Here is a 57,671-nt window from a genome sequence, read left to right on the forward strand (position 1 = left end):
TTCTTTCTACCACTTTCACCATCACTTTGAAGTTTTTGCAAATAAGGAATTGCAATCCCCATTAACTGAACAACAATAGATGCAGAAATATAAGGCATAATTCCTAAAGCAAAAACTGAAGCTTTAGAAAAAGCACCTCCTGAGAACATATCAATAATAGATCCTAATCCACTTTTTGTTTGACCAGCTAAACCCGTTAATTGCGTAGCATCAATACCTGGAAGAGTAACGTGAGCACCAAAACGATAAACCAAAAGTATACCTAAAGTTAATAGGATTCTGTTTTTCAGCTCTTCAATTTTCCAAATATTAACTAATGATTCAATAAATTTCTTCATCTTTATCGAAAAATTAAAGGATTACAACTTCTCCACCAGCAGCTTCAATAGCAGCTTTTGCAGTAGCAGTAAATTTGTGAGCAGATACAGTTAGTTTTGCTTTCAATTCTCCTCTTCCTAAAATCTTAACGATTTCGTTTTTAGTTGCTAAACGATTTGCAACATATACAGTCATATCAACTGAATTAGTTACGATACCATTGTCAACTAATAATTGAAGTGTGTCAAGATTTACACCTTCGTATTCTTTACGATTGATGTTTGTGAAACCAAACTTTGGTACACGTCTTTGAAGCGGCATTTGTCCACCTTCAAAACCAATCTTTTTAGAATAACCAGAACGAGATTTTGCTCCTTTGTGACCACGAGACGCAGTACCACCTTTTCCAGAACCTTCTCCTCTACCCAATCTTTTATTTTGATTGTGTGTTGACCCTTCAGCCGGTTGTAAGTTACTTAAATTCATAACGTATTTGTTATTAAGCTTCTGTTACAGAAACTAAGTGTTTAACTTTATTTATCATTCCAAGGATAGTTGGATTTGAATCGTGTTCTACAACTTGACCCATTTTACGAAGACCTAAAGCTTCTAATCCTCTTTTTTGAGTAAGGGGACAGTTGATTTTGCTTCTAACTTGTTTTACTAATAATTTAGCCATAATTTCCTTGAATTAACCTTTAAAAACTTTTTCTAAAGAAACGCCTCTTTGTTTTGCAACAGTATAAGCACTTCTCATTTGTAATAAAGCATCGAAAGTTGCTTTTACAACGTTGTGAGGATTTGATGATCCTTGAGATTTTGATAATACATCGTGTATCCCAACTGACTCAAGCACTGAACGAACAGCTCCACCAGCAATAACTCCTGTACCATGAGATGCAGGGATCAAAAATACTCGTGCTCCACCAAATTTACCTTTTTGCTCGTGAGGAACAGACTGACCATTCAAAGGAATTTTTACTAAATTTTTCTTTGCATCTTCTACTGCTTTCGCAATTGCTTCAGAAACATCTTTCGATTTTCCTAATCCGTGACCTACTACTCCGTTTTCATCACCTACAACTACAATAGCAGAAAAACCAAATGCTCTACCTCCTTTTGTAACTTTAGTAACACGATTTACACTTACCAAACGATCTTTTAATTCAAGACCACTTGGTTTTACTAGCTCTACATTCTTGTATTTACTATTAGACATACTATATTAGAATTTAAGTCCAGCCGCTCTCGCGCCTTCCGCTAATGATTTAATACGACCGTGATATAAATAACCTCCTCTATCGAAAGTTACTGTTTCTATCCCAGCTTTTAACGCTTTTTCTGCAACAAGTTTTCCAACTGCCGATGCAACTTCTACGTTTGTACCTTTTCCTATTTCTTTTTCTCTTGAAGAAGCAGCTAACAAAGTAACTCCGTTTACGTCATCAATAAGTTGAGCATAAATTTCTTTGTTACTTCTAAATACAGAAAGCCTTGGATTAGTAGCAGTACCACTAATTGTTTTTCTAATTCTGAATCTGATTCTCTGTCTTCTTTCAGGTTTTGTTAATGACATAATGTTATTTTTTACGCTGATTTACCTGCTTTTCTTCTTAATACTTCTCCTACAAATTTAACACCTTTTCCTTTGTATGGCTCTGGTTTGCGGAAACCTCTGATTTTCGCAGCTACCTGACCTAAAAGTTGTTTATCTAATGATGTTAATTTCACGATTGGATTTTTACCTTTTTCAGATACAGTCTCAACTTCTACTTCTGGAGCTATTTCTAAAATGATATTATGTGAAAATCCAAGAGCTAAATCTAATTTTTGTCCTTGATTTGAAGCTCTATAACCAACTCCTACCAATTCTAATTCCTTAGTAAAACCTTCAGTTACACCGATAATCATATTATTGATTAAAGATCTGTACAAACCGTGTTTTGCTCTTTGGTCTTTATGATCAGACGACCTGTCCACTTGAACTTGATCTCCTTCAACCGTTACAGTAACATCTGAATATTCCTGAGTAAGTTGACCTTTTTTTCCTTTTACTGTAATGATACCATTAGCAACTTCAATAGTTACACCGGCAGGGACTACAACGGGATTTTTACCTATTCTTGACATCTCTTATAAGTCTTTTAATTAGTATACGTAACAAATTACTTCACCACCCACATTCAATTGCTTAGCTTGTTTCCCAGTCATAAGACCTTTTGAAGTGGATACAATAGCAATTCCTAATCCGTTAAGGATTCTTGGGATACTAGAAGAACCTGCATACTTACGTAAACCTGGTTTACTAATTCTTTGGATATCTTTAATCACTGACTCTTTAGTATCTTTATCATACTTCAAAGCGATTTTGATTGAACCTTGAACAGTGTTCGATTCAAATTTGTAACTCAAGATATATCCTTGATCAAATAAGATCTTAGTTATTTCTTTTTTAAGATTAGATGCTGGAATTTCGACAACTTTGTGGTTTGCAGCCACAGCGTTTCTAACTCTCGTCAAATAATCTGCAATAGGATCTGTATACATATGTATAAATTTGCGATTATGGTTTTCATAAGATACTCATCAAATGAACCTTTAATCAATTAAAATTATTTTTTGGATTGCAAAAGTACAAACTTTATTTGATATTACCAAGATGCTTTTTTAACACCAGGAATTAATCCGTTATTTGCCATCTCACGGAAAGTTACACGTGAAATTCCAAACTGACGAATATATCCTCTTGGTCTTCCTGTCAATTTGCAACGATTGTGCAAACGAATTGGAGAAGCATTTTTTGGTAATTTTTGTAAACCTTCAAAATCGCCAGCTGCTTTTAAAGCTTTTCTTTTTTCAGCATACTTCGCTACCGTTTTTTCTCTTTTAACCTCACGGGCTTTCATTGATTCTTTAGCCATGTCTTAGTTCTTTTTAAATGGTAAACCCAATTCAGTTAATAATGACTTTGCTTCTTTGTCTGTAGCAGCAGAAGTTACAAAAGTAATGTCCATTCCAGTAATTTTATTTACTTTGTCAATATCAATTTCAGGAAAAATGATTTGCTCTAAAACACCAAGGTTGTAGTTTCCTCTTCCATCAAAACCAGTAGCTTTGATTCCACTGAAATCTCTAACACGTGGCAAAGCAGAAGTAACTAATCTATCTAAAAACTCGTACATTTTTTCTCCACGCAAAGTAACTTTTGCTCCAATTGGCATCCCTTTTCTCAATTTAAAAGACGCAACGTCTTTCTTTGAAATAGTAGATACTGCTTTCTGTCCAGTGATCTTTGTTAACTCATCAACCGCATAGTCAATAAGTTTTTTGTCAGATACAGCTGCACCAACTCCTTTACTCAAAACGATTTTTTCCAATTTAGGAACTTGCATTACGTTTGTGTATCCGAATTCCTCTTTAAGAGCAGATATAACTCTGTTCTTATACTCTTCTTTTAGTCTAGGTATATATGCCATTACTATAGTACTTGATTAGATTTTTTTGAAAATCTCACTTTCTTATCTCCTTCAACTCTAATACCTACTCTAGTTGTTTCCTTTGTTTTAGGATCAATTAAAGAAATATTAGATATTTGTATAGAAGCCTCTTTTTTTACAATACCACCTTGAGGGTTTTTTGCACTTGGTTTCGTATGTTTTGAAACCAAGTTTACACCTTCAACAATTGCTTTATTTTTCTCTTTGTACACACGTAATACTTTACCTTCAGCACCTTTATGGTCTCCAGCAATTACTCTTACAATGTCACCTGATTTTATTTTTAGCTTTATCATCTTAAAATAATTAAAGCACTTCTGGTGCTAATGATACAATTTTCATGAATTGTTTTTCACGAAGTTCTCTTGCTACTGGACCAAAAACACGAGTCCCTCTCATTTCACCTGCGGCGTTCAAAAGAACGCAAGCATTGTCATCGAAACGGATATAAGAACCATCGGCTCTTCTCACTTCTTTTTTGGTACGTACAACCACTGCAGTTGAAACAGCTCCTTTTTTTACGTTTCCGTTTGGAGCAGCATCTTTGATAGAAACTACAATCTTGTCTCCAACAGAGGCATACCTTCTTTTGGTACCTCCTAAAACACGGATAGTTAAAACTTCTTTTGCTCCCGTATTATCTGCTACTTTTAGTCTTGATTCTTGTTGTACCATAATTATTTAGCTCTTTCAATGATTTCAACTAACCTCCAACATTTGGTTTTACTCAAAGGACGAGTTTCGCTAATCCTAACAGTATCTCCAATGTTACAGTCGTTATTTTCGTCGTGTGCGTGAAACTTTTTAGTTTTCAACACGAACTTACCGTATAATGGGTGTTTTACTCTAGTTACTTGTGCAACAACAATGGATTTATCCATTTTGTCAGAAGTAACAACCCCAATTCTTTCTTTTCTTAAATTTCTTTTTTCCATCTTTCAGCAGAATACAGTTATTGTAACTCTCTTTTAGTAAGTTCTGTAGCTAATCTTGCAACTGTTCTTCTTACACTTCTAATTTGAAGTGGATTCTCAATTGGAGAAATAGCATGTGCCATTTTTAAGTCGGCATATACCTTCTTAGTTTGGTTCAATTTTTCTTGCAACTCTGCTGCAGAAAGATCTTTTATTTCTGATTGTTTCATAATAAATAATTAATTATGCTTCGAAATCTCTAGCAACGACAAATTTAGTTTTGCAAGGTAGTTTTTGAGCTGCAAGACGCAATGCCTCTTTTGCAACCGACAAAGGAACTCCTCCTACTTCAAACATAATTCTTCCGGGTCTAACAACGGCCGCCCAATATTCGACTGCACCTTTACCTTTACCCATACGTACCTCAAGAGGCTTCTTTGTGATAGGTTTGTCTGGAAATATTTTAATCCATAATTGTCCTTCTCTTTTCATATAACGAGTTGCTGCAATACGCGCAGCTTCGATTTGACGTGAGGTTAAGAACATTCCATCTTCATGAACAGATTTAATACCAAACATTCCATTAGAAAGTTCATGCCCTCTTTGAGAGTTTCCTTTCATTTTACCCTTTTGTACCTTACGGTATTTTGTTCTTTTAGGTTGTAACATTTTTCTTTAATTTAAAAAATTACTTTCTCTTACGAGCGTCTGGTTTTCCACCTTTATTAAAAGGCTTTCTGTCTCCTCTCGGAGAATCGCCACCTTTACCACCACCAGTTCCAGATTGTTTTTTATCCATTCCTGCAAGTGGAGAAAGATCTCTCTTTCCATAAACTTCACCTTTCATGATCCATACTTTGATACCCATTCTACCATAAGTAGTGTGAGCTTCAGCAAGAGCATAATCGATATCGGCTCTGAAAGTTGATAGAGGAATTCTTCCTTCTTTGAAACCTTCTGAACGTGCCATCTCTGCACCATTCAAACGACCAGAAATCAAAACTTTGATACCTTCTGCGTTCATACGCATTGTAGCAGCAATAGCCATTTTGATTGCACGTCTGTAAGAAATACGGCTTTCGATTTGACGACAGATGCTTGTAGCAACTAGATACGCGTCAAGTTCAGGTCTTTTTATTTCAAAGATGTTGATTTGAACCTCTTTGTCAGTAACTTTCTTAAGTTCTTCTTTCAACTTGTCTACCTCTTGACCACCTTTTCCGATAATAATACCAGGTCTAGCAGTAGTGATAGTAACGGTTACAAGTTTCAAAGTTCTCTCGATGATTACTTTTGATACACTAGCTTTTGATAAACGAGCATGGATGTACTTTCTGATTTTATAATCTTCGGCCAATTTATCACCGTAGTCATTTCCACCATACCAGTTAGAGTCCCATCCTCTGATGATACCAAGTCTATTTCCAATTGGATTTGTCTTTTGTCCCATCTTTATTAATTTGCTTGTGTGTTATTAATAGCTCCCAACACGATTGTTACGTGATTAGAACGTTTTCTAATTCTGTGTGCTCTTCCTTGTGGAGCTGGACGAAGTCTTTTCAACATCATTCCACCATCTACAGTGATAGTTTTTACGAATAAGCCTGCTTCTTCCAAACTAGCGTCACTATTTTTTTGCTCCCAGTTATTGATGGCAGACAATAATAGTTTTTCCAATTTTCTTGAAGCTTCTTTAGAACTAAATCTCAAAATATTTAGTGCTCTTTCTACTTTCTGACCTCTTACTAGATCTGCTACTAAGCGCATTTTTCTAGGTGAAGTAGGGCAGTTATTCAATTTTGCAAAAGCTAGCGACTTGTTAGCCTCTTTTCTTGCATCTGCTGTTTCTCTTTTACGAACTCCCATTGCTTCTTATTTTTTACCTTTATTTTTTGCTCCAGCATGACCTCTAAAAGATCTAGTTGGTGAAAACTCTCCTAATTTGTGACCTACCATATTTTCTGTAACGTAAACTGGTACAAATTGACGACCGTTATGAACTGCGATAGTTTGTCCAACAAAATCTGGAGTAATCATAGAAGCTCTAGACCAAGTCTTTACTACTCCTTTATTACCTCCTGCAATGTTTTCTTCTACTTTCTTTTCTAACTTATAATGAACGAAAGGTCCTTTTTTTAATGAACGTGCCATATCTTATTATTTCTTTCTACGTTCTACAATATACTTGTTACTCGGGTTTTTCTTAGAACGTGTTCTATAACCTTTAGCAGGTATACCGTTTCTAGATCTTGGATGTCCTCCAGAAGAACGTCCTTCACCACCACCCATTGGATGATCGACAGGGTTCATAGCAACTGGTCTTGTTCTAGGTCTTCTTCCTAACCATCTTGTTCTACCTGCTTTACCAGATACAACTAATTGGTGGTCTGAATTAGAAACCGCACCAATGGTAGCCGAACAAGTCAACAAGATTAATCTTGTTTCTCCAGAAGGCATTTTGATTGTTGCATATTTTCCGTCTCTTGCCATTAATTGCGCGAATGTTCCAGCAGAACGAGCGATTACAGCGCCTTGCCCTGGTCTCAATTCGATACAAGATATTACAGTTCCCAATGGAATTCTGCTTAATGGTAATGTATTACCTATTTCTGGTTGAGATTCTGGACCAGAAACTAACTTCTGACCAACTTTCAATCCGTTTTGAGCAATAACATAGGTTTTTTCACCATCAGCATAAGCTAATAATGCGATAAACGCAGTACGATTTGGATCATATTCGATTGATTTCACTGTAGCTGGAATTCCTTCTTTTGTACGTTTGAAATCAATAATACGATATCTCTGCTTGTGACCACCACCCGTATAACGCATGGTCATCTTTCCTTGACTATTTCTACCTCCAGAGTTTTTTATCGGCGCTATCAAAGAGCGTTCCGGCTTATCAGTTGTAATGGCGTCATAACCATTCACAACTCTAAATCGCTGACCTGGGGTAATAGGTTTTAATTTTCTTACTGACATTTTATCTTAGATATTGTTGTAAAAATCAATTGTTTCTCCTTCTTGTACTTGAACAATCGCTTTTTTAATTGCGTTAGTCTTTCCACTGATCAAACCACTTTTAGTGTATTTTGTAGTTCTATCCGGCCTTACGTTCATCGTGTTAACCGAAACGATAGTTACTCCATAAGCAGCTTCAATAGCTTTCTTAATCTGAACTTTGTTTGCTTTTTTGTCAACAACAAATCCGAAGCGGTTTAAAACTTCACTTTCTTTGGTTACTTTTTCTGTTACTATAGGTTTAATTATGATGCTCATATCCTATTATTTGCTTAAATTTTCTTCAATTAACGCTAAAGAACCTTCTAAAAGCACCAAACTATTTGCATTAAGAATATCATAAGTGCTTAATTCTGAACTAGTTATTACCTTAGAAGCCTTTAAATTGCGTGACGACAAATATACATTTTTATTCGAATCGCCCAACACAAATAAAGATTTTTTATTATCCAACTCTAAAGCTTTCAAAACGTTAATGAAATTTTTAGTGTTTGGTGTTTCAAAATTGAAGTCTTCAAGAACAATAATGTTTGTTTCTTTTGCTTTAATTGAGAAAGCCGATTTTCTTGCCAATCTTTTCAAGTTTTTATTCAATTTGAATGAATAACTTCTTGGTCTTGGCCCGAAAACTGTTCCACCACCCTTAAACAATGGATTCTTTGCACTACCCGCACGAGCAGTACCAGTTCCTTTTTGTTTTTTAATTTTACGAGTAGATCCCGCAACTTCAGCTCTTTCTTTAGCTTTGTGCGTTCCTTGACGTTGATTAGCAAGATATTGCTTAACATCAAGATATACTGCGTGATTGTTTGGTTCTATACCGAATACTGAATCAGAAAGTTGTACTTTTCTTCCAGTATCTTTTCCGTTGAAATCTAATACTTTTGCTTCCATTACTTCTGAATGATTACATAAGAGTTGTTATGACCAGGAACACATCCTTTAATAACAAGTAGGTTCTTATCAGCCACTACTTTTAAAACTCTAAGGTTTTGAACTTTTACATTATCTCCTCCCATTCTTCCAGCCATACGCATTCCTTTGAATACTCTAGATGGATAAGAAGAAGCTCCCACAGAACCTGGCGCTCTCAAACGGTTGTGTTGACCGTGAGTTGCTTGTCCAACACCACCAAAACCGTGACGTTTCACAACCCCTTGAAAACCTTTACCTTTAGAGACACCTTGTACATCTACAAATTCTCCTTCTTCAAAAATAGTAACATCAATAACGTCACCTAATTTTTGTTCTGTTGCAAAATCTTGGAATTCAACGACTTTTTTCTTAGCTACAGTTCCTGCTTTCGCAAAGTGACCAACGGCCGCTTTCGTGGAATGTTTCTCGTTTTTGTCATCGAAACCTAGTTGCAACGCTTCATACCCGTCAACACCTTTGGTTCTGACTTGGGTAACTACACATGGTCCGGCTTCAATAACAGTACAAGGAATGTTTTTCCCGTTCTCGTCAAAGATGCTTGTCATGCCAATTTTTCTTCCGATTAACCCAGACATAAATATTAATTATTAATTATTAAACACAAATATAGAACGCAGCTTTTAAGCGAATCCTATTTTTTAAAGTGGCGCAAAAGTATAAAATATTTGCACACAAACCAAAAAAATATTTTTCGATTAAAAACAGCGTCCTTTTCTTTTTTATAAAGCTATTAAACTTTGATTTCTACTTCAACTCCGCTAGGCAATTCAAGTTTCATCAAGGCATCAATAGTTTTTGATGAAGATGAATAAATGTCGATTAATCTCTTGTATGACATTACTTCAAATTGCTCTCTCGCTTTTTTGTTAACGTGTGGAGAACGTAGTACTGTAAAAAGTTTTTTATGAGTTGGCAACGGGATTGGACCTGTTACTACTGCTCCAGTGCTTTTTACTGTTTTTACAATTTTCTCGGCAGACTTATCTACCAACATATAATCGTAAGATTTTAATTTTATTCTGATTTTTTGACTCATTTTCTTAAAGATTAAGCGTTTCCTTTTGCTTTTTTGATAACTGCTTCCGAAATGTTAGAAGGTGTTTCTGCGTAGTGTGAAAATTCCATTGTAGATGTTGCTCTACCAGATGACAGCGTTCTTAATGTTGTTACATATCCGAACATTTCTGATAACGGCACATCTGCTTTGATGGTTTTAGCACCAGCTCTGTCTCCCATATCATTCACTTGACCTCTACGACGGTTGATATCACCTACGATATCTCCCATGTTTTCTTCAGGTGTTATCACTTCCATTTTCATAATTGGCTCAAGAATTACAGCTCCAGCAGCTTTAGCCACTTCTCTATAACCCATTCTTGCCGCTAATTCAAAAGAAAGCGCATCAGAATCCACAGGGTGGAAAGATCCATCTAATAAAGTAACTTTCAAACTATCTACTTGGTATCCTGCTAAAGGACCAGTTTTCATAGCTTCACGGAAACCTTTTTCTACAGAAGGAATATATTCTTTTGGTACGTTACCACCTTTTACAGAATTGATAAATTGCAATCCTACAGGAACTTTACCATCAACTTCATCAGCAGGCTCAAGAACGAATACGATATCACCGAATTTACCACGACCTCCAGATTGTTTTTTGTAAGTTTCTCTGTGTTGAGCAGATTTTGTAAAAGCTTCTTTATATTCAACTTGAGGCTCACCTTGATTTACTTCAACTTTGAATTCACGCTTCATTCTATCCACCAAGATATCCAAGTGAAGCTCTCCCATACCTGAGATAATAGTTTGACCTGAAGCTTCATCAGTTCTAACTGTAAATGTTGGATCCTCTTCAGCCAATTTAGCCAAAGCCATACCCATTTTATCTACGTCAGCTTTAGTTTTAGGCTCAATAGCAATACCAATTACCGGAGCAGGGAATTTCATTGACTCAAGAATGATTGGGTGTTTTTCATCACATAATGTATCTCCAGTTTTGATATCTTTAAATCCAACAGCAGCTCCAATATCTCCAGCCTCAATATATTCGATTGGATTTTGTTTGTTTGCGTGCATTTGGTAGATACGAGAAATTCTTTCTTTGTTACCAGAACGAGTATTTAATACATAAGAACCTGCATCAAGTCTTCCTGAATAAGCACGGAAGAAAGCCAAACGACCTACGAATGGGTCAGTAGCAATCTTAAATGCCAAAGCAGCGAAAGGCTCTTTTACATCTGGTTTACGTAAAATTTGAGTTTGATCTTCTTCAAGTAATTCAGCATCATCTGGGTGAATTCCAGAAATACCTTCTTTATCCATTGGAGAAGGCAAGTATTTACATACTGCATCTAACATAAATTGAACTCCTTTGTTTTTGAAAGACGAACCAGCAATCATTGGAATGATAGCCATATCCATAGTAGCAGCTCTTAACGCATTGTTAATCTCTTCTTCTGTAATAGAATCTGGATCTTCCATGTATTTATCAAGCAAGTTCTCATCATAATCTGCAACCGCTTCGATAAGGATATCTCTATATTCTTTCACTTCATCAACCATATCCGCAGGGATATCTACGATGTCAAAAGTAGCTCCTTGAGTAGCATCATGCCATACAATTGCTTGATTTTTAACCAAATCAACTACACCTTTGAAATCATTTTCTTCACCAATTGGCAAAGTGATTGCAACAGCGTTTGATTTCAACATATCTCTAACTTGTTGACATACGTTCAAGAAGTTAGATCCTTGACGGTCCATTTTATTAACAAATCCCATACGTGGTACACGATATTGGTCGGCTAATCTCCAGTTAGTTTCTGATTGAGGCTCAACACCATCAACAGCACTAAATAAAAACACCAATCCATCCAATACACGCAAAGAACGGTTTACCTCTACTGTAAAGTCAACGTGACCGGGAGTATCGATAATGTTAAAGTGATATGGTTTTGATTCAGGCAAAATTTTACCTTGTTCAGTTGGGAAATTCCATTCACAAGTTGTAGCCGCAGAAGTAATGGTAATACCTCTTTCTTGCTCTTGTGCCATCCAGTCCATTGTTGCAGCACCATCGTGTACTTCACCAATTTTATGTGATTTTCCAGTATAGAATAAAATACGCTCAGTTGTTGTTGTTTTACCAGCATCAATGTGAGCAGCAATTCCTATGTTTCTTGTATATTTTAAGTCTCTAGCCATTTCTTAGGAATTAAAATCTAAAGTGAGAGAAAGCTTTATTAGCTTCTGCCATCTTGTGAGTATCCATTCTTTTCTTAACAGCAGCCCCTTCTTCTTTAGCAGCAGCTAAACATTCTGAAGCCAATCTTTGAGCCATTGATTTTTCGTTTCTTCTTCTTGAATAAAGAATTAACCATTTCATAGCCATAGAAATTTTTCTATCTGGTCTAATTTGCATAGGAATTTGGAATGTAGCTCCACCTACTCTACGACTACGCACTTCTACGTGAGGCATAACGTTTGTTAAAGCATCTTTCCAGATTTCTAATGATGTTTTTTCATCATTTTGTTTTTTAGTTTCTATAATGTCAATAGCATCATAAAAAACTTTAAAAGCTGTTGATTTCTTACCATCCCACATTAAGTTGTTCACAAAACGCGTCACCAATTGGTCGTTAAACCTCGGATCTGGTAAAAGTGGTCTTTTCTTTGCCGCTCTTTTTCTCATTTCTTTTGTTTTTTTGAATACAGACGTAAAACACTACGTCTCTACGTTAGATTTACTTTTTCGCTTCTTTTGGACGTTTTGCACCGTATTTTGAACGACGTTGCGTTCTTCCTGCTACACCTGATGTATCAAGCGCACCACGAACGATGTGATACCTAACTCCTGGTAAATCTTTTACTCTTCCACCCCTAACTAATACTATCGAGTGCTCTTGTAGATTGTGTCCTTCACCAGGGATGTATGCATTTACTTCATTACCATTTGTCAAACGCACACGCGCAACTTTACGCATTGCAGAGTTTGGTTTTTTTGGTGTAGTAGTGTAAACACGCGTACAAACCCCTCTTCTTTGAGGACAAGAATCTAAAGCAACCGATTTACTCTTCTTAGTTATCTGAGTTCTTCCTGTTCTTACTAATTGTTGAATTGTTGGCATAATTAAATACTAATTTTTCTTTATTTGTTTATTTCCCGCTTTTTACGGGGTTGCAAATGTAGAAAAATATTTTCACTAAACAAACCATAATTAATTAATTTTCACAAGAAGTAAATATTTGTTTTTTAATGAAATACAGATTTTCTATTGCAATTTGCCAAGAAAAACAAATTAAACCCTTGAAAACCGTTTCAAACACTACATTGAAACCCATTTATTTCATATAGAAACATTTGCCAAATTTTAAGAAAGGGAAGAAAATAAATCAGTATTTAGTTCAAATCTTATGATTTTTATCACAAACGATAGATATTTGCGTTAGATTATTTAAAGAATAAATCACTTGAAAGCAATAGCTGTTTTTTTTCTGTTTATGTGTAGCTGGTCAAATTGTTTTGCTCAAAGTTTTCGATTAGAAATAAACGGAAGCTCTGCTGCGGAAAATAAAATTATCGACTCATTAAAATATAATCCCATTCATCCCAATGCAAAAGACATTATCAATGAAGTAAATAGATTATCAGAAAGACTATCTAAAATAGGCTATATTGAGAATCAAATACTTGAAAACACTAAGAAAAATGATTCAAGTTATATTACAAAATTAAGTTTAGGCAACAAGATAAAATCTATACATATATATATAGGTAAAGAAACTCCAACTTTAACCGAAAGCGCACAATACATTCAAAAACCCAAAAAGACTGAAAAAGAGAAGAACAACTACGAAATAATTAAAGATCTAATTGGATTAAACAAAAAAGATACACTCACTCTTCCTTACACAGAAACAGAATCTTTTTTGAACACTACCCTACAAAAACTGGAGCAAAATGGATTTGCATTTGCTAAACTGAAATTAGCCAATATTCAAAAGAAAAGCAATTCCTTATTTGCTGAATTACAAGTTGAATTTGGTCAACAACGAAAATTAAACACAATCGTTGTGCAATTTGGCGAAAGCAACAAAAAAAATAGTTTTCCTGAAGGACATCTAAAACAAATCAATCGAAAATATAAAAATAGCAAATTCAACCAGGAAGTGGTTCGGAAAATTCATGATGATTTTGACAAATTTGGATTTGTGAATCAAATTAAAAATCCTGAAATCTTATTTACAAAAGACACTACTAAACTCTATGTGTATCTCGAAAAAAGAAAAACAAATACATTTGATGGATTGATTGGCTTTGCCAACAATGAAAATGACAAATTAACTTTTAATGGATACTTGGATTTAATGCTAGAAAACACCATAAAAGCAGGAGAACAACTCTCACTCTATTGGAAAAGTGATGGCAACAATCAAAAGACGTTCAAAGCCAGCATTGATTTGCCTTATCTATTCAAAAGCCCTATTGGGTTAAAATCTCAGATATACATTTTCAAACAAGATAGCATTTTTCAAAACACTAAAACTTCTATCGACTTAGGATACTTCATAAACTACAAGTCCCGAATCTATTTAGGGTATCAATCAACTGAATCCAGCGACATTCAAAACACAAACAGCAGTTCGATTAGCGATTATAAAAATTCGTTCCTAACTTCAAATCTAGAATATTCGCAATTAGATTATAAAAACCCCACTTTCCCCAAAAAAACGAACATTTCTGTTGTTATGGGAATCGGAAGAAGGACTACTACTGACTTAACCGAAACAGCTGGATCAACCCAACAGACCTACATTAACATCAATGCTATGCATAATTTCTATTTGAATACAAAAAACTGCATTAACATAAATTATCAAAACTATTTCTTAAAAAGCGAAACCTACATTGTAAACGAATTGTACCGTTTTGGAGGTTCCAGATCAATTAGAGGTTTTGCCGAAAATAGTTTGCAAGCTAGTTTTATGACTGCCATCATTACAGAATACCGTTATATTATTTCTCCAGAATTATTTCTTCACTCCATTTTAGATTATGGATATTTTGAAGACAAATCAACAAATAATACTGGAAACCTACTAGGATACGGGATCGGCATGGGCTTAAAAACAAAAAACGGAATGCTAAAGCTAGCCTTTTCAAATGGCAGTAACGGAGGTGAAAACACAAAATTTTCGAATACCATTATTTCTATTAATTACAATATTGAATTTTAAACATCGAAAAAAAACATTATTTATAACAATACTGTATTTATATGTTAAAATGTTAAAATTCATATGCAAGCATAAAAAATCAACACAAACGTTAGGAAAGTTAACAAATTATTAAGATTTTTGTCCAACTAATTCAAAATTTTTAAAAATGAAACTAAAGTTCAATGGAATCTTGGTGCTATTATTAGTACTAGTGGCGCAAATTACTTTTGCGCAAGAAAGAGCTGTTTCGGGAGTTGTTTCCGACAATACAGGTATGCCTTTACCAGGTGTGAGTGTATTAGTTAAAGGAACCAAAACTGGAACACAAACAGATTTTGATGGAAAATATTCTATCAAAGCAACTTCAAGCCAAGTCTTGATATTCAGCTATGTTGGTATGAAAACCCACGAAGCTAAAGCAAGTTCAGCGACAGTAAATGTGAAAATGGAAAGCACTGCTGTAGAACTTGAAGGAGTAGTTGTTACTGCTTTTGGGCAGAAAAAACAAAAAAGAGCTGTAGCCTCTGCAACGTCAGTGGTTAGTGCAAAAGACCTTACAGAGGTAACAAACACAAACGTGTTTGAATCATTGTCAGGAAAAGTTGCTGGTGTTGACATCACCGCTCCTGCTCAGGTTGGTGCATCTTCTAAAGTTATTATCAGAGGATACAACACTATTAGTGGAAACACTAGTCCCCTTTATGTTGTTGATGGTTCACCTATTGTAAATAGTTCAGCAAGTGGTACTGGAAACACTAGAAGTTATGATTCTGGAAATGGTATTGGAGATATTGACCCTAACAATATTGAAACAATGACTGTATTAAAAGGAGCAGCAGCTGCCGCTTTGTATGGTTCAAGAGCTTCTAATGGTGTAATTGTTATTACAACAAAATCTGCAAAAAACAAATCGAAATTAAATGTAGAAATAATGACTTCTACTGATTTTGCAGAGGTAGCAAGAATCCCACACCTTCAAAACGACTTCGGTCAAGGTTGGTCTGGTCACTCTTGGTCAAGTTGGTCAGGTAGTCCAAACACAGCCAGTAATGAAAATGGTTCTTGGGGACCTGCATTCAACGGAGAAGTGAGATTATGGGGAGCAATCATTAATTCTGGACAACAAATCAAACCATATGTTGCCCTTGAAAACAATGTTAAGGATTTCTTCGAACTAGGAAACACTTTTACTAATGATGTAAGAGTAAGTGGTGGTGGAGAAAAATCTAATTTCTCTTTGTATTTTTCAGATGTAAAATCAGATGGTATTGTACCAACTGATGCAGATCTATACAAAAGAAGAACTTTGGCTATGAACGGTGGAATCACTGAAGGCAAAATGACCATTAAAGGTACTATTAACTATGTTAAAAAAGACCAAAATGTAGTAAACACAGGTCAAGGTGCTGATGCAGGTGAAGGAAACACTCTATCTCAAGAATTATTACAAGTTCCTAGAGACATCAGTATTGTTGACTTAGAAGACTATACAAACAATCCATATAACACTAATAGTAATTATTTTTCTCCATATACTAACAACCCTTATTGGTCTGTAAAGGAAAATGCCACTATTGTTAATGGAAATCGTTTTTATGGCAATGCTTATTTTTCATATAAAATTGACGACCATTTTTCTGCAAGCTATCAAATAGGTGGTGATTATAGTTCAGAAGATGTAAAATCTTATGGAGCTGTTGTGAAATTTTTACCAGGTTCAGCTCAGGCTTTAGCAGGTGCAAATGAAGTTGTTGGGGGTGTTACAGAAAGTACAAGAGAACGATTAGAATTTGATAACAACGTTATCTTAAATTACTCCAACACTTTTGCTGAAGATTTTGGACTAAATGCTTTTGTTGGTTTTAATGCTAACCAAAGAAAATCTTCTTCTCTTTTTGCACAGATTACTAATTTAGATATTCCTAATTTTTATGAATTATCTAACTCTTCTATTAAACCTGTTGTGGGTCAAGCCAACTCTGAAAGAAAATCATATAGTGTTTTTGCTTCATTTGAAACTTCGTATAAAAACTTTTTATACTTAACACTTACTGGAAGAAACGACTGGACATCAACATTACCTATAGGAAATAATTCTTACTTCTACCCATCTGCTGCATTGAGCGGAATAGTATTAGATACACCTGATACGTTCTTAAAATTAAGAGCCAGTTATGCACAACTTGGAAACGATACTGATCCTTACAGAACTGAATCAGCAATGATTCCAGGTAATTCTGCATTAGGATTTGGAAATATCTTACTACCAATTGGAGGTGTTAATGGTTATGAATTTTCAGGGCTTTTAGGAAATTCTGAATTGAAACCTGAGATGACAACAGAATATGAAGTAGGTTTTGAATCTAATTTTTTCAAAAAAAGAGTCAATCTTGATGTTGCTTTATATGACAAATCGACCGCTGATTTATTAGTTAACAGACCATTACCAACATCAACAGGATACACTTCGCAAGTGGCTAATATTGCAGATATCAACAATAAAGGTATAGAGGTGTCTTTGAATTTAGTCCCTATAAGAACAGAAAATTTCACATGGGATTTCACAACCACTTTCACAAAAAACATTTCTGAAGTTACCGATATTAAAGGAGAATCTACAAAACAATTATTAGCTAGTAATTACGGTGTGACTTTTAATGCTGTAGAAGGAGAACCTCTAGGCGTTTTTGCTGTAAAAATGCCGCTAAAAAATGATGAAGGAAAGTATATCGTTGATGCTGCTACAGGATTCTACAAAGTATCTGATGACGAACAAATCATTGGAACATCACAAAGAGATTTTGTTATGGGATTCAATAGCCGTATGACATACAAAAACTTAGTATTTACTTTTGGAGTTGACTGGAAACAAGGTGGCGAAATGTATTCTTACACTAAAAGACTATCACATTTTACAGGTAATGGCATAGAAACTACTTACAACGACAGAAATACATTTATTATACCTAACTCTGTAGTAGAAGTAGTTAATAGTGCTGGTGTAGTTACTGGTTATGCAGAAAACACAAAAGCGGTAGGTTTAGAAGATGTAACTGATTTTTACAACACAAGTAACAATCCTGGAATAGAAAACACTCACGTAATTGACAAAACATTTGTTAGATTGCGTTCTGTAGCGTTGACTTATAATTTCCCTTCTACTGTAATTAAAAGAATGGGACTTCAAAATGCTTCATTCAGTGTTTATGGTAAAAATCTAGCTCTTTGGACACCTGCTGAAAATCCTTATATTGATCCTGAGTTATCTACATTTGGAACAGGATTATTAAGTGAGCAAGGAGAATTTGGTGCAAACCCAACTCAAAGAACTTATGGTGCTAGCATTAAACTAACATTTTAAAAAAGAAACAAAATGAAAAAATTCATAATTAGTATATTAGTTTTATCTGCTACCTTCGTAGGATGTAGTTCAGATTTAGATATCAATAGGGATCCAGATTCACTTGACCCGTCAAGAGCACCTTTATCTGCTCAATTACCAGCAGGAATCACAGGAATCATTGGTTCAGAAGGAGCTTCCTTTGCTATCATTGGAGGAATGTGGTCTCAATATTGGACGCAAAGTAATGCAGCCAATCAGTACAAACAAATTGACAATTATTCCATTAGTACTTCAGACTACAATGGAGTTTGGAATGGAATGTATGATGGTTTAGGAGATATCAGAAACGTAAAAAGAAGAGCTTTAGCTGAAGGAAATTGGAACTATTATTTAATAGCTACAACCTTAGAAGTTCAAGCTTCACAAGTTCTTACCGATTTCTATGGTAGCATTCCTTATAAAGAAGCAAATAATTCTTCAATATTAGAGCCTAAATTCAATACAGGAGAAGAAGTTTACACTTATATGATCGAAGATTTGAATGATGCACTATCTAAACCTTTAGCAGCTTCTAAAGGTGATGTTCCTGGTAAAGACGATTTAATATTTCAAGGTAATATGGCAAACTGGACAAAATTTGCTAATACATTAAAATTAAAAATCTTTATGCGTCAAAACTATAGTTCAAGAAAAGCAATAGCCGATGCAGGTATTCAGCAAATGATTGCAGCTGGAACTCAATTCTTAACTGTGGATGCAGGTATGGCTCAATTTACTGATGCTCCTGACCAAAGTAATCCATTGTATGAGTACAACAACAGAAAGTTAAATGTTGCTACAAACTTGAGAATGAGTACTACTTTAGCTTCTTTCTTTGATGCCAATTTAGACACTAGAAAAGCAAAATATTACTTAGCAGGAAATTCTCTTAACCAAGGAGATTACAATAGTACTGCTGGTGCTGGAACAATTGCAATTGTAAGTCTTTCTCCAACGACTCCTGCTCTTTTAATGAGCAAAGAAGAAAGTTTGTTTTTACAAGCAGAGGCTATGGAAAGATACAACGGTGGAACTGGAGCTAAAGCATTATATGATGCAGCTGTTAACGCCAATTTCACAAGATACGGTTTATCTGGAGCATTATTTGTAGCAGGACCTTATGCTTACCCAACTGCTGGAACTCTTGAAAACAAAATTGAAGCCATCATTGTTCAAAAATGGATTGCTAGCTTTCCAGGAAATGGTTTTGAAGCCTTCTTTGAAAAAAACAGAACCGGTTATCCAAAAACTTCTGCCGTAGCACAAAATGCTGGTAGTTATGTTCCAGGACAAATAGTTTATGCAAAAAACGGAACTACTGCTGGTCTATTCCCAAGAAGAATAGCTTATCCTCTTTCTGAGAGAAATGCAAATCCTAATGTACCTACATTAGTACCAATAACAACCCCAGTTTGGTGGGATTAAAACTTAATATTATGAAGAAAATAATCATAGCCCTTTTAATTTCAAGCTCATTTTTTACAGCTTGTACCACGGATGATACTGCAAATGTATCCAAAGTTACCTATTTCCCTATTTTCACAATATTAGGACCAAATCCTTATTTTGTGGCTGCTGGAACTCCTTATACTGATCCAGGAGCAATTGCTAAAGCTGGCGAAACTGTAATCCCTCATACTACAGCAGCAGCTGGTAAATATAGAGGAACTGCAACCTTAGACACTAGTAAATCTGATGAATACGCTGTAACCTACAGCGCTACAAATTCGGATGGATTTGTTGGTACAGGGTCTAGAAAAGTAATTGTTTGGAAAAATGGTAACTTAGTAAATAGTATAGAAGGTATTTATACTTGTACAATTGCAAGAAACGGAGCAACACCAGGTGCATCTTATATCAATATTAAATATATTTATATATGGAAAAACGCAGATGGAACTTATCAAATTTCTGATGCATTTGGAGGTTGGTATGAATATGGTAGAGCTTTAGGAGTTGGCTACATCACTCCTGGAGGAAAAATCAACGCTGTTGATATCCCTACAAATTCATTTACTTTCCCAGGAACATTGACCAATACTGGATTTGGTGGTACTGCAAAAATCACTGACTTAACAGTAAATGCAACCACAAAAACTTTAGTATTAACCTGCTCTTGGCTTGCACCAACAGCATATACATTCGTTGCTACACTTAAACAAGTTCAACTCTAAAACAATAAAGATGAAATTAATAAAAAACAACATTATAAAAGTACTTTTTGGTATTCTTATTTTCGCTACAGTATCATCTTGTGATGAGGTTGCCGATACAAATCCAGGAGGAACTACTACAAAAGATTTTGCTGGTGACTGGTTCATTTCTTTAAAAGACAGTGATGGCAAAGATGTGGGAGGTGGAGATTTCTACCTACACCATACTTATAACACTGCAGCAAATGACAATACAATGTGGATCGATGACGAGAAACATGGCTATTGGATTAAATGTAAAATGACTATAAATTTAGCTGACGGAACCTTCTCGGCAACTAATGCAGACAACGCTAATGATCCTGGAACTAAAGTGACCATTACAGAAGGTAAAATTGAAAAAGGTGCAGGACTTTCAAAAGCAGGTCATAAAGTAGATAAAATCACTTTTACAGCACACTTTAGTTATGACCCAGCTGGATATAACATCATCCATACTGGTCATAAAAGAACTGGTTTCTTAGAAGACGAATACTAGTTTTCTTTTGCTAATTACAAAAACCATCACGCTTAGCGTGGTGGTTTTTTTTTCACAAAATGTAAAGTAAATCATCGTTAAATAAACATAATTACTTACATTTGGATAGATTACTTAAAATTTTTAAAACTAAATGAAAAAAATTATACTAACCACCGCTCTATGCCTTTTTACGTTTTTAGTAAAAGCACAAACTGACACTTTTTGGAAAAAAATAAATCCAAAAAACAGTTCATCAATACTAAAGAATAAAGAAGAAAATATTCCAGATGACTTGCAAGTTTATCAATTAGATGAAGCTAGTATGAAAAACACATTGAGTCAAATCCAAAATAAAACGCCTCAAGAAAGTGTTGAAATTAGCCTTCCAAATGCCGATGGCAATTTAGATAAATACTTAGTTCGTGAATCATCCAATTTTGCTCCAGAATTACAAGCCAAATATCCAGAAATAAGATCATATGTAGGAGTAGGAATCTCAGATCGAACTGCTACTGCCTATTTTAGCTATTCCCCAAAAGGAATACAAACTATGGTTATTAGAGCAGATAAAGACTCTGAATTTTTAGAATCCTATTCAAAAACAAAAGCTGTTTATAAATTAATTACTTCAAAAAATCGTTCAACAATCACTTCATCCATTCCTTGTTCGACAGAAGACGTTGCATTAAACACACAATTACAAAATAAAGCGAGTAAAATTAAAGCCAACGACAAAGTATTTCGAACTTTCCGTATTGCGTTATCTTGTAATGCCGAATACACAAACTATTATGGAGGAACTGTAGCAGCTGCACTCGCAGGAATGAACGCTAGTATGACTAGAATCAATGGAATTATTGGTAAAGATCTAGCAGTTAAATTTGAAATTATCGCTAATAATGATTTATTAATTTATCTAGACCCAGCAACAGACCCATATTCAGATTCCGCTACTGGTGCAGATAATGCCAATGGAGCAACCTGGAATTTAGAGTTACAAAATAATTTAACCACTACTATTGGACATGCAAATTATGATATTGGACATTTACTAAGTGGAACTGGTGGTGGTGGAAATGCAGGCTGCATCGGTTGTATATGTACCAATCCTACCCCAAGTAATCCATACGGAAAAGGCAGTGGTTGGTCGGCTCCTAGTAACAACAATCCCGAAGGTCCAAACTTTGACATAGATGTGGTTGCACACGAAATAGGACATCAGCTAGGTGGAAACCATACATTTTCTTTTAAAGTGGAAGGCAGAGGCGCCAATATTGAACCCGGAAGTGGCTCTACAATTATGGGTTACGCAGGAGTAGTAAGTCCATCAACACTTAACATTCAAGCCCATTCTGATGACTATTATAGTGTAAATAGTGTACAACAAATTCAGGCTAATCTAACTTCTAAAAGTTGTTCAACTAATACTCCAATCACTAATAGTCCACCAATTATAAATGCAGGATTAGATTATACTATTCCAAAAGGAACTGCATTTATATTAAAAGGAACTGGTTCAGATCCTAATGGAGATACCATTACTTATACTTGGGAAGAAGCAGACAACGCAGTTACATCAATTGATGCAAATAGTATTTGTTATCCAACAAAAGTAGATGGTCCACTTTTTAGATCTTTAAAACCTAGTAGTTCTCCCATAAGATATATGCCTGCTTTAAGTGATGTTTTAGCCAATACATTAACAACAAAATGGGAATCAGTTTCCAATGTAGAAAGAACCCTAAATTTCTTTTTAACAGGAAGAGATAATGCAGCCTACGGAACTTCTCAGAATAACTCTGATGATATGAACGTAAACGTAAGTGGAACTATTGGCCCATTTGCAGTAACTTCACAAAACACTGAAAACATTGGTTGGACCAAAGGAGGAAGCCAAACTATTACTTGGAGTGTAAATGGCTCCGAATCTTTACCTGGCGCATCAAATGTGAATATAAAACTATCAACAGATGGTGGCTTAACATTCCCTATAACATTAGCTTCAAATACTCCTAATGATGGTACAGAAACAATAACTGCTCCAAACCTATCGGCAACAAATTGCAGATTATTAATTGAACCAACTGCCAATATATTTTATGCAGTTAACTCCAAAGTATTTGCTGTTGGCTATTCTGTAACTTCTGAATGTAACACATACAACTTTACTACTCCAGTCGCAATTCCTGATGGCCCAGCAACTTATACAACAAGAACAATTAATGTTCCGGCATCATCTGCATCAATTGTAGATGTTAATGTAGGAATTGGAATTCAACATGCTTTTATGTCAGATGTTGAAATAGAAATTGTAAGTCCACAAGCTACAACTGTAGTAATACAAAAAAGTAGTTGTGGAACAAATTTAAATATTAATTATGACGATTCAGGAAACGCTATTAGTTGTACATCAACAACATTACAAAATGTTATACCAAAACAAAGTCTAAGCGCCTTTAATGGTCAAAACCCATCAAACACTTGGACATTGAGATTCCGTGATGCAAGTAGTGGTGGTTCAGGAACATTAAATACAGCTTCCATAACTATTTGTACGAAAACATATGTTGCATTAGGAACAAACGACTTGTATTTAACTAATTTTGAAATGTACCCAAATCCAAGTAAAGGCCAATTTAACATTCAATTTTCAAGTCAATCTAAAAACGATATTAAGGTTTTAGTTCACGATTTATTGGGTAGAAAAGTTTTTGAAAACAAATACAAGAATAACTCTTCCTTTAATGAAGACATCCAATTAAAAAATGTAACCTCAGGCATTTACTTACTTACAGTTGTTGATGGAGATAGAAAAGAAGAAAGAAAAATAATAATTGAATAATTAAGACACTAAATTTTAAAAAAGGGTAACACTAAAAATGTTACCCTTTTTTATTGGTTGAAAATAAAAAATTTAGATTCTCGAAATATAAAAAAACCTATCTTTGCCCAATGGAAAAAGAACATTTAATATTCGGAATAAGAGCCATTATTGAGGCTATTCAAGCAGGAAAAGAAGTCGATAAAGTATTTATACAAAAAGAAATATCAGGCGAATTGATGAAAGACTTGATGAAAGTAATGAAACGTGCCAACGTAAATTTCTCTTATGTTCCTGTCGAAAAATTAAATCGTTTGACTCCAAACAACCATCAAGGAGCAGTAGCATCCATTTCTCCAATAGGTTTTATTGACTTAGAACACTTAGTCGATGCTACGCTTGAATCTGGAAAAACACCTTTGTTTTTGATTCTAGATCAAATATCAGATGCTCGAAATTTTGGAGCTATTATTAGAACTGCTGAATGTACAGGTGTGAACGGAATTATTGTTCAAAAAGCAGGTTCCGCTCCAGTAAATGGAGATACTGTTAAAACTTCGGCTGGTGCAGTCTTTAATGTACCTATTTGCAAAGTAGAACATATCAAAGATGCTATTTTCTATTTACAAGGTTCAGGAATAAAAACCGTTGCAGCGACTGAAAAAACAGACCAAAATATTTATGATATTGCCTTAAATGAACCTGTTGCTATTATTATGGGTTCAGAAGATAGAGGAATTAATCCTTCTGTTCTTAAAATCGTAGATGAAAAAGCAAAATTACCTATGTTTGGAACCATTGGCTCACTAAATGTTTCCGTGGCTTGCGGAGCTTTTTTATACGAAGTCGTTAGACAAAGAAGTTAAGTGTTTTTGATTTTAAGTAAAATATAAAACGAATTAGAGCTCTGGTTTTGATTCGTTTTTTTCGCTTTCAACAATAGTATAATCTATAGGAAAATTTGAGAAATAGTTCGATTGTATTTCTTCGTCAGGTTCAACTTCTGGAAGATTTACAAAATTGCCATTTTCATCAAATCGTTGCATAAACTTATCCTCCATTGGATTAAAATCTGGATGTTCCCAATCGTATTTGATTACTTTTTTGTATTCTGGAGTTTTGTAATATAACGAAAGTACAAAACCAGTAATCAATCCAGCCAAATGTCCTTCCCAAGAAATGGTCTCATCCACTTTTGGAAAAATATACCAAACCAATCCTCCATAAACAAGAATTACTGACAATGACAAAGCTACTAAACGGTAATATTGGGTTTGAATTCCTTTAAAAAAAATAAAACTCACCAAAACATAAATCAAACTACTGGCTCCAATATGATAGGATTCACGACCAATAACCCAAGTAATTAACCCAGAAAACCAAATTCCATATACCAAAACTTTCAACGAAACATCCCGATAAAAATAAATCAAAGCTGTAGTTAAAATAAAAAGCGGTACAGTATTACTAGCAATATGATTCAAATCGCCGTGCAAAAAAGGACTAAACAAAACCCCTTGAAAACCCGATAAAGTCCTTGGATAAATTCCGTGCTCGTCTAAATTTAAGTGAAACAAATTATCCAAATAAAAAATAAACCAATTCAACAGCATCATCAATGTTGGAACAATCCAAACCGATGGCGTAAATTTAAAATGATTGAAATCTTCTATTTTTGGGTTCAAGGTATTGTGTCTTAGGTTTTAGACTTTGACAATTAATAGTCAAAAACAGAACCAAACTAAAAGTAATGCTATTTTGTCAGAACTCTTAATCTGGTTGTTCGAGTATTTGTTGATTTAAAAGTACAAATAAACTAAATTTGTGATTCAAGAAATCAAAACTCTAAATTATTTTGGAAGCACCGCTAGCAGAACGCATTCGACCACAAAAATTAGAAGATTATATCAGTCAGTCGCATTTAGTGGGGCCGAATGGTTCGTTGACGCAACAAATTGCCAAAGGAATCATTCCGTCATTGATTTTCTGGGGACCTCCCGGAACTGGAAAAACAACTTTGGCACAAATTATTGCTCAAGAATCGAAACGTCCTTTTTATATTCTGAGCGCCATTAATTCGGGAGTGAAAGATATTCGCGATGTGATTGAAAAAGCCAAACAAAGTGGCGGACTTTTTACTTCCAAAAACCCCATTCTGTTTATCGATGAAATTCATCGCTTCAGCAAATCACAACAAGATTCTTTATTGGCCGCCGTCGAAAAAGGTTGGATAACATTAATAGGTGCCACTACCGAAAATCCAAGTTTTGAAGTAATTCCTGCATTATTATCTCGTTGTCAAGTCTATATTCTGAATGCGTTTACTAAAGATGATTTGGAAAGTTTATTGCATCGCGCTTTGAAAACGGACAATTATTTAAGTACAAAAAATATAAAACTCACCGAAACTGAAGCCTTATTAAGACTTTCGGGTGGCGATGGACGCAAACTATTAAATATTTTCGAACTGGTCGTAAACGCTTCAGATGAAGACGAAATTTCAATCACAAACGATCGAGTTTTTGAATTGGTGCAACAAAACACGGTTTTGTATGACAAAAGTGGCGAACAACATTATGACATTGTTTCGGCTTTCATCAAATCGATACGTGGGAGTGATCCTAATGGTGCCGTTTATTGGCTAGCCCGAATGATTGAAGGTGGCGAAGATGTAAAATTCATTGCCAGACGAATGCTCATTTTATCGAGCGAAGATATTGGAAATGCGAATCCAACCGCTTTTATTATGGCGAATAATACTTTTCAAGCCGTAACCACTATTGGCTATCCCGAAAGTAGAATTATTTTGAGTCAATGTGCCGTTTATTTAGCCACTTCACCCAAAAGCAATGCCTCGTATTTAGCCATTGGGAACGCTCAACAATTGGTTAAACAAACCGGAGATTTACCAGTTCCTATTCATTTGCGAAATGCCCCAACCAAATTAATGAAAGAATTAGGTTATGGTGATGAATATAAATATTCGCATGATTATGCCAATAATTTTGCCGAGCAAGAGTTTCTTCCGGATGCTATAAAAGAAACGGTTCTTTACAATCCAGGCAACAATTCAAGAGAGAACAGCAACCGTGAATTTTTAAAGAACCGTTGGAAAGATAAATATGGATATTAGTTTCAGAAGGCAGATAGCAGAATAAAAAAAGAAGACAGACTAGATGTTTAACATTCTTAATCTGAAATCTGAAATCTGAAATCTGAAATCTGAAATCTGAAATCTGAAATCTGAACTAAAACTTAACCTCTATTTTTTCAGAAACTAAGTTATCTCCTTGATAATATTCAAAAAACCATTGATTGTCTTTTGAAAACAAAGTCCCTTGAACATCCCCTTTTTTGGCCATATAACTATTTGGATTAGATGTTTTATACACTTTCATCACTACTTTTGGTTCGCTATCAATCAACTGATAACCGTAAGATGTAGGTTGTGCATATAACAAACCTACACTTTTACTTTCAGATGCTTTAGCTACGTTATTTGACGTTGAAACAGCTGGAACTGCAACAACAGCAGCGGTCGGAACTACTGGAACCGCAACGGCTGGAACTGCAGCTGTTGACGCAAGTGGAATTGGCATTGATTGTGGAGCAATACTCGATTTGGGACCAAAATTAGTATTGCCATTGTATTGATATTTCAATTCATAAACAGTTCCGAAAGCTAAATTCAATGACTCAGAATAAGCAGGACCATATTCTTTTTCCCTACTCGTTCCGAGAGCCGATTTAAAAATAACAAGTCCAAAACAATCTTTAAAAACAACATACAATTTTGTTGTCAAGAAACCACTTTCTTTCAATACATCAACATATAATAGACTGCATCGATCTGGAAACTGACCAAGAATTGGCTCGTTCGAATAAAAAGCTTGAAAACCAGCTTTCTGTAAATTCATTTTAGTAATTGTTTGAAGACGATATTGATTTTCTTCTTTTTGAAAGTCGTATTTCATTGGAATTACAACCGCTTTATAATCATTAACCGTTTGCGAAAAGCTATAACTCGCAACAAACAACATCAGGAATAGGATTCTAGTTTTCATAATTTTATAAATATTTTTTTAATTCTAATAAATGGTTTACTTGTTTAATTGTTTGGGGTACTGAAACATTGTTTTCATTAAAAAAAACAGCGTCCAAACCTGCATCCAAAGCGCCTTGAACATCAGCTTCAATGCAATCGCCAATCATAATGCTATTCTCTTTTTTAGCTTTAGCTAAATTCAAAGCATAGTCAAAAATAAGAGAATTAGGCTTTTTTACCCCCGCCATTTCTGAATTGGTAATGGTCTTAAAATAGTGCGTAATATACGAATTATTCAATTTGTTTTCTTGGATTTCTGCAAAACCATTGGTAATGATGTGCAAGCTATATTTGGCCTTCAAATAATCCAAAATTTCAATCGTTCCGTCAAACAAATGATTGAATTTGGGTAAATAATGAATGTATTGTTCGGATAAAGTTACGATCAAATCGTCTTCAATTTCAAAACGCATCAAATCGAAAGTGTCTTTCAATCTGCCAAAACGAAGTTGCTTTTGTGAAATTTCGTCTTTACGATATCGCTCCCAATATTCACGATTGATAGGCACATAAAATTGGAGAAATTCAGTCATATTAATTGCCAAATCTTGCATTTTGAAAACCGTTTCAAAGGCTAGAGCCGAATTCTTTTCAAAATCCCAAAGCGTGTGATCCAGATCGAAAAAGACATCTGTTATGTTGCTGTTTGTTATTTTCATTTCTTATAAAATATCTTCATCGACAAAACTGTAATACCCATTTTCAGTAATAATTACGTGATCCAAAACAGGAATATCCAACGTTTGTCCAGCTGCTTTGAGTTTCTGTGTCAATTTTTTATCTGCTTCACTAGGTTTCAAATTTCCCGAAGGATGATTGTGACATAGAATTATTGCCGTCGCTCCCAATTCTAAAGCAACTTTAAAAACCAATCGAGTATCGGCAACCGTTCCTGTAATACCGCCTTTGCCTTGTTGCGATTTCGAAAGTACTTTGTTCGAATTGTTCAAATACAAAACCCAAAATTCCTCGTGGGGTAATTCCCCAATAATGGGTTGCATCAATTCGAAAATCATTTTGCTGGAGGTAATTTTCTTCAATTCGACAGCCTCTTCTGCCCTTCTTCGTCTTCCCAATTCCATTGCTGCCATAATCGAAATGGCTTTGGCCTCTCCTATTCCCTTGAAGTTCATCAATTGCGAAAGAGATAATTTTCCCAAGGCGTTCAAATTGTTGTCGACACTCGCCAAAATCCTTTTGCTCAATCCCACTGCCGATTCGTTCCGGCTTCCAGAACCAATCAAAATGGCAATCAACTCGGCATCGCTCAAAGCACTTTTGCCTTTCAGCATCAGCTTTTCGCGAGGTTTGTCGTCTTCGGACCAATTCGTTATCGGGAAATTATTTTCTTCCATCTATAAAATCATTCTATCAAAGTCTTTACCTCATCAAAATTCAATCCACCATAATTTCCGGAACTCATCAACAACAAAGCGGAATTCTCTAGATTTTGATTGAACAAGAACGTTTTAAATTCGGCAGGATTCGTATAAATAATCAAATCTTCCCTGTTGAAGGCTTTGGCAATTTGCTCATAAGTTACTTCTTCGAGTTGCTTAATTTTTACAGCATCAGGCGAATAGAAAACCACAGCCACATCGGAATATTCCAATGCGCCTTCATATTCTTTTAAGAATTCTGCATTCAAACTGCTGTAGGTGTGCAATTCCAAACAAGCTACCAAAGTTCGGTTTGGATATTGTTCTTTCACGGCTTTTGTGGTTGCGGCTACTTTGCTTGGTGAATGAGCAAAATCTTTGTAAGCTACTTTTCCTTTTCCTTCAGCAATTTTTTCCAAACGTTTGGAAGCTCCTTTGAAACTCGCAATGGCTTCATAAAAATCGGCTTCGTCCACGCCCATATTCTGGCAAATCCATTTGGCTCCAGCCAAGTTGTTCAAATTATGCGCACCAAAAACCTCTATTGGCATTGCTCCTTCTGGAGTTTCTAGCAGTGTAACTCCGTCTTTCACTTCATATTTTGGAGTTGTATAAGGGATTTTTCGAATAGGATTCAATGCGGCTTCGGCAACACGTTTTACTTCTGAATCTTCTTCGTTGTACACCAAGATTCCGCCATTGGTAATTTTGGCAATGAAGGTTTCAAACTGTTCTACATAAAAATCATAGGTCGGAAAAACATTGATATGATCCCAAGCAATTCCTGAAATCAAGGCAATATTCGGTTGGTACAAATGAAATTTTGGTCTTCTGTCTATTGGCGAAGACAAATATTCGTCACCTTCCAAAACCATAAAATCATTTTCCTCGGTAAGATGTACCATCGTCTCGAAACCTTCGAGTTGTGCGCCAACCATATAATCTACCTCAATATTGTGATAGTGCATCACGTGTAAAATCATTGAAGTAATGGTGGTTTTTCCGTGAGAACCACCAATCACCACGCGGGTTTTGTTTTTGGATTGTTCGTATAAAAATTCGGGATAGGAATAAATTTTCAGTCCCAATTCTTGTGCTTTCAATAATTCGGGATTGTCAGCTTTGGCGTGCATTCCGAGAATTACGGCTTCGATATCTTGGGTGATTTTTTCGGGAAACCAACCCAGTTCTGCTGGCAAAATTCCTTTTTTAGCCAAACGGGATTTCGATGGTTCAAAAATGGCATCGTCACTTCCCGTAACTTGATATCCTTTGTTGTGTAATGCCAAAGCCAAATTGTGCATTGCGCTGCCGCCAATGGCGATAAAATGAGTTCTCATACTAATATTTTTCCAATTATTAAATTCCAATTATTCGAAATTGGATGTAGATTATTTTTTGTCGAATTGCTGTTTTAAATCGGCCGCCTTCTTGGGGTCTTTTAATTTCTTCAAATATAAATTATATAAAACTTGAAACGTAACTTTTGATTTACCAATTTCATTGGCTTTGATATAATTTTTTTCGGCAGCGGTATATCTTTCAAAATATTCGTCGATTTGACCTCGGGACAAATAACCATCCACAGGAGATAATTTCATCAACTCATTCGAATATTTAATTGCTTTTGTCTCGCTTCCGCCCACAATTCCGGGCAATTGGAGGTATAACATTACCAATGCCCAACGTGCTTCGATGTGTTTTGGATTCAATTCTATGGCTTTTTCGAAGGAGGATTTGACTTCGCCAATCATTCCGAGTGCCTTGAACTTGTTGGATTCTTTGGCTTTCATTCCCAGTACGCCGCCGTATTTAAAATAATAATTGGCTTCGGAAGGTTTTAATTGTTTTAGTTTTTTATAGTAGCCAATGGCTTTGTCCCAAGATTTTTCGTGACCCGCAATGTCTCCCAAATATTCTATCGTTTTTAGATGAGAGGGATTTTGTTTTAAAAAACTTTCGAAAACGGGTTGCGCTTGCTCATATTTTCCGGCGTCGAATAATTTTTCGGCCTTGCTGTAATCGGATTGCGACCAAATTAATAGCGGAAATAGTAAAAAGAAAGAGATCAGTTTTTTCATTTTTCAAAAATAAGAAAATACAGGAATTTTCGTTAGCTTTTAAGTAAAAATTAGTACTTTTAAAAAATAATTGACAAGCATTCCAACCTTTTTCAAATAATTGCCCTCTACTTATATAAAACCAAAATATGAAAAATATCTTATTTGCCTTCCTTCTAATTTCAACTTCTTTTTATGCTCAAAATTATGAGAAAAACTGGAATAAAGTAATCAAAAATGAAAATAACGGCAAAATTAAATCGGCGAATGCCATCGTTGCCAAAATCCACAAAAAAGCGGTTGCCGACAAAAACGAAGTGCAAATCATCAAGTGTTTTTTCTACGAATCGAAATATTTGCAAGTGGTTGACGAAAATGCGCAAACCAAAATCATAAATAATTTAAAAACAGAAATCAATCGAGCTTCCATCCCATCGAAAGCGATTTTGAATTTGGTTTATGCGAAGTGTTTGAGTGATTATTATGGTAAAAATCAATATTCTATTCGACTAAGAACGCAAACCGATTCTATAAACAGCAATTTTCTGACTTGGGCAGAAAAAGATTTCGAGAAACAAATTCAAATCACATATGACAAATCATTGGAAAATGAAGCAATTTTATCAAAAACATCCTTGACAAACTACGAAGCTATTTTTGATTTTTTGACATTAGAAAAATTTCAAAAAATGAGTTTATTGGATTATTTGCTAAAAGAAAACATACTCGTTTATACTGCAAAAATAAAGTATTGGGAAATTCAAAAAAAGGATTTTACTTTATACGAAAAACAACTTTTAGGGAAATCGGCAGATTTTACAAAATTGAATTTCGATTTTGTGAAATCAGAAAATCTAAAAAAGTTACTTGTTTTGTTTCAAAAAACAGAAATTCATACTCCAACAGCCGAAAACCAATTGGAACGCCTAAAATTTTGTTCCAACCATATTCTAAAATCCGATGAAGACTTTTTAAAATCTTTGAATCTTCTTCAAAAAGAATCTAAAGACATTATCTTAACTCAAAAAATTCAATTCGAGAAAGCTACAATTTATACCAAATTAGCTTCTAAAGAAAATCATCCTGATTATAATATAAAAGCAATTTCGGTTTTGGATAGCACTACCAATGTTAAAAACAATTCCAATACCTACAATTTGGCATTACAAAAAAAACAAGAAATTAAGACAAAATCGATAACGATACAACTTCAAAAACAATTGTATAACAAGGAGAATTCTCGTTCTTTTATTAGTTATCGAAATGTTGAAAACCTCAAAGTTTCATTCTATAAAATCAGTCAAAAAACAGCGGTTTCCTTTGTGCATACCTTGACCACAAACGACAGCATTGCCAATGCCATTACCACTAAAAACAAAGCAATTTCGTCATTTGAACATCAATTGACCAACAAAAATGATTATTTCGAATATACTACAGAAATTGCTTTGCCGCAATTAGCGACAGGAAGTTATTTGGTGTATTTTGAAAGTAATTCTGACGCAAAAGACACCAAAGCATTTGCGTATGAAACCATTACAGTTTCCGATTTTTCGGTTTTGGCTTGGCAAAAAGACAAAGAAGAATACTATCAAGTTGTAAATCGTAAAACAGGAAAACCAATGGAAAATGTATCCATACAATCGCCTACATTTTCTATAAAAACGCTAAAAAATGGTGTAGCCATTTATAAAAGACCCGATAATAAAAACGATTACAACTACAGATATGAAACCCTAAAATTATCTTCCGAAGGCGATTCGCTACAAATCAACAAAAATTACATAAATTTTTATTCTGATTACTCAAAAGACAATGATGATTTAACTGGAAGAGTCGAGTTTTATTTAGACAGAGCCATTTATCGTCCAGGACAAAAGGTGTATTATAAAGGAATTGCGTATCAAAAAATTCATAACAAAAGCAGTATTGTTCCTAAAACGTCTTTCAAAATTACGTTGAAAGATGCCAATTATCAATCGTTTAAAGAGTTTGATGTTACAACCAATGAATTTGGTTCGTTTTCGGGCGAATTTGTTTTACCCAAAACAGGATTAACGGGTGAATTTAGAATAGAAGCAGAAGAACCCGATGATTATGAAAAAGACACTGTTTATAACAAAATAAAAGACGAACATCCTTTTTGGGATAACATAGACTTTGATAATTCTGAAATTAGTTTCAAAGTTGAAGAATACAAACGACCAAAATTTGAAGTAGTTTTCGAACCAAAAAAAGAAACGTTTCAAATCAATCAAGCAGTTAAAGCAAAAGGAACTGCCAAAGCTTTTGCGGGAAGCAATATTTCTGATGCCAAAGTAACCTACACCGTTACGCGATTTGTAAATTATTACCGAAATTTCTACGGCAATGAAGAAAGTGAAGTGATGGTTACTGGCGAAACCAAAACCGATGCTTCGGGAAATTTTAGCATCGATTTTATGGCAAAACCCACCGAAAATGCCAACAAAGAGCAATTGCCTGTTTTTAATTATCGAATTAAAACCTCAGTAACAGACCTTAATGGCGAAACACATTCAGCAGAAACTACTGTAAAAGTAGGTTATCATGATTTGATTCTGAATGCAACTATTCCGAGTAAGATTGAAACCAAAAACAACAATGAAATTACCCTAAAAAGCACCAATCTTAACGGAGAATTTTTGGCAACCAAAGGCGAAATAAAATTGTATTATGTTTGTCCTTTTTCTAATAAATTCAAAAATAGAATTTTTCCATTACCCGAAATAGAATCGATTTCTAAATCCGATTTCGAACGATTATTTCCTTTTGAAAACAACGAAAAACCACTTGATAAGAACCATTTAGAAACTTTGGTGTTTTCCAAAAAAATCAATACTGCAACGGATAAAAAACTGGTTTTAGATTTTATTTCCAATTACAAATCAGGAGATTACAAAATCGTATTTTCCTCCAAAGATAGCTTTGACAATCCGATTGAAACTACTACCGATTTTGAGCTAACACAAAGCAAAGATCTTCTAAACACTAGCAAACTATTTACTATTGAACAAGTCAATGAAGATGCCAAAAAGGATGGCTTTGCAGTACTAAAAATAAGCAGTACTATTCCTGAACTTTACATCACAATCACTGGAAATTATAAAAACGACGTTTTTTATGAAGAAAATATTCAATTAAAAAACAACCAAGTGCTTATTAAAATTCCACTGCAAAATGAATTTGAAAAAAGTGTAAAAATAGGTTTTCAAAGCATTTTTGAAAATCAGAATTTTGAAGAAGAATTAGAAGTCATTCTCAAAAAAGAAGAGCCCAAATCAGAATTCATTGTAGAAAGTTTTAGAAACAAAATCCAACCCGGAAGTAACGAAAACTGGTCGTTTCAGTTAAACGCTTCAAATACAAAAAAAGAAGCCGAAGTTTTAGCCTCGATGTACGACAGTTCTCTAGATCAATTTACAAGACGAGACTGGAATAGTTTACGATTCTACGAAAATGAAGAGAATAGCGTTGACTTCAAATCAAATTTAGGGTTTGATAAAACATACAGCCCTATTCGGAATTTGAATTCCTTTGCAAATAAAATGGAATATAGTGACGAGAGTACTAAATTACTTTGGTTTGGTTTTAATTTTATTAATTACAACTCCACCGATTTACAAAATCAGTACAAAAAATCATTAACCAAAAAAGCTAAAAAGCCATTGAACACCAATTTAATTTCAGGTTTTGTTATGGATAGTTACAAACTTCATATTCCCGGAGCAAATGTAACTGTAAATGGAACTCAACGTGGTGTATCTACCGATTTTGATGGTTATTATGAAATAGAAGCAGCTGTTGGAGAAGAATTAACCTTTTCTGTTATTGGATTTGAATCTAAAAAAATATCCATAAAAACTAAAGTGATTGATGTACAATTAAAAGAAACTACTAATAATTTACAGGAAATAGTTGTTATGGGTTACGGAACGCAAAAAAAATCTTCTTTAACTGGAGCTGTTATGAAAGACAAAAATATTGGATCCGAAAAAATTACAATAAATGATGCCCTTCAAGGAAAAGTTGCAGGAGTTAACATAACTGTTAATGGGAAATCTGAAAATAATTCAAATATTAAAATCCGAGGAGCTAATTCTATTTCAGGAAGCGAGCCTCTTTATATTGTTGATGGAGTCCAAATAACCGAAGAACAATTTAAATTAATTTCTCCCACAGATATTGTTTCAATCGATGTTCTAAAAGATTCACAAGCTACTGCATTATACGGAAGCAAAGCAGCGAACGGTGTTGTTGTCATCACAACCAAAAAAGCTTTGGAAGCCTTAACCCAAGTAAAAGCGAGAAAAAATCTATCAGAAACGGCTTTCTTTTTCCCAAATCTAAAAACAGATGCGAAAGGAAAACTGAGTTTCAATTTCACTTCGCCTGAAGCTTTGACCGCTTGGAAACTACGTTTAATGGCACACAACAAAGATGCTGTTACTGGTTATTTGGAAAAAAGTGTCATTACCCAAAAAGAGTTAATGGTTACACCAAACTTCCCAAGATTTTTCAGGGAAAAAGATTCGATTGTCATTACTGCAAAAGTGGCGAATATGACCAACGAAGCTAAAACAGGAATAGCTGTTTTACAGTTTTTTGATGCAACCACAATGCAACCCATTGATGCGAAAATGTTGAATGTAAAAAACATCAAAAACTTTACTATTCCCGCATTCGGGAACACAACTGCCCAATGGAGAATTACTATTCCCGAAGGATTGCAAGGCGTTCAGTATAAAGTTTTGGCCAAAGCCGGCAATTTCTCCGATGGAGAAGAAAACATCCTTCCCGTTTTGACCAATAATATGCTCGTGACCGAAAGTATTCCGATTTGGGTTCGAGAAAACTCCAAGAAAGAATACACTTTCGAGAACCTGAAAAACAACACTTCAACCTCTTTACGAAATCATCAATTTACGTTGGAGTACACTTCGAATCCAACTTGGTTAGCCATTCAATCTCTGCCGTATTTGATGGAATACGAACACGAATGTGCCGAACAAACTTTTGCTCGTTTTTATGCCAATGCTTTGGCTTCGGAAATTATTTCCAGTAATCCGAAAATCGCCAGTCTTTTCGAAACTTGGAGAAAAAACGGAAAACTCAATTCAAAACTCGAAGAAAACGAAGAACTAAAATCGATGATTCTTGCCGAAACACCTTGGCTGAACGATGCTCAAAACGAAGACGAGAAAAAGAAAAATCTAGCCTTGCTTTTCGATTTAGAAAAAATGAAAAGTTCACAGGAAGCCACTTTCGACAAACTGAAACAAAAACAAAAACCATCAGGAGGTTTTGCTTGGTTTGACGGAAGCGAGGAAAGTGAATACATTACAAGACATATTTTGGCAGGCTTGGGGCATCTTTCCAAACTCACTAAAGACGAAAACAATGCTGCCAAAATCAAGGAAATTGCCACAACTGGAGTTCCGTTTATGGATGCAAAATTTTTAGAAAATTATAAAAACACGACCAAAAACTGGAAGAAAACCGATAAGTTGATTTGGTTCAATCCGTATTCCGATTTGCATTATTTATACACCCGAGGTTTTTATTTGGAAAATTATCCACTTTCGGATACTTTGAAAAAAGCAACTAAATTGTATCTTGAAGCTGCCAAAAAAGATTGGCTGACCTATTCTTTATACGAAAAAGGATTGGCTGCTTTGACTTTACATCGCTTTGGTGAAAAAGACGCAGCCAAGAAAATCATCGAAAGCCTGAAAGAAACGGCTTCCAACAATGAAGATTGGGGAATGTATTGGATTGCCAACAAAGCAGGCTGGTATTGGTATCAAGCTCCGATAGAAACCCAAGCTTTATTAATTGAGGCTTTCGCCGAAGTGACGAACGACACCAAATCGGTCGATGCAATGAAAGTTTGGTTGCTGAAAAACAAACAAACCAAAAACTGGCCCACCACCAAATCGACCACCGAAGCTATTTATGCTTTATTGTTGCAAGGAACGAATTGGTTGAGCGTAAAAGACAACACCATTATCAAAATTGGCGACCAAAAAATCCTGACCAAAAAACTATCCGAAAACGAAAAAGAAGCCGAAACAGGTTATGTAAAACTAAACTGGAAAGCCGACGAAATCAAGAAAGAAATGGCAACTATTGTTGTTGAAAACAAATCGAAAGTTCCCGGTTTTGGAGGAGTTTATTGGCAATATTTTGAAGATTTGGATAAAATTAAAACCAATTCAGGAGCCGTTTTATCGGTTTCCAAAGAATTGTATCTCAAGAAAAGCACACTAAAAGGCGAAGAATTGCAAAAAATAACTACCAAAAACAGTTTGAAAATTGGCGATTTAGTTACCGTTCGATTAGTTATCACTTCCAAAGAAGATATGGAATTTGTACATCTCAAAGATATGCGTGCTTCCTGTTTTGAACCTGTAGATGTATTGTCGAGTTTCGAATACAAAGCGGGATTGGGTTTTTATAAAAGCACAAAAGACGCCGCAACACATTTCTTTTTTGACACCATCAACAAAGGAACTTATGTCTTAGAATACGACATTCAAGTAAACAATTTGGGCGATTTCTCTAACGGAATTACGACTATCGAAAGTATGTATGCACCAGAATTCAGCAGTCATACTAAAGGCATTCGAGTGAATGTGAAGGAATAAAACCTTCATCCAATAAACAAATCCATCTCGTTAGATTTTAACGAGATGGATTTTTTATTTGCAATAATCATAACACTAAATCAACATTCACATAACACTTGCCTCCTACTTTCGTAAAAACTTTTTATGAAAAGAAAGAGAAAATTACCTTTAGTAGTCATAAGCGATATTCACCTTGGCACTTACGGCTGTCACGCCAAAGAATTACTGCAATATTTAAAATCAATCCATCCACAGACCCTGGTTTTGAACGGCGATATTATCGATATGTGGAATTTCAGCAAAAGCTATTTTCCTGCTGCACATATGGAAGTTTTGCGATACATCATCAAGATGTCCAATTTAGGAACGCGAGTAATTTACATTACCGGAAACCACGACGAAGCCTTGCGTAAATACTCCGATTTTATTCTTGGAAATCTGGAATTGGTTGACAAATTAATTTTGGACTTAGACGGAAAAAAAACTTGGATATTCCACGGTGATGTTTTCGATTCTTCCACAAAAGGCTATGCCAAAATATTAGCCAAATTAGGCGGAAAAGGGTATGATTTATTAATTTTAATCAACAGTTTTATCAATTGGGTTTTGGTTGCTTGTGGAAGAGAAAAGAGAAGTTTTTCCAAAACCATCAAAAATAGCGTAAAAAAAGCAGTTTCTTTTGTTTCGAATTTTGAAACTACAGCCGCCGAAATTGCTATCGAAAAAAAATACAGCTATGTCGTTTGCGGACACATTCATATGCCACAAAAAAAAGTGGTAAAAAACCAGCACGGAGAAGTTTTGTACTTGAACAGTGGTGATTGGATCGAAAACCTGACCGCATTAGAATACAAGAAAGAAAAATGGAAAATTTATCAGTATAAAAAATCAGATTTCTCGCAATTGGAACCAAAAGAAGAAGTGGTTTATAATGATATTGTTTCCAAAATTTTATCCTAAAAGTTTAGTGTTTATAAAAATGTAAACCGCAAATTCGCAAATTAAAAGAACAAAAACAGCAAAAAAAGTTTGCGAATTTGCGGTAAAATCTAAATGATATGAAAATATTTTATGCCATACAAGCCACAGGCAACGGACATATTAGCAGAGCGACTCAATTGTATCCTTATTTACAGCAATTTGGTGAAGTAGATTTCTTTTTGAGCGGCAACAATGCGAGTTTGGATATTAATTTGCCCATAAAATTCAGAAGTGCGGGTTGCAGCTTGCATTACAGCAAATGTGGCGGTTTGAATTATTGGGATATTGTAAAAAACATTCGCCCTCACCAAATCTACAAAGATGCTACTGCCTTGCCTTTGAAAAATTATGATATAATTATCAACGACTTTGATTCGGTTACTGCTTTGGCGTGCAAAATGCAAAAAGTGCATTCGGTGCAATTTGGTCATCAAGCCAGTTTTGTTTCAGAACACACACCAAGACCTGAAAAACGTAGCCTTATGGGCGAAATGATTCTCAAGCATTATGCGCCTTCTCCCAAACATATTGGTTTGCATTTCGAAAATTATGATTCCTTTATTCATCCGCCTGTTATCAAAGATGAAATCACACAAGCCGAACCCAAAGATTTAAAACACATCACGGTTTATTTGCCTTCATTCCAAAAAGATTGTTTGGAAAAAGCGTTTCATAAACTCTCGGATGTGGAATTTCATTGGTTTTTGAATGATGTTCCAACCAAACATAAAGTGGGAAACATTACTTATTTCCCTGTCAATCAAAAGTTGTTTAACGAGAGCTTAATTAATTGTCACGGTATTATTACTGGTGGCGGATTTGAAACTCCTGCCGAAGCTTTATACCTTCGAAAAAAAGTATTGAGCATTCCTATTCGAGATCATTATGAACAAGAATGTAATGCGGCTGCCTTAAAGAAAATGGGCGTTCCTGTGGTGTATGAAGTGAGTAATGATTTTGATTTGATCATAGAAACTTGGCTCAACTCACCTATAATTTATCCGAAAATGCAGGCTAATAATATCAATGAAACCTTGCAGTTTTTGTTTGATACTTATCGGGATTAGAATGATTTTTGGAGAAAAATACTCATAAATACTCTTTCCTCAGTGGAAGATAAAAAACCCAAAAGCGATTAAATTCCCACTAAAAAAACTTATTTCATATTAATTTAATTTCCATAAAAAAATGCCCTCAAATAGCAGCTTACTTTTTGAGGGCAGTTTAAAATATATGTTGGTTTTAACTTTATTTCAAGTTTTCTCCCGCAATGGTCATTTCGTCAACGATGTGTTTTGCACCAGCATATTTGTCTATCAGCCAAAGCACATACCGAATATCAACACTGATGGTTCTTTGTAATTTTTTGTCAAAAATAACATCTCCAGCCATAGCTTCAATGTTTCCATCAAAGGCAATTCCTATCAATTCCCCTTTTCCATTGAGTACTGGAGAACCTGAATTTCCTCCTGTTATGTCATTATCACTCAAGAAATTTATTGGCATATATCCATTTTTATCAGCATATTTCCCAAAATCTTTTGCCTTATTTAATTCTAATAATCGAGCTGGCAAATCAAATTCTTCGTCTCCTGCTTTATACTTTTTGACCAATCCTGTCATAGTTGTATAATTATTAACCTTGGCATCGTTGCGTGGATCTTTAGGCAAAGCATTTACTTTTCCGTATGACAATCTCAAAGTAGAATTGGCATCAGGATATTGAATAGAATTTATTTTAGATTCTCGCAAACCTTCTACCAAGTTGCGGTAGGCTTTCTCAAAATTATCATCCATTTGCTGCTGATCTTCTGATTTTGCTCTTACTTTTGTAAGTAAATCATTGGAGAGCACATAAAGTGGATCAGCACTAATTGCCTCTGGCTTTGGGTTATTCAAAAAAGCCAAAACAGTTTCTTTTGATGCAAAAATACTTTTGAAAACTGCCTCATTAACCACTGTGGCAAAATCGCCTTTATTGTCTTCTTTCAATTTTGAAATCATTGGCGAAAGTCCGAATTCAGCCCCTTTCGAAGTGTATAAATTCAGTTGAGCTATCAAAACATCTTTCTCTAATGGAGCATAAAACTTTCCGTAAACCGACTCAATCAAAGCGTTAATTTTCGGAAGTACCTCAGCCCTTTTGGCTTCATTTTCATTAAAATAATACAGTAATGAGTTTCCTAAATTAGCTGGAGCAGAGCCATAAGTAGCTGTTCGCATCAATTGCGAAAGGTAATTATCGTGACGTGCTTTCAAATTGGTTTTGGCATAATAGTCATTTATTGTCGCCACCACTTGACCATATTTAGCTTTATTCTCCGATTTATTGGCCCAATCATTAAATTTAGATTCCTCTATAGTTTTAGTTTCTACCGTTCCTGATTTAGTCAAAGCATCAATCATTCCTTGACGATTTTTCCAATAATTGGCAGTCGAAGCATATTTTGAGGCATATTGCAAACTTACTGTTTCGTCCTTATCCATATAAACTTTCATCCTGTCCATTCCCATTTTTGCTCCTTCAACCCAAGCAGGATATGCAAAATTCACATTTTGATTAATTCCATTGGCTGGCATCCAACGATTAGTTCTACCTGGATAACCCAAAATCATTGCGAAATCATTTTCTTCAACACCTTTCAAACTTATTGGTAAATAATGTTTGGGTTTCAAAGGCAAATTGTCTTTTGAATATTCGGCTGGATTTCCGTTTTTATCGGCATACACTCTAAACATCGAAAAATCGCCAGTATGACGTGGCCATTCCCAATTGTCAGTGTCGCCACCAAACTTTCCGATGCTTTCTGGAGGTGTTCCTACTAATCGCACATCTTTATAATCTTGGTAAACAAAATAATAGTATTCATTTCCTTGAAAGAAAGGACGAACCGAAACGGTGTATTTTCCACCTTCGCTGTTTTCTTTTTCAATCAGCGCTATCTCTTGTTGGATTACTTTATTTCGATCTGTTTCAGACATTTTATCATTGACTTTTAACAAAATTCTTTTCGAAACATCATCCATTCGAACGAAAAAACGAACGTATAAGGACTTGGGTTTCATTTCTGCCCTTTTGTCTTTTGCCCAAAAACCGTCTTTCAAATAGTTTTGTTCGGCTGTAGAAAGTTCTGCTATTGCACTATATCCGCAATGATGATTGGTCAAAACCAAACCTTCTTTCGAAACGATTTCGGCTGTACATCCGCCATTAAATTGTACTATAGCGTCTTTCAAACTACTGTGGTTAATGCTGTAAATTTCTTCGGATGTCAATTGCAATCCCATTTTTTCCATATCACGGTGGTTCAAACGTTCGATAAACATTAAAAACCACATTCCCTCATCGGCTTTAACTGAATTTGGTAACAGCAATATTCCAGCGATTAAGGCAAAAATAAATTTTTTCATTTTTTAATTTATAAAGGGTTACTTGAAAACTGGCTGAACCTATAAAAAAATGTTTTTTTATTCAAAACCAGAATATTCACTAAAAATAGTATCGCAAAAGTAATGATGTTTAAGGATTTGATAAAATATTTGAAGAAATATTCCAAAAAATTTAAGACAAAACAGCTTTTTAAAATAAAAAAAGGTACCCTATTTCTAGAACACCTTATTATATAAAAAAGATAAACCTTTAATCATTCAACATTTTCCAAAGCTTGTCTTTCAAATCTTGTAAACCTTGTTGAGCAACTGAGGAAATAAACATATATGGAATGTCTTTAAACTCTTTGTCCAATTGTATTTTCAATTCGGCTTTGAGTTCGTCGTCTAGCATATCACATTTTGAAATCACTAACAAACGCTCTTTATCCAACATTTCGGGATTGTATTTTGTCAATTCGTTTACCAAAATATCGTATTCTTCTTTGATATTTGGAGTATCAACAGGAACCAAAAATAGCAAAGTCGAATTACGCTCGATATGTCTCAAGAAATAATGTCCCAACCCTTTTCCTTCGGCTGCACCTTCAATAATTCCAGGGATATCGGCGATTACAAATGATTGAAAATCTCGGTAAGCTACAATCCCCAAATTGGGTTTTAAAGTGGTAAACGGATAATCGGCAATTTTGGGTTTTGCTGAAGTCAAAACCGACAATAAAGTTGATTTCCCTGCATTTGGGAAACCTACTAATCCTACGTCAGCCAAAACTTTAAGTTCCAAAATCACGTCCATTTCTAAACCGGGCAAACCGGGCTGAGCATATCTTGGTGTTTGATTAGTAGAACTACGAAAATGCCAGTTTCCTAAACCTCCTTTTCCTCCTTGACACAGAATCTTTTTCTCACCGTCTTCGGTAATTTCGAATAATGTTTCTCCGGTTTCTTTGTCTTTTACAACAGTTCCTAATGGCACTTCGATGTATTTGTCTTCTCCATCGGCACCCGTACTTCTGTCTCCTCCTCCATCGCCACCATGACCTGCCTTGACGTGACGGGCAAATTTCAAATGAAATAAGGTCCACAGTCCTTTGTTTCCAACCAAAACAACGTGTCCTCCACGACCTCCATCTCCTCCATCAGGACCTCCATACTGGATAAACTTTTCTCTATGCAAATGCGTAGATCCTTTTCCGCCTTTACCGGAAGAAACAAATATTTTTACGTAATCTACAAAATTTCCTTCTGTCATTTTTTTTTGGTTTTGGGTCTTGGGTTCTAGGTATTGGGTAAACTAAAACCCAGAACCCAAGACCCAAAACCTTTTTATTTTAAGGCTTTTACCATTACTTTATCAATCTTCACCCCATCCATATCTAGGACTTCTAATTCAAATTTTTGCCAAACTAATTTTTCTCCTTCTTTTGGTATATGAGAAAGTTCAGTCATTATTAATCCGCTTACAGTGGTTACTTCATAATCACTAATTAGATCATCTAATTCGAAATAAGTCAAGAAATCGTGTAAGGAATAATGTCCATCAACTAACCAACTTCCATCTTCTCTTTCGATTAACTGAAAATCGTCTTTATAAAAATCGGATGCATCTCCTACTAAAGCTTCCAAAATATCATTCAAAGTGATAATTCCTTGAAAAAAACCATATTCATCCGAAACAAAAGCATAGTGAACGCCCGAGTCTTTGAATTGCTCTAATGCCTTGTATGCCGTGGTATATTCCATCATAAAAGGCGCTTCGGTCATAATGTCGCCCAAATTAAAATCGGCTTTGTCTATAGTTGCAAATATATTTTTCAAATTGACAACACCCAGAATATCATCATGATTTTCGCCAAAAACGGGGTAAATACTATGCAATTCTTTAAGCATAAATTCCTTAACCTGTTCTTTGTTTGCATGCAACGGAAGAATAACCACTGATTTTCTGTGGGTCATCAATGAATTTATCTTGCGATCACCAATATGAAAAACACGTTCCACGATGTCTTGTTCAATTTCTTGAACTTCGCCGCCTTCAGTTCCTTCTTTGATAATTGCTTTAATTTCTTCTTCGGTAACTTTGCCATCAGCAGTAGGTTTTATATGCAAAACGTTCAATAAAAACTCGGTCGAATGGGTTAACAACCATATAAATGGAGCGGTTACAATCGAAATTACTTTCATTGGTAGAGCTACTGCTTTTGCAATAGCTTCTGGGTGATTTAATCCAATTCTTTTAGGCAATAACTCTCCTAAAACCAAAGAGAAAAAAGTTAAAACAACCACTACAATTCCGACTCCAAGTGAAGCTGCAAAGGGTTTCAAAACTTCAAAACCGCCAACAAAATCTTGAACATCGTGTGTAATTTTATCTCCTGAATAAATACCCGTAAGAATGCCTATTAGCGTGATTCCTATTTGAACTGTGGATAAAAATTTATTGGGAGAATTGGCCAAATCTAATGCAACTTGGGCATTTTTATTTCCTTTTTTTGCAGCCGTTTCTAATCGATTTTTTCGCGCCGAAATCAATGCGATTTCCGACATCGAGAAAACGCCGTTGAGGATGATTAAAAAAAGAATGATTAAAATTTCCATTGGTTTGTTTGTTGTTTATGTTTTGCTGATACATTGGATACTACCAACTATAAACTATAAACTATAAACTTTTTATAAATTATCGATCACTTTACTTAATCGCTCCGTAATATCGGCAATAGAACCAATTCCATCTACAGCATAAAATTTATTCTGCTTAGTGTAATAGTCCATCAAAGGAGCTGTTTTTTCGTTGTATTCTTGGTAACGATTTCTAATTTTTTCTTCATCTTGATCGTCAGGTCTTCCGCTAGTTTTGCCTCTTTCTAGCAAACGAGCTACTAAAATTTCGTCGTTGGCTTCTAATGCAACTGTTGCGGTAATTTTGTCATTTTTGGTAGCCAAAAAAACATCTAAAGCTTCGGCTTGAGCAATTGTTCTTGGAAAACCATCGAATAAAAATCCTGCTGCATCTTGATTTTTTTCCACTTCGCTTTGCAACATTTTGATGGTCACTTCATCTGGAACTAAATCGCCTTTGTCCATATAGGTTCTGGCTAATTTACCCAATTCGGTTTCATTTTTGATGTTAAATCTAAAAATATCTCCTGTTGAAAGATGTACTAAATTGTATTTTCCTTTTAAAAACTCGGCCTGAGTTCCTTTTCCTGCTCCTGGTTTCCCAAATAAAACTATGTTAATCATTTTTAAAATTCTAAATTGTGAGTTATGTTATTGTTTTGTTTTGTTTCTATATTATTCCTTCAATTGATAAACTTCTGGTAAATTTCTACCTAAACCATCATAGTCTAAACCGAATCCTACTATAAATTTATTAGGTATTCTGATACCAACATAATCAATTTTAATATCATTTTTTAAAGCTTCGGGCTTGAAGAAAAGAGTTGCTACTTTGAAATGTTTTACATTTTGCTTTTTGAACAAGTCTTTTAGAGCTACCAAGGTATTGCCAGTATCAACAATATCTTCTATAATAACTACGCTTCTTCCAGACAAATCGCGGTCTAAACCTATTAATTGCTTAACTTCATTGGTTGATGTAGTCCCTTCGTAGGATGCCATTTTAATGAAACTTACTTCGCAAGGTGATTTATAATGTTTCATAAAATCAGAAACCACCATAAAAGCACCGTTCAAAACGCCTACAAAAACTGGAACTTCGTCGGCAAAATCATCCTCAACTAAAGCAGCAATTTTTGCTATAGCGAAATCTATTTCCTGAGCAGAAATAAATGGAACAAATTGTTTATCGTGTAGTTGTATCACTTTTTTCGTTTTAAAAATAATTTGCAAATATAGGGATTTCGAAATTGAGAATTGACAATTGATTTCTACTTTTCAATCAAAATTAAAAAAACCAAATAAATCATTCTACTTTCTAGAAAGTCGTTGGAAAGTAAATCTTGAAGAAAATAAAATAGCACTTTCCTATTCGTCCATTATAAAGTATCTTTACCTCATCAAACTACAACTGAATGAATTATTTTTCTACCGATTTTAAATTAGGATATTAGGTGGCGGACAATTGGGCAAAATGCTTTAAAAATGGTCAAACAAAGAGAATAACATTCTTGCTTTGAGTCAAAAAAACTCGTAATTTTCAAAAAAGCCGCCAAGACTATGACTGAACATAGTCTTGGCGGCAAAAAATAATAATCTCAGATGGATTAATCCTCGCTATTTGCCAATTTTTGGATTGGTATCCAAAATATTTTTCTTTAATCCATAAAAAACTCCTGTTGCAAGGACAAAATAAACCCATCCATCTATTGGAGCCGCAGGAGTATCTACAACATCATCATCAAAACCAGGCTCGGCACAATAAATTAGATTAGAAAACAAAAGTATCGTTATCAATAAAATTTTATTCTTTTTCATACAACTAAAATTAGTTTATTAGTATTTTTTTAGTTTCTTTTTGTCCATTTTGTTTGATTTCAACACTATACACGCCTTTATCAACAGATTTTGGGATTTCAATTTTCAGGTTATTAGAATTTACATTTGAAACTGTAAATGGAATTCTCTGACCCAACAAATTGAACACCTCAATCTCCATTCCTTGAGTGCTATTTGGAGAGCTGATAACGAACCACCCTTCTTTGACTGGATTCGGATATACTTTTAATTCCGATTCCAATTCCAGAGATTTATTAGATAAAGAAGATTGTGTTTTGAATACTACATTAAATCGACTTGAGGCAGTTGACTGTACATCTGTACCCACCACTGAATAATTATATGCAACAGCACCATCTGCTGGAATTTCGGTGTACGCTTGTGTATATTTATCATACAAAAACGGATACAGACCACCAATATTTTTTGCTTTGGCAACAATAGTGTAATTAGTATTGCGGTATTGATTGACATACAATGGAATCACTTCTTCAGCTTGAGGCAAATCTCGACGCTCTATACTCAACAAAGAACCATTATTGTTTGTTGCAAAATTTTCATCGAGATTAGTGAATTTATCAGCATCATAGCCATCCACTTCATTGTTTTGGCCAGATTCAAATTGAACCAACAAAGCATCTGAAAGATTTGCAGAGTTCGCAAAAGCACTAGCCTCATATAACTCCAACTTCAAACTTGACGCCACATCTGCCTTTCTAAACACATTAACATTGCTAGTGCTTGTTTGTTTATGGGACTCTTGAAAACTAAGTGAAGTCGAACCTGCAAAATCTGTTTTTACAAAACAACTCTGCCAAGGTTGCAAGTATTTAGTTGCCGAAGATGTAGCAATAGATTTGTCTCCAGTGCCAACATCAACAGAAACGTAACCACCTCTGACATTAAAAGTTGGATCCCATATATAATAAAAAACCTTATTTAAATTTGTTGATGCCTGTAGTACTTGGTTCATATCAACGGGTGATTGATATGGATTTCCTATAAAATTATATCCACCTGCAGTTGAACTAAGATCAGTTATTACTTTGGTTCCTGTATACAGATTCCCATTAGCTCTTAATGTAGTGTTGGTTGGTGTTGGTGTATTTGTATTTAAATTAATACTTCTATCCCCTCTAATCATTATCCTATAAGGAACACCTGCACCCAATACATTTACATCAGTATTAGATATAGAAGACGACCAAAGACCTGTACTGTTAACAAAAGTAAACATAGAAGGATTTGTAGTCAGAGTGGCATCAAAACCATTTTCTCCAGAAACAGAACCTGTTATATGTGTTCCATATCCAGGATTTGGATTGCTATTTGAACTTGTAGTCCCATTATTTACTCCTTCCTGCCAATTTGTGCGAATACTTGTTGTAGTCGTAACTGGTGATGCCAGAAAACGAAATGCCCTACGTGCTGGAATAAATCGTTCGACCGTTACTGCTCCATTTATAACTCCAGTTACAGGCGCAACGACAGCTGTTGTATTCAAGTCACTTTTAAAAGTTATTTGATTTCCTGTATTAAATGTCCCTGCAGTCACTGTTAATATTCCTTTCAAACTTAATGCATTTCCTAAAGTTACGCTTCCTAAAGAAGTTCTATTCAACGTAAGGTTGTTTAGTACATTTGAAGTTCCTAAACTTGCCTGATCCATATAAAAAGTACCCGCATTTCCTGTTCCAGTGAATACCAGACTTGAACTAACGCCTCCAGTCAACAAACCACTGGAAACTCCATTCCCTGAAATTGCTCCATTGATGGTAAGTGTTTTTCCGTTTAAATTTAATTTTTTGGTTGTGTTATTAAAATTAATGCCAGCCACTGTTCTATTTTGATCTAAATAACAATCATTATTGGCAGCAGCATCATAAGAAATATCCGCTCCTGACAATGGGACAAAACTTCCTGTCCAATTTGATGCCGTATTAAAATCAGTACTTGTTGTTCCTTTCCAAACTGCAGCAGTTACATCAAATGTTGCAGTCCCTTTTGTAGAAGGATCATCAGAATTAATAGCAGACAAAGAAACACTTGTAGCCGGAGTCCCCATAGCCACACTATACGAAGCCAGCACCCCATTTACAAACACAGCAGTGGTTCCACCTCCCAAAAGCATACTCGTTGTACTACTCAAAACAACTGTACCATTAAAGCCCGTAAACACGCTACCAGTACAATTTGGACCATCCATAGCAGTAATTTTAATATTGAAAGTCTCTCCCGATTTCTTTGCAGTTATTGCATTTCCAGAAGTATCCGTGATACAAAAACTAGCTACACCTACAACAGGAACTGAATTAGACAAAATACTTTCCACCCCAGTGCTTACATTAGTATTAGTAGCCGTAATGACAGCACCTTTGTATAATTGTCCTGAAGCAATACCACTAAGTGTCCAACTCGCCGTTGCGTTAAGAATCGTGCCTATTGAACTACCATCAACATATACCGTCAACGTGATTCCTGTTCCCAGACCTCCAGTACCACTAATACTACTTGCTCCTGCTTGATAAGAAGTTCCCGAAACTATTGGTGCAGTAGGTGCTGATGCCGCCACGGTTATTGAACCAGAGCTAGAACTAGTTGTCTCTCCAGAAGCTTTTGCAGTTACCGTAAGAACATCTCCTGTTGTCAATGCCAAACCAGAAATCGACCAGTTGCCATAGGCATCCACTGTAGTCGACCCTAACAGTGTCGCTCCTTTGTATAGATATATTATAGTCCCAGCACTTTCTGTACTAGTTCCCGAAACCGTTTTCCCCGATCCTGCAGTATAGGTTCCCGAGATAATTGGTGCCGTTGATGGGCTTGACAAAATACTAACAGTTACGCTGGTAGAAATGTCCGAAAGTAAATAACTTACTGTTGCTGATTGTGCTCTTGCAATCACAACATCTCCTTCAACAAATCCAGTGTAACTAAAAGTGTAGGATGCATTAGAAGCGATAGTAGAAGTGGTTCTTGCCACCTCATAACCATTAATATATAAAATTAAATAAGACGCACTTGAATCTGTATTTGTAACCTGAACCGTTCGTGCAACAGTTGGTGAGGCCAAAATTGTAGTAGTAACCATTGTGGGTGTGGCTGTTTTAGTACTACCACTTCCTGAAGTTTTCATCCCAACATTTGAATATGCCGACACACAACCATTATAAGTGGCGGTAGCATAAATATTCATTCCATTGAAAGTGCTTTGTGAAGTAGTTACTGTAAAAGACCAAGTTCCGTTAGTACCAACATACACAGAAGCTGTGGCTGGAATTTCATTAAATGTATTTGTTGCTGATTGTTCCCATAATCTGATTTGAACCGTACTGGGCGTAATTGTTCCACTTACAGGAGACCAACTTCCGGTAACAAGCTGGGAACCATTAGTTCTTACCAAAGCTGTTGGCGAAGGAGTAAAACAAATTGCAGCAACATTTACCGTAACACCAGCAGAGGCTGCCGATAAATCTTTTCCAGAAGTTTGTGCTTTGGCAGTAATAACATCTCCTGCAACTAACCCACTTATTCCTGTTAATGTCCAAGAATTTGAAGTTACAGTTGCGGTACCAATAGACGTTCCATTTTTATATACTGTTATTATTGAACCATTTATTTCTGCGCTTGTGCCCGAAATACTTGTACTTGAAGCTGTAATATTGCTATTAACCACAGGAGCCAAAGTAGTAGGATTTCCAAAACTTCCTCCCTCAGTCAACAATGTCAATGAAATAGCTGGAAAACTGGAAATTAAAGCGTTTGCAATGGCTGTTGGATTATTACTATACAACTTGTCATTAACACCATTATAATCTGATTTGGTTCCTGTAATACCACTTCCAGCTGAACTAATTGTTGCTGCTGCAATTCTAACTGGCTGTGCACTCAACCCTAAAGCACTATATGGAATAAAAAAATCATAAAAATAATCTGCGTCTCCTCCCACTGTTGTTAAAGCAATGGAGCGTTGTGTGTAATTTTCATTACTAAAATTAATAGAAGATGTAATTCCGCCTGCTGCACCTGAAAAGGTATTTATGACTATTGCATTCGAACTTCCCGTGTTCAGAACGACCTCTCTCTCATAACCTGGATTTTTCGGATCAGTATATTGTGAACCAAAAGTTCCATCCGTATCCATTAAAAGAGAATACCCTTTTGATGATGTTGAGGCTCCTCCTAAACGAAACCTGATAATTAAATAATCAATACCTCCAACAGTCTTATAGAGAATATAACAAGATTGATTGCTGTTTTCTCCAACACTAACAATATCAGTTGCTCCTCCAGAACCACCTGTAGTCAAATCTCCAGTAGGCTCCACTCCTATTATTGGTAAAGGTATCATCTTAAGTTCGGATGCAGAACCATAATCTGTCCCACTAAATCCAGCCGTTGTTAACGAGACATATCCATCTCCATTAGGGTCCAGTACGCTTTTTCCCAATGCATCTCCAGCAGGTTTATAAATCAACCCTTTGGTTTGTGAGTAACTAATGCAGGCAAAAAATAAAAGTAAAATTAAAACATAGCGTCTAAATAAATTCATATGATTATCAATTAAGGGGCATTCGTGTTAAGCAAATACTAATTTTTATATAAAAATAAGCAAAATTACGAATTTAAAGCATATATATTTAGTCAAAATAATTAACAATCCTAAACAACACATCACATAGTAAAAAGCAGAAGTATTCATTAATAAATTATTATTTACATTTGCAAAATCTATGTGTCCCATAAACAGATTATAAACAATCACACAATGAATTATTTTTCTTCCGATTTTAAATTAGGCATATTAGGTGGCGGGCAATTGGGCAAAATGCTTTTGTCTGACACCAGAAAATTCGATATTCAAACCTACATTTTGGACCCAAGTGATGAAGCTCCTTGCAAAATCTCCTGCAATCAATTCTTCAAAGGCGATTTGATGGATTTTGACACCGTTTATAATTTTGGTAAAAAAGTCGATATTTTGACTTTTGAAATTGAATTGGTCAATTTAGAAGCGTTGGAAAAATTAGAAAACGAAGGTTTGCCTGTATATCCATCACCAAAAACGCTCCGTTTGATTCAGAACAAAGGCGTTCAAAAAGAATTTTATTCCCAACATAACATTCCAACTGCTCCTTTTGAAAAGTTTTCCAATTTAGAAAATCTGAAATCTGAAATCAGCAATCTAAAATTGCCATTCGTATGGAAATGTACTGAATTTGGTTATGATGGCAATGGTGTGAAAGTCGTGCGTCAAGCATCGGATTTAGACAATTTGCCAAATGTAGAATGCATTGCAGAAGAAATGATTCCTTTCAAAAACGAATTGGCCGTAATCGTTTGTCGCAATCCATCAGGCGAAATCAAAACCTATCCTGTGGTAGAAATGGAGTTTCATCCCGAAGCCAATCAGGTAGAATATGTTATCTGCCCAGCTCGTATCGACGAAAAAGTAGCCGAAAAAGCCAGAGCTATTGCCTTGACTGTTTCTCAAAAATTCAATCAGGTCGGACTTTTAGCTGTAGAAATGTTTCAGACCGAAAACGACGAAATCTTGGTAAACGAAGTAGCTCCTCGCCCACACAATTCAGGTCATTATTCTATTGAAGCTAGTTATACTTCGCAATTTGAAAACCATTTGCGAGCTATTCTTGATTTACCTTTAGGGAATACTGAAAGCAAAGTAGCCGGAATTATGGTCAATCTTACTGGTGCCGAAGGTTTTTCGGGAGACGTAATTTATGAAAACATCGAAACTATTTTAGGTTGGAATGGTGTTACGCCACACATCTACGGAAAAAAACAAACTCGCCCTTTCCGAAAAATGGGACACGTTACCATAGTAAATGACGATATCACTGTAGCACGAAAAATTGCTGAAGATGTGAAGAACACTATAAGAGTGATTGCATAAATGGATATACTAGATTTTATTATAAATTTATTAAATCTAAATGATTCAGAAAATCTTATAAAGAAAAAATGGAATATTTTCACTGATAAAAACGAATATCTTGGAGAAAAAATAATCAGCTTTTTTTCTTCCATTTTATTAATTGCACTTTATCTATTTCTAATAGCATTTACAATCTATATAATCTATTATTTATTTTTTAAATAAAAAACAATAAAAACAAATGAGCAAAGTAGCCGTAATAATGGGAAGCATATCCGATATGCCCGTAATGCAAGAAGCGATTGACATCCTAAAAGGATTTGATATAGAAACCGAAGTCGATATTGTTTCGGCACACAGAACACCTGAAAAATTGTTTGATTTCAGTAAAAACGCCCACACACGAGGTATTTCGGTTATTATTGCCGGAGCTGGCGGAGCGGCACATTTACCAGGAATGGTAGCCTCAATGTCGCCACTTCCCGTAATTGGAGTCCCTGTAAAATCAAGCAATTCTATTGATGGTTGGGATTCGGTTTTGTCTATTTTGCAAATGCCAGGTGGTGTTCCTGTTGCCACTGTGGCTTTGAACGGCTCAAAAAATGCAGGGATTTTAGCAGCTCAAATTATTGGCAGCTCGGACAAATGTGTTTTAGACAAAATCATTGCCTATAAGGAAGGATTGAAAATGGCGGTCAATAAAGCTGCCGAAGGATTGAAAAAATAAAAACATTTCACGAAGATTCACAAAGAACACACCAAGATTCGCAAAGAATAAAATAGAACTTATTTAAAAAAACTTTGTGTGCCTCTGTGATTTTCTTTGTGAATCTTTGCGTAACAAAACAATATAATTATGAGCATCTTAACTCAAAAATTCAACACCAAATATGATACAGCTCCATTTTCTCAAATAAAAATGGAAGACTACCAACCTGCTTTTATCGAAAACATCGCTGCAGCAAAAGCAGAAATTGATGCTATCATCAATAATCCTGAAGCTCCGACTTTCAAAAACACCATCGAAGCTTTGGAATTTTCGGGTAATGCTTTGGATCGTTTATCATCTATTTTCTTTAACCTGAATTCGGCAGAAACCAGTGACGAAATGCAGAAAATCGCTCAAGAAGTTTCGCCTTTATTAACTGAATTTAGTAATGACATTACACTTAACGAAGACTTGTTCAAAAGAATAAAAACCGTTTACGAGCAAAAAGACAGCTTGAATTTATCTCCAGAACAAGCTATGTTATTGGACAAAAAATTCAAAAGTTTCTCCCGAAACGGAGCTTTACTTTCGGAAGATAAAAAATTAAAACTTCGTGAAATAGACACGGAATTAGCGAAACTAAAATTGACTTTTGGAGAAAATGTTTTAGCAGAAACCAACAACTACCAATTGCATATTACCAATGAAGCAGACCTAAAAGGACTTCCAGAAGGAACCATTGAAGCCGCAAAATCATTGGCAAAAAGCAAAGAGTTGGAAGGGTGGATTTTTACGTTGGATTTTCCAAGTTATATTCCTTTTGTTACCTATGCCGACAACCGCGAACTGCGAAAAGAAATGGCTATCGCTGCAGGTAAAAAAGCATTTCAAGGAAACGAATTCGACAACAAGGAAATCACCTTGAAGATTGCCAAATTACGTTTCGAAAGAGCTAATTTATTAGGATATGAAACGCATTCTCATTTTGTTTTAGAAGAAAGAATGGCACAGAATCCAGACAAAGTAAAATCGTTTTTGAATGATTTATTAGCCAAAGCCAAACCAGCAGCTCAAAGAGAATTTGCAGAATTGAGCGCTTTCGCCAAAGAGTTGGATGGAATTGATCATTTAGAGAAATGGGACGGTGCCTATTATTCCGAAAAATTGAAACAAAAATTATTCAATTTGGATGATGAAAAGTTGAAACCTTACTTTCAGTTAGAAAACGTTTTGAATGGTGCTTTTACTATTGCTGGAAAATTATACGGATTGACTTTTACCGAAGTGTTTGACATTGAAAAATACCACGAAGAAGTAACTACTTATGAAGTGAAAGACGAATTTGGCGAACTGGTTTCTATTTTTTATGCCGATTTCTTTCCAAGAAAAGGAAAACGAAATGGCGCTTGGATGACTTCTTTCAAATCGCAATCTATAAAAGATGGTGTAAACGAAAGACCGCATATTTCTAACGTTTGTAATTTTACGAAACCTACCGAAACCAAACCGTCTTTGCTGACTTTTAACGAAGTAACAACGCTGTTCCACGAATTTGGTCACGGATTGCACGGAATGTTGGCGAATACGACTTACCCAAGTTTATCTGGAACATCGGTATATTGGGATTTTGTGGAATTGCCAAGCCAGGTAATGGAAAACTGGTGCTACGAACCAGAAGCTTTGGCATTATTTGCGAAACATTATCAAACGGGTGAAATTATACCGCAGGAATATGTAGAAAAAATCAAGGAAAGTGCCAGTTTTCAGGAAGGAATGGCGACTTTGCGTCAATTGAGTTTTGGCTTATTGGATATGGCTTTCCATAGCAACAATCCAACCGAAATAAAAGACATCAAAGCGTTTGAAAAAACCGCTTTTGAAGGAACAACTTTATATCCTGATGTAGCCGAAAATTGTATGTCAGTTTCCTTCTCTCATATTTTTCAGGGCGGATATTCTTCTGGCTATTACAGCTACAAATGGGCTGAAGTTCTCGATGCCGATGCTTTTGAATATTTTCAACAAGAAGGCATTTTCAATAAAGAAGTGGCTACCAAATTCAAAGACAACATCCTTTCAAAAGGAGGGACTGAATTGCCGATGGAATTGTACAAACGTTTTAGAGGACAAGAACCAAAACCAGATGCTTTATTGAAAAGAGCTGGGTTGATATAATTAAATTTTCAAAATATGAAAAAATTAGTTTTATTATTACTCACTGTAATTATTTGTAGCTGTAAATCGGGTGCTCAAAATGATTTTGACACTATAATTCACTATTCAATTACTGATGAGAAAGCTTTACAAAATGAAAACAACAATTCATTCAACAAATTATATAGCGGATTAGAGGCTCCAAAATCAATTGAAAAAGACTTTGAAAAAAAATTAATTTCGTATGGTTATGTAAAAACAATTGTCCCAAAAGACAAAATATCAACAATATGTAAAACCATTTCAAATGATATTAATTTAAAATATCACGAAGTTGCTTGTATTCCAATGTATAGAGATATATTAATATTTCAAAAAGACAATAAAACGAAAGCCATTTTAAAAATTTGTTTTGAATGCGGAATGAATGATCTTTCAGGGAAATTTGAGAGTAATTTCAATTATAAAGTCCCTAATATTATGAGTAATTACTATCCTTTACATAAAATCCTTTATAACGAATAAAAAACAGCTTACACTTGCTTTCATCTAGCATAATTGATTTATAAAGAACTAAATTAAATACTTTGCAAAAGAGAAGCAGGTTTACTAAAAAGATTGCAGAGTCAGGATTTTAGAATGCCGATAGAAACCGAAGTAGCAATGCTTCGGTTTTTTTATATCTAAAATATTTCTTATTTTTTTGTAACAATTAATAAGTGTTTCCGTATAATAAGAGATTTTATACCATAACGATATTCTAAAATAAAACAAAGCTGTTGTAACTTCAGGAGGAATTTAAAATTTCATATACAAATTTGAATTCATAAACTTAACAAAAGGAAATTACGCTATTTTTCTATGGTCATTATTTATAAAAATCAAACACATTAACAATCAATAAACTATTTAATAATGACAACAATTCTAGATTTTTGGTGGGTAATTTTACTTGTATTATCCATTGTTCTTTACAAATTTGTTTTAAGAGTTTTCTTTGGGATGGTAATTGTTCCTGAAGACAGAATTGGTTTAGTAACCAAAAAATTTGTGTTATTTGGATCAGATAAATCCTTACCTGACGGAAGGATTATAGCGACCAAAGGAGAAGCTGGTTTCCAAGCTAAAACACTAGCTCCTGGATTATATTGGGCAATGTGGCCTTGGCAATATTCTGTAAATATGACCCCTTTTACAATTATTCCAGAAGGAAATATTGGATTGATATTAAGCAAAGATGGAGTCGAAATTCCAACAGGTCGAATTCTTGCTCAAAAAGTAAACTCAGACAATTTTCAAGATGCCACTTTGTTTCTAGATAATGGCGGACAAAAAGGGCGACAATCTGCCTTTATCACAACGGGATCTTATCGTATTAATACTTATTTATTTGAAGTTGTAGTAGCTCCACAAATAGTCATCTCAGAAAATATGGTGGGAATTGTAACCGCAATGGATGGCGAACCTATTCCAATTGGACAAATTGCAGGGAAATTTGCTGAAAATCATAACAATTTTCAAGATTTTGACCAATTTTTGAAAAATGGAGGAAATCGTGGATTGCAGCCACAAGTAATGTTGGCAGGTTCCTATTACATCAACTCTTGGGCAATTCAAATCGAGCAAACCCCTATGACCGATGTACCTATTGGTTATGTAGGAGTTGTGATTTCCTATATTGGCGAAGACGGAAAAGATGTAACTGGAGATACTTTCAAACACGGAAATATTGTTTCAAAAGGGCAACGTGGCGTTTGGATGGAACCTTTCGGTCCAGGAAAATATGCGCTTAATAAATACACTACAAAACTAGAACCTGTTCCTACAACGAACTTGGTTTTGAATTGGGCTAACGCACGCAGCGAATCTCACGATTTAGATAAAAATCTATCCACGATTACAGTTCGTTCTAAAGATGGTTTCCCTTTTAATTTAGATGTTGCACAAATTATACACGTCCCAGCTAATGAGGCTCCAAAAGTAATTGCTCGTTTTGGAAGTATGACCAATCTAGTATCACAAGTTTTGGAACCAACCATTGGTAACTATTTTAGAAACTCGGCACAAGATAGTGATGTAATTTCATTCTTAAGCACTCGAAAAGAACGTCA

The 57,671-nt window shown here is 35.0% G+C and carries 54 protein-coding genes (2 of these 54 cut by a window edge); 16 read left to right on the plus strand and 38 right to left on the minus strand.

Annotation, left to right across the window (positions count from 1 at the left end; translation table 11 throughout):
• The 25 genes from secY to rpsL form a co-directional block, all read right to left on the minus strand.
• Positions 1 to 338: the beginning of a preprotein translocase subunit SecY gene (gene secY / locus C3L50_RS01620; RefSeq protein WP_103804326.1), read on the minus strand. It extends 1,009 nt beyond the left edge of the window; 338 of the gene's 1,347 nt are visible here — the first part of the coding sequence; it begins with the start codon at positions 336 to 338; its stop codon lies beyond the left edge, outside the window.
• 13 nt (positions 339 to 351) lie between these two features.
• Positions 352 to 804 carry a 50S ribosomal protein L15 gene (rplO, locus tag C3L50_RS01625; protein WP_103804328.1) on the minus strand — a complete coding sequence of 151 codons (453 nt, stop codon included), beginning with the start codon at positions 802 to 804 and terminating at the stop codon, positions 352 to 354.
• A gap of 13 nt (positions 805 to 817) precedes the next feature.
• On the minus strand, positions 818 to 997 hold the full coding sequence (rpmD, locus tag C3L50_RS01630; RefSeq protein WP_103804330.1) for a 50S ribosomal protein L30: 180 nt from the start codon (positions 995 to 997) through the stop codon (positions 818 to 820).
• Between the two features lie 12 nt (positions 998 to 1,009).
• A complete protein-coding gene (gene rpsE, locus C3L50_RS01635) occupies positions 1,010 to 1,537 on the minus strand; it encodes a 30S ribosomal protein S5 (protein WP_035668102.1) in 528 nt (175 codons plus the stop codon).
• A 6-nt stretch (positions 1,538 to 1,543) separates the two neighbouring features.
• The gene (gene rplR / locus C3L50_RS01640; RefSeq protein WP_103804332.1) at positions 1,544 to 1,894 is read right to left on the minus strand and encodes a 50S ribosomal protein L18; all 351 of its coding nucleotides are present in this window, start codon (positions 1,892 to 1,894) and stop codon (positions 1,544 to 1,546) included.
• Between the two features lie 11 nt (positions 1,895 to 1,905).
• Positions 1,906 to 2,448, minus strand: a complete 543-nt coding sequence (rplF, locus tag C3L50_RS01645; protein WP_103804334.1) for a 50S ribosomal protein L6 — start codon at positions 2,446 to 2,448, stop codon at positions 1,906 to 1,908.
• Positions 2,449 to 2,466: 18 nt separating this feature from the next.
• A complete protein-coding gene (gene rpsH, locus C3L50_RS01650) occupies positions 2,467 to 2,865 on the minus strand; it encodes a 30S ribosomal protein S8 (protein WP_103804336.1) in 399 nt (132 codons plus the stop codon).
• A 104-nt stretch (positions 2,866 to 2,969) separates the two neighbouring features.
• On the minus strand, positions 2,970 to 3,239 hold the full coding sequence (rpsN, locus tag C3L50_RS01655) for a 30S ribosomal protein S14 (RefSeq protein WP_103804338.1): 270 nt from the start codon (positions 3,237 to 3,239) through the stop codon (positions 2,970 to 2,972).
• 3 nt (positions 3,240 to 3,242) lie between these two features.
• On the minus strand, positions 3,243 to 3,794 hold the full coding sequence (gene rplE / locus C3L50_RS01660) for a 50S ribosomal protein L5 (protein WP_103804340.1): 552 nt from the start codon (positions 3,792 to 3,794) through the stop codon (positions 3,243 to 3,245).
• A gap of 2 nt (positions 3,795 to 3,796) precedes the next feature.
• Positions 3,797 to 4,111: a 50S ribosomal protein L24 gene (gene rplX, locus C3L50_RS01665; RefSeq protein WP_103804342.1), complete on the minus strand. Its 315-nt coding sequence runs from the start codon at positions 4,109 to 4,111 to the stop codon at positions 3,797 to 3,799.
• A gap of 10 nt (positions 4,112 to 4,121) precedes the next feature.
• Entirely contained in the window at positions 4,122 to 4,490 is a 369-nt protein-coding gene (gene rplN, locus C3L50_RS01670) for a 50S ribosomal protein L14 (protein ID WP_100843387.1), read from the minus strand.
• A 2-nt stretch (positions 4,491 to 4,492) separates the two neighbouring features.
• Positions 4,493 to 4,750 (minus strand): 30S ribosomal protein S17, encoded by a 258-nt coding sequence (gene rpsQ, locus C3L50_RS01675; protein WP_103804343.1) that lies wholly within the window; start codon positions 4,748 to 4,750, stop codon positions 4,493 to 4,495.
• A gap of 17 nt (positions 4,751 to 4,767) precedes the next feature.
• The gene (rpmC, locus tag C3L50_RS01680) at positions 4,768 to 4,959 is read right to left on the minus strand and encodes a 50S ribosomal protein L29 (protein ID WP_103804345.1); all 192 of its coding nucleotides are present in this window, start codon (positions 4,957 to 4,959) and stop codon (positions 4,768 to 4,770) included.
• A gap of 13 nt (positions 4,960 to 4,972) precedes the next feature.
• Complete coding sequence (gene rplP / locus C3L50_RS01685) at positions 4,973 to 5,398, minus strand: 50S ribosomal protein L16 (RefSeq protein ID WP_103804347.1); 426 nt, start codon at positions 5,396 to 5,398, stop codon at positions 4,973 to 4,975.
• A 19-nt stretch (positions 5,399 to 5,417) separates the two neighbouring features.
• The gene (gene rpsC / locus C3L50_RS01690) at positions 5,418 to 6,179 is read right to left on the minus strand and encodes a 30S ribosomal protein S3 (protein ID WP_103804349.1); all 762 of its coding nucleotides are present in this window, start codon (positions 6,177 to 6,179) and stop codon (positions 5,418 to 5,420) included.
• A gap of 5 nt (positions 6,180 to 6,184) precedes the next feature.
• A complete protein-coding gene (rplV, locus tag C3L50_RS01695; protein WP_103804351.1) occupies positions 6,185 to 6,595 on the minus strand; it encodes a 50S ribosomal protein L22 in 411 nt (136 codons plus the stop codon).
• Between the two features lie 6 nt (positions 6,596 to 6,601).
• The gene (gene rpsS / locus C3L50_RS01700) at positions 6,602 to 6,880 is read right to left on the minus strand and encodes a 30S ribosomal protein S19 (RefSeq protein ID WP_024981511.1); all 279 of its coding nucleotides are present in this window, start codon (positions 6,878 to 6,880) and stop codon (positions 6,602 to 6,604) included.
• A 6-nt stretch (positions 6,881 to 6,886) separates the two neighbouring features.
• Complete coding sequence (rplB, locus tag C3L50_RS01705) at positions 6,887 to 7,711, minus strand: 50S ribosomal protein L2 (RefSeq protein ID WP_059114053.1); 825 nt, start codon at positions 7,709 to 7,711, stop codon at positions 6,887 to 6,889.
• A 6-nt stretch (positions 7,712 to 7,717) separates the two neighbouring features.
• Complete coding sequence (gene rplW, locus C3L50_RS01710) at positions 7,718 to 8,008, minus strand: 50S ribosomal protein L23 (RefSeq protein WP_103804353.1); 291 nt, start codon at positions 8,006 to 8,008, stop codon at positions 7,718 to 7,720.
• Positions 8,009 to 8,014: 6 nt separating this feature from the next.
• Entirely contained in the window at positions 8,015 to 8,644 is a 630-nt protein-coding gene (gene rplD / locus C3L50_RS01715) for a 50S ribosomal protein L4 (protein WP_103804355.1), read from the minus strand.
• Positions 8,644 to 9,261, minus strand: a complete 618-nt coding sequence (rplC, locus tag C3L50_RS01720; RefSeq protein ID WP_103804357.1) for a 50S ribosomal protein L3 — start codon at positions 9,259 to 9,261, stop codon at positions 8,644 to 8,646. The genes rplD and rplC overlap by 1 nt, the downstream gene beginning before the upstream one ends.
• 155 nt (positions 9,262 to 9,416) lie before the next feature.
• Positions 9,417 to 9,722, minus strand: coding sequence for a 30S ribosomal protein S10 (gene rpsJ / locus C3L50_RS01725; protein WP_040473603.1), 306 nt, complete (start codon positions 9,720 to 9,722; stop codon positions 9,417 to 9,419).
• A gap of 11 nt (positions 9,723 to 9,733) precedes the next feature.
• Positions 9,734 to 11,890, minus strand: a complete 2,157-nt coding sequence (fusA, locus tag C3L50_RS01730) for an elongation factor G (protein ID WP_103804358.1) — start codon at positions 11,888 to 11,890, stop codon at positions 9,734 to 9,736.
• A gap of 10 nt (positions 11,891 to 11,900) precedes the next feature.
• Complete coding sequence (rpsG, locus tag C3L50_RS01735; RefSeq protein ID WP_026727879.1) at positions 11,901 to 12,377, minus strand: 30S ribosomal protein S7; 477 nt, start codon at positions 12,375 to 12,377, stop codon at positions 11,901 to 11,903.
• A 52-nt stretch (positions 12,378 to 12,429) separates the two neighbouring features.
• The gene (gene rpsL, locus C3L50_RS01740) at positions 12,430 to 12,813 is read right to left on the minus strand and encodes a 30S ribosomal protein S12 (protein WP_007136570.1); all 384 of its coding nucleotides are present in this window, start codon (positions 12,811 to 12,813) and stop codon (positions 12,430 to 12,432) included.
• A 343-nt stretch (positions 12,814 to 13,156) separates the two neighbouring features.
• Between rpsL and C3L50_RS01745 the strand changes: the two genes are divergently transcribed.
• From C3L50_RS01745 to rlmB, 7 genes are all read left to right on the plus strand, one after another.
• Complete coding sequence (locus C3L50_RS01745) at positions 13,157 to 14,923, plus strand: BamA/TamA family outer membrane protein (protein ID WP_317044950.1); 1,767 nt, start codon at positions 13,157 to 13,159, stop codon at positions 14,921 to 14,923.
• Between the two features lie 148 nt (positions 14,924 to 15,071).
• A complete protein-coding gene (locus tag C3L50_RS01750; RefSeq protein ID WP_103804360.1) occupies positions 15,072 to 18,266 on the plus strand; it encodes a SusC/RagA family TonB-linked outer membrane protein in 3,195 nt (1,064 codons plus the stop codon).
• Between the two features lie 12 nt (positions 18,267 to 18,278).
• Complete coding sequence (locus tag C3L50_RS01755; RefSeq protein WP_103804362.1) at positions 18,279 to 19,712, plus strand: SusD/RagB family nutrient-binding outer membrane lipoprotein; 1,434 nt, start codon at positions 18,279 to 18,281, stop codon at positions 19,710 to 19,712.
• A gap of 11 nt (positions 19,713 to 19,723) precedes the next feature.
• Positions 19,724 to 20,461 carry an immunoglobulin-like domain-containing protein gene (locus C3L50_RS01760; protein ID WP_103804364.1) on the plus strand — a complete coding sequence of 246 codons (738 nt, stop codon included), beginning with the start codon at positions 19,724 to 19,726 and terminating at the stop codon, positions 20,459 to 20,461.
• A 10-nt stretch (positions 20,462 to 20,471) separates the two neighbouring features.
• The gene (locus tag C3L50_RS01765; protein ID WP_103804367.1) at positions 20,472 to 20,978 is read left to right on the plus strand and encodes a lipid-binding protein; all 507 of its coding nucleotides are present in this window, start codon (positions 20,472 to 20,474) and stop codon (positions 20,976 to 20,978) included.
• Between the two features lie 133 nt (positions 20,979 to 21,111).
• Positions 21,112 to 23,802: a zinc-dependent metalloprotease gene (locus C3L50_RS01770; RefSeq protein WP_103804369.1), complete on the plus strand. Its 2,691-nt coding sequence runs from the start codon at positions 21,112 to 21,114 to the stop codon at positions 23,800 to 23,802.
• Between the two features lie 110 nt (positions 23,803 to 23,912).
• Positions 23,913 to 24,647 carry a 23S rRNA (guanosine(2251)-2'-O)-methyltransferase RlmB gene (gene rlmB / locus C3L50_RS01775; protein WP_103804370.1) on the plus strand — a complete coding sequence of 245 codons (735 nt, stop codon included), beginning with the start codon at positions 23,913 to 23,915 and terminating at the stop codon, positions 24,645 to 24,647.
• A gap of 33 nt (positions 24,648 to 24,680) precedes the next feature.
• Here the strand turns inward: rlmB and C3L50_RS01780 are convergent, their stop codons facing one another.
• Positions 24,681 to 25,466: a rhomboid family intramembrane serine protease gene (locus tag C3L50_RS01780; RefSeq protein WP_243400313.1), complete on the minus strand. Its 786-nt coding sequence runs from the start codon at positions 25,464 to 25,466 to the stop codon at positions 24,681 to 24,683.
• A gap of 170 nt (positions 25,467 to 25,636) precedes the next feature.
• Between C3L50_RS01780 and C3L50_RS01785 the strand changes: the two genes are divergently transcribed.
• A complete protein-coding gene (locus C3L50_RS01785) occupies positions 25,637 to 26,914 on the plus strand; it encodes a replication-associated recombination protein A (protein WP_103804372.1) in 1,278 nt (425 codons plus the stop codon).
• A gap of 115 nt (positions 26,915 to 27,029) precedes the next feature.
• Here C3L50_RS01785 and C3L50_RS01790 read toward each other — a convergent pair whose 3' ends face one another.
• From C3L50_RS01790 to C3L50_RS01810, 5 genes are read right to left on the minus strand one after another with little or no spacing between them, the layout of a single operon-like run.
• Complete coding sequence (locus tag C3L50_RS01790) at positions 27,030 to 27,845, minus strand: hypothetical protein (protein WP_103804374.1); 816 nt, start codon at positions 27,843 to 27,845, stop codon at positions 27,030 to 27,032.
• A 4-nt stretch (positions 27,846 to 27,849) separates the two neighbouring features.
• Positions 27,850 to 28,545: a YjjG family noncanonical pyrimidine nucleotidase gene (locus C3L50_RS01795; RefSeq protein WP_103804375.1), complete on the minus strand. Its 696-nt coding sequence runs from the start codon at positions 28,543 to 28,545 to the stop codon at positions 27,850 to 27,852.
• Between the two features lie 3 nt (positions 28,546 to 28,548).
• Positions 28,549 to 29,241 carry a RadC family protein gene (radC, locus tag C3L50_RS01800; RefSeq protein WP_103804377.1) on the minus strand — a complete coding sequence of 231 codons (693 nt, stop codon included), beginning with the start codon at positions 29,239 to 29,241 and terminating at the stop codon, positions 28,549 to 28,551.
• An 8-nt stretch (positions 29,242 to 29,249) separates the two neighbouring features.
• The gene (locus C3L50_RS01805; RefSeq protein ID WP_103804378.1) at positions 29,250 to 30,605 is read right to left on the minus strand and encodes a UDP-N-acetylmuramate--L-alanine ligase; all 1,356 of its coding nucleotides are present in this window, start codon (positions 30,603 to 30,605) and stop codon (positions 29,250 to 29,252) included.
• A gap of 51 nt (positions 30,606 to 30,656) precedes the next feature.
• Complete coding sequence (locus C3L50_RS01810; RefSeq protein ID WP_103804380.1) at positions 30,657 to 31,346, minus strand: tetratricopeptide repeat protein; 690 nt, start codon at positions 31,344 to 31,346, stop codon at positions 30,657 to 30,659.
• Positions 31,347 to 31,474: 128 nt separating this feature from the next.
• On the opposite strand from C3L50_RS01810, the gene C3L50_RS01815 reads away from it, so the two are divergent.
• From C3L50_RS01815 to C3L50_RS01825, 3 genes are all read left to right on the plus strand, one after another.
• On the plus strand, positions 31,475 to 37,990 hold the full coding sequence (locus tag C3L50_RS01815; RefSeq protein WP_103804381.1) for an alpha-2-macroglobulin family protein: 6,516 nt from the start codon (positions 31,475 to 31,477) through the stop codon (positions 37,988 to 37,990).
• Positions 37,991 to 38,116: 126 nt separating this feature from the next.
• Positions 38,117 to 38,932 carry a UDP-2,3-diacylglucosamine diphosphatase gene (locus tag C3L50_RS01820; RefSeq protein ID WP_103804383.1) on the plus strand — a complete coding sequence of 272 codons (816 nt, stop codon included), beginning with the start codon at positions 38,117 to 38,119 and terminating at the stop codon, positions 38,930 to 38,932.
• A 98-nt stretch (positions 38,933 to 39,030) separates the two neighbouring features.
• A complete protein-coding gene (locus C3L50_RS01825; protein WP_103804384.1) occupies positions 39,031 to 40,020 on the plus strand; it encodes a glycosyltransferase family protein in 990 nt (329 codons plus the stop codon).
• A gap of 181 nt (positions 40,021 to 40,201) precedes the next feature.
• On the opposite strand, the gene C3L50_RS01830 is transcribed toward C3L50_RS01825, so the two are convergent.
• The 7 genes from C3L50_RS01830 to C3L50_RS01855 all read right to left on the minus strand — a co-directional run bounded on the left by C3L50_RS01830 (position 40,202) and on the right by C3L50_RS01855 (position 51,353).
• Positions 40,202 to 42,364: a S46 family peptidase gene (locus tag C3L50_RS01830; RefSeq protein WP_103804386.1), complete on the minus strand. Its 2,163-nt coding sequence runs from the start codon at positions 42,362 to 42,364 to the stop codon at positions 40,202 to 40,204.
• A 229-nt stretch (positions 42,365 to 42,593) separates the two neighbouring features.
• Complete coding sequence (gene obgE / locus C3L50_RS01835; protein ID WP_103804387.1) at positions 42,594 to 43,595, minus strand: GTPase ObgE; 1,002 nt, start codon at positions 43,593 to 43,595, stop codon at positions 42,594 to 42,596.
• A 74-nt stretch (positions 43,596 to 43,669) separates the two neighbouring features.
• Positions 43,670 to 44,890: a hemolysin family protein gene (locus C3L50_RS01840; protein WP_243400324.1), complete on the minus strand. Its 1,221-nt coding sequence runs from the start codon at positions 44,888 to 44,890 to the stop codon at positions 43,670 to 43,672.
• Between the two features lie 123 nt (positions 44,891 to 45,013).
• Positions 45,014 to 45,586 carry an adenylate kinase gene (locus tag C3L50_RS16440; RefSeq protein ID WP_165783950.1) on the minus strand — a complete coding sequence of 191 codons (573 nt, stop codon included), beginning with the start codon at positions 45,584 to 45,586 and terminating at the stop codon, positions 45,014 to 45,016.
• Between the two features lie 51 nt (positions 45,587 to 45,637).
• Positions 45,638 to 46,168 (minus strand): hypoxanthine phosphoribosyltransferase, encoded by a 531-nt coding sequence (gene hpt / locus C3L50_RS16445; RefSeq protein WP_165783951.1) that lies wholly within the window; start codon positions 46,166 to 46,168, stop codon positions 45,638 to 45,640.
• Between the two features lie 411 nt (positions 46,169 to 46,579).
• Positions 46,580 to 46,780, minus strand: coding sequence for a hypothetical protein (locus C3L50_RS01850; RefSeq protein WP_103804390.1), 201 nt, complete (start codon positions 46,778 to 46,780; stop codon positions 46,580 to 46,582).
• 10 nt (positions 46,781 to 46,790) lie between these two features.
• Complete coding sequence (locus C3L50_RS01855) at positions 46,791 to 51,353, minus strand: T9SS type A sorting domain-containing protein (protein WP_103804392.1); 4,563 nt, start codon at positions 51,351 to 51,353, stop codon at positions 46,791 to 46,793.
• Between the two features lie 216 nt (positions 51,354 to 51,569).
• On the opposite strand from C3L50_RS01855, the gene C3L50_RS01860 reads away from it, so the two are divergent.
• From C3L50_RS01860 to C3L50_RS01885, 5 genes are all read left to right on the plus strand, one after another.
• Complete coding sequence (locus C3L50_RS01860; RefSeq protein ID WP_103804394.1) at positions 51,570 to 52,715, plus strand: 5-(carboxyamino)imidazole ribonucleotide synthase; 1,146 nt, start codon at positions 51,570 to 51,572, stop codon at positions 52,713 to 52,715.
• Positions 52,716 to 52,938: 223 nt separating this feature from the next.
• Complete coding sequence (purE, locus tag C3L50_RS01870) at positions 52,939 to 53,424, plus strand: 5-(carboxyamino)imidazole ribonucleotide mutase (protein ID WP_103804398.1); 486 nt, start codon at positions 52,939 to 52,941, stop codon at positions 53,422 to 53,424.
• Between the two features lie 129 nt (positions 53,425 to 53,553).
• Entirely contained in the window at positions 53,554 to 55,581 is a 2,028-nt protein-coding gene (locus tag C3L50_RS01875; protein WP_103804400.1) for a M3 family metallopeptidase, read from the plus strand.
• A 15-nt stretch (positions 55,582 to 55,596) separates the two neighbouring features.
• A complete protein-coding gene (locus tag C3L50_RS01880) occupies positions 55,597 to 56,085 on the plus strand; it encodes a hypothetical protein (protein ID WP_103804402.1) in 489 nt (162 codons plus the stop codon).
• 390 nt (positions 56,086 to 56,475) lie between these two features.
• Positions 56,476 to 57,671 carry the 5' portion of an SPFH domain-containing protein gene (locus tag C3L50_RS01885; RefSeq protein WP_103804404.1) on the plus strand. Its footprint extends 712 nt past the window's final position, so the window shows 1,196 of its 1,908 coding nt (coding positions 1-1,196); its start codon is at positions 56,476 to 56,478; its stop codon lies off the right edge, out of view.

Origin of the sequence: Flavobacterium alvei, from assembly GCF_002920895.1 — a bacterium.
GTDB classification, from domain to species: Bacteria; Bacteroidota; Bacteroidia; order Flavobacteriales; family Flavobacteriaceae; genus Flavobacterium; species Flavobacterium alvei.

Excerpts from the sequence above, each read along its gene's own strand:
- rplO (WP_103804328.1), bottom strand. The coding sequence starts at position 804 with ATGAATTTAAGTAACTTACAACCGGCTGAAGGGTCAACACACAATCAA.
- rpmD (WP_103804330.1), bottom strand. The coding sequence starts at position 997 with ATGGCTAAATTATTAGTAAAACAAGTTAGAAGCAAAATCAACTGTCCC.
- rpsE (WP_035668102.1), bottom strand. The coding sequence starts at position 1,537 with ATGTCTAATAGTAAATACAAGAATGTAGAGCTAGTAAAACCAAGTGGT.
- rplR (WP_103804332.1), bottom strand. The coding sequence starts at position 1,894 with ATGTCATTAACAAAACCTGAAAGAAGACAGAGAATCAGATTCAGAATT.
- rplF (WP_103804334.1), bottom strand. The coding sequence starts at position 2,448 with ATGTCAAGAATAGGTAAAAATCCCGTTGTAGTCCCTGCCGGTGTAACT.
- rpsH (WP_103804336.1), bottom strand. The coding sequence starts at position 2,865 with ATGTATACAGATCCTATTGCAGATTATTTGACGAGAGTTAGAAACGCT.
- rpsN (WP_103804338.1), bottom strand. The coding sequence starts at position 3,239 with ATGGCTAAAGAATCAATGAAAGCCCGTGAGGTTAAAAGAGAAAAAACG.
- rplE (WP_103804340.1), bottom strand. The coding sequence starts at position 3,794 with ATGGCATATATACCTAGACTAAAAGAAGAGTATAAGAACAGAGTTATA.
- rplX (WP_103804342.1), bottom strand. The coding sequence starts at position 4,111 with ATGATAAAGCTAAAAATAAAATCAGGTGACATTGTAAGAGTAATTGCT.
- rplN (WP_100843387.1), bottom strand. The coding sequence starts at position 4,490 with ATGGTACAACAAGAATCAAGACTAAAAGTAGCAGATAATACGGGAGCA.
- rpsQ (WP_103804343.1), bottom strand. The coding sequence starts at position 4,750 with ATGGAAAAAAGAAATTTAAGAAAAGAAAGAATTGGGGTTGTTACTTCT.
- rpmC (WP_103804345.1), bottom strand. The coding sequence starts at position 4,959 with ATGAAACAATCAGAAATAAAAGATCTTTCTGCAGCAGAGTTGCAAGAA.
- rplP (WP_103804347.1), bottom strand. The coding sequence starts at position 5,398 with ATGTTACAACCTAAAAGAACAAAATACCGTAAGGTACAAAAGGGTAAA.
- rpsC (WP_103804349.1), bottom strand. The coding sequence starts at position 6,179 with ATGGGACAAAAGACAAATCCAATTGGAAATAGACTTGGTATCATCAGA.
- rplV (WP_103804351.1), bottom strand. The coding sequence starts at position 6,595 with ATGGGAGTTCGTAAAAGAGAAACAGCAGATGCAAGAAAAGAGGCTAAC.
- rpsS (WP_024981511.1), bottom strand. The coding sequence starts at position 6,880 with ATGGCACGTTCATTAAAAAAAGGACCTTTCGTTCATTATAAGTTAGAA.
- rplB (WP_059114053.1), bottom strand. The coding sequence starts at position 7,711 with ATGTCAGTAAGAAAATTAAAACCTATTACCCCAGGTCAGCGATTTAGA.
- rplW (WP_103804353.1), bottom strand. The coding sequence starts at position 8,008 with ATGAGCATCATAATTAAACCTATAGTAACAGAAAAAGTAACCAAAGAA.
- rplD (WP_103804355.1), bottom strand. The coding sequence starts at position 8,644 with ATGGAAGCAAAAGTATTAGATTTCAACGGAAAAGATACTGGAAGAAAA.
- rplC (WP_103804357.1), bottom strand. The coding sequence starts at position 9,261 with ATGTCTGGGTTAATCGGAAGAAAAATTGGCATGACAAGCATCTTTGAC.
- rpsJ (WP_040473603.1), bottom strand. The coding sequence starts at position 9,722 with ATGAGTCAAAAAATCAGAATAAAATTAAAATCTTACGATTATATGTTG.
- fusA (WP_103804358.1), bottom strand. The coding sequence starts at position 11,890 with ATGGCTAGAGACTTAAAATATACAAGAAACATAGGAATTGCTGCTCAC.
- rpsG (WP_026727879.1), bottom strand. The coding sequence starts at position 12,377 with ATGAGAAAAAGAGCGGCAAAGAAAAGACCACTTTTACCAGATCCGAGG.
- rpsL (WP_007136570.1), bottom strand. The coding sequence starts at position 12,813 with ATGCCAACAATTCAACAATTAGTAAGAACAGGAAGAACTCAGATAACT.
- C3L50_RS01750 (WP_103804360.1), top strand. The coding sequence starts at position 15,072 with ATGAAACTAAAGTTCAATGGAATCTTGGTGCTATTATTAGTACTAGTG.
- C3L50_RS01755 (WP_103804362.1), top strand. The coding sequence starts at position 18,279 with ATGAAAAAATTCATAATTAGTATATTAGTTTTATCTGCTACCTTCGTA.
- C3L50_RS01760 (WP_103804364.1), top strand. The coding sequence starts at position 19,724 with ATGAAGAAAATAATCATAGCCCTTTTAATTTCAAGCTCATTTTTTACA.
- C3L50_RS01765 (WP_103804367.1), top strand. The coding sequence starts at position 20,472 with ATGAAATTAATAAAAAACAACATTATAAAAGTACTTTTTGGTATTCTT.
- C3L50_RS01770 (WP_103804369.1), top strand. The coding sequence starts at position 21,112 with ATGAAAAAAATTATACTAACCACCGCTCTATGCCTTTTTACGTTTTTA.
- rlmB (WP_103804370.1), top strand. The coding sequence starts at position 23,913 with ATGGAAAAAGAACATTTAATATTCGGAATAAGAGCCATTATTGAGGCT.
- C3L50_RS01790 (WP_103804374.1), bottom strand. The coding sequence starts at position 27,845 with ATGAAAACTAGAATCCTATTCCTGATGTTGTTTGTTGCGAGTTATAGC.
- C3L50_RS01795 (WP_103804375.1), bottom strand. The coding sequence starts at position 28,545 with ATGAAAATAACAAACAGCAACATAACAGATGTCTTTTTCGATCTGGAT.
- radC (WP_103804377.1), bottom strand. The coding sequence starts at position 29,241 with ATGGAAGAAAATAATTTCCCGATAACGAATTGGTCCGAAGACGACAAA.
- C3L50_RS01805 (WP_103804378.1), bottom strand. The coding sequence starts at position 30,605 with ATGAGAACTCATTTTATCGCCATTGGCGGCAGCGCAATGCACAATTTG.
- C3L50_RS01810 (WP_103804380.1), bottom strand. The coding sequence starts at position 31,346 with ATGAAAAAACTGATCTCTTTCTTTTTACTATTTCCGCTATTAATTTGG.
- C3L50_RS01815 (WP_103804381.1), top strand. The coding sequence starts at position 31,475 with ATGAAAAATATCTTATTTGCCTTCCTTCTAATTTCAACTTCTTTTTAT.
- C3L50_RS01820 (WP_103804383.1), top strand. The coding sequence starts at position 38,117 with ATGAAAAGAAAGAGAAAATTACCTTTAGTAGTCATAAGCGATATTCAC.
- C3L50_RS01825 (WP_103804384.1), top strand. The coding sequence starts at position 39,031 with ATGAAAATATTTTATGCCATACAAGCCACAGGCAACGGACATATTAGC.
- C3L50_RS01830 (WP_103804386.1), bottom strand. The coding sequence starts at position 42,364 with ATGAAAAAATTTATTTTTGCCTTAATCGCTGGAATATTGCTGTTACCA.
- obgE (WP_103804387.1), bottom strand. The coding sequence starts at position 43,595 with ATGACAGAAGGAAATTTTGTAGATTACGTAAAAATATTTGTTTCTTCC.
- C3L50_RS01840 (WP_243400324.1), bottom strand. The coding sequence starts at position 44,890 with ATGTCGGAAATCGCATTGATTTCGGCGCGAAAAAATCGATTAGAAACG.
- C3L50_RS16440 (WP_165783950.1), bottom strand. The coding sequence starts at position 45,586 with ATGATTAACATAGTTTTATTTGGGAAACCAGGAGCAGGAAAAGGAACT.
- C3L50_RS01850 (WP_103804390.1), bottom strand. The coding sequence starts at position 46,780 with ATGAAAAAGAATAAAATTTTATTGATAACGATACTTTTGTTTTCTAAT.
- C3L50_RS01855 (WP_103804392.1), bottom strand. The coding sequence starts at position 51,353 with ATGAATTTATTTAGACGCTATGTTTTAATTTTACTTTTATTTTTTGCC.
- C3L50_RS01860 (WP_103804394.1), top strand. The coding sequence starts at position 51,570 with ATGAATTATTTTTCTTCCGATTTTAAATTAGGCATATTAGGTGGCGGG.
- purE (WP_103804398.1), top strand. The coding sequence starts at position 52,939 with ATGAGCAAAGTAGCCGTAATAATGGGAAGCATATCCGATATGCCCGTA.
- C3L50_RS01875 (WP_103804400.1), top strand. The coding sequence starts at position 53,554 with ATGAGCATCTTAACTCAAAAATTCAACACCAAATATGATACAGCTCCA.
- C3L50_RS01880 (WP_103804402.1), top strand. The coding sequence starts at position 55,597 with ATGAAAAAATTAGTTTTATTATTACTCACTGTAATTATTTGTAGCTGT.